The 57,535-nt window shown below is 64.1% G+C and carries 53 protein-coding genes and 1 pseudogene (2 of these 54 cut by a window edge); 24 read left to right on the top strand and 30 right to left on the bottom strand.

Annotation, left to right across the window (positions count from 1 at the left end; translation table 11 throughout):
- The 3 genes in view from CH275_RS12905 to CH275_RS12895 are tightly spaced (each overlapping or abutting the next) and all read right to left on the bottom strand, a layout consistent with a single transcriptional unit that may run on beyond the window.
- Positions 1-205, bottom strand: partial view of a transketolase family protein gene (locus tag CH275_RS12905; protein WP_094678580.1) — the beginning only. Its footprint begins 785 nt before the window's first position; only the first 205 of its 990 coding nucleotides appear in the window; the start codon lies at positions 203-205; the stop codon falls past the left edge of the window.
- A complete protein-coding gene (locus tag CH275_RS12900) occupies positions 202-1,113 on the bottom strand; it encodes a transketolase (RefSeq protein ID WP_094678779.1) in 912 nt (303 codons plus the stop codon). Before CH275_RS12900 ends, CH275_RS12905 begins: the two co-directional genes overlap by 4 nt.
- The gene (locus tag CH275_RS12895) at positions 1,104-2,462 is read right to left on the bottom strand and encodes an MFS transporter (protein ID WP_094678578.1); all 1,359 of its coding nucleotides are present in this window, start codon (positions 2,460-2,462) and stop codon (positions 1,104-1,106) included. The genes CH275_RS12900 and CH275_RS12895 overlap by 10 nt, the downstream gene beginning before the upstream one ends.
- A 174-nt stretch (positions 2,463-2,636) precedes the next feature.
- Between CH275_RS12895 and CH275_RS12890 the strand changes: the two genes are divergently transcribed.
- Genes CH275_RS12890 through CH275_RS12880 form a run of 3 tightly spaced genes read left to right on the top strand, consistent with a single transcriptional unit; the run spans position 2,637 to position 4,590 of the window.
- Entirely contained in the window at positions 2,637-3,515 is an 879-nt protein-coding gene (locus CH275_RS12890) for a sugar phosphate isomerase/epimerase family protein (protein ID WP_094678576.1), read from the top strand.
- Complete coding sequence (locus CH275_RS12885; protein WP_094678574.1) at positions 3,512-4,285, top strand: SDR family NAD(P)-dependent oxidoreductase; 774 nt, start codon at positions 3,512-3,514, stop codon at positions 4,283-4,285. Before CH275_RS12890 ends, CH275_RS12885 begins: the two co-directional genes overlap by 4 nt.
- Positions 4,286-4,305: 20 nt before the next feature.
- Positions 4,306-4,590, top strand: coding sequence for a WhiB family transcriptional regulator (locus CH275_RS12880; RefSeq protein WP_094678572.1), 285 nt, complete (start codon positions 4,306-4,308; stop codon positions 4,588-4,590).
- On the opposite strand, the gene CH275_RS12875 is transcribed toward CH275_RS12880, so the two are convergent.
- The 5 genes from CH275_RS12875 to CH275_RS12855 are packed head-to-tail and all read right to left on the bottom strand — an operon-like array spanning position 4,568 to position 10,596.
- The gene (locus CH275_RS12875) at positions 4,568-5,377 is read right to left on the bottom strand and encodes an HpcH/HpaI aldolase/citrate lyase family protein (RefSeq protein ID WP_094678570.1); all 810 of its coding nucleotides are present in this window, start codon (positions 5,375-5,377) and stop codon (positions 4,568-4,570) included. The two genes, CH275_RS12880 and CH275_RS12875, sit on opposite strands and share 23 nt — an antisense overlap.
- Positions 5,374-5,859, bottom strand: a complete 486-nt coding sequence (locus CH275_RS12870; RefSeq protein ID WP_331712071.1) for a MaoC family dehydratase — start codon at positions 5,857-5,859, stop codon at positions 5,374-5,376. The genes CH275_RS12875 and CH275_RS12870 overlap by 4 nt, the downstream gene beginning before the upstream one ends.
- Complete coding sequence (locus CH275_RS12865) at positions 5,856-7,022, bottom strand: acyl-CoA dehydrogenase family protein (RefSeq protein WP_094678568.1); 1,167 nt, start codon at positions 7,020-7,022, stop codon at positions 5,856-5,858. Before CH275_RS12865 ends, CH275_RS12870 begins: the two co-directional genes overlap by 4 nt.
- Complete coding sequence (locus tag CH275_RS12860; RefSeq protein WP_094678777.1) at positions 7,019-9,013, bottom strand: acetyl/propionyl/methylcrotonyl-CoA carboxylase subunit alpha; 1,995 nt, start codon at positions 9,011-9,013, stop codon at positions 7,019-7,021. The genes CH275_RS12865 and CH275_RS12860 overlap by 4 nt, the downstream gene beginning before the upstream one ends.
- A gap of 5 nt (positions 9,014-9,018) precedes the next feature.
- Positions 9,019-10,596, bottom strand: a complete 1,578-nt coding sequence (locus CH275_RS12855; RefSeq protein WP_094678566.1) for a carboxyl transferase domain-containing protein — start codon at positions 10,594-10,596, stop codon at positions 9,019-9,021.
- A gap of 123 nt (positions 10,597-10,719) precedes the next feature.
- Here CH275_RS12855 and CH275_RS12850 point away from each other — a divergent pair, with 123 nt between their 5' ends.
- The 3 genes from CH275_RS12850 (at position 10,720) to CH275_RS12840 (ending at position 13,731) form a co-directional block, all read left to right on the top strand.
- Positions 10,720-11,373, top strand: a complete 654-nt coding sequence (locus tag CH275_RS12850) for an SACE_7040 family transcriptional regulator (RefSeq protein ID WP_094678564.1) — start codon at positions 10,720-10,722, stop codon at positions 11,371-11,373.
- Between the two features lie 79 nt (positions 11,374-11,452).
- On the top strand, positions 11,453-12,577 hold the full coding sequence (locus tag CH275_RS12845) for a HoxN/HupN/NixA family nickel/cobalt transporter (RefSeq protein ID WP_094678562.1): 1,125 nt from the start codon (positions 11,453-11,455) through the stop codon (positions 12,575-12,577).
- Positions 12,578-12,630: 53 nt separating this feature from the next.
- The gene (locus CH275_RS12840; RefSeq protein WP_143546770.1) at positions 12,631-13,731 is read left to right on the top strand and encodes a lipase family protein; all 1,101 of its coding nucleotides are present in this window, start codon (positions 12,631-12,633) and stop codon (positions 13,729-13,731) included.
- Here the strand turns inward: CH275_RS12840 and CH275_RS12835 are convergent.
- From CH275_RS12835 to CH275_RS12820, 4 genes are read right to left on the bottom strand one after another with little or no spacing between them, the layout of a single operon-like run.
- Positions 13,728-14,543, bottom strand: coding sequence for an SDR family oxidoreductase (locus tag CH275_RS12835; protein WP_094678558.1), 816 nt, complete (start codon positions 14,541-14,543; stop codon positions 13,728-13,730). The two genes, CH275_RS12840 and CH275_RS12835, sit on opposite strands and share 4 nt — an antisense overlap.
- Positions 14,540-16,165: a bifunctional 3-(3-hydroxy-phenyl)propionate/3-hydroxycinnamic acid hydroxylase MhpA gene (mhpA, locus tag CH275_RS12830; RefSeq protein WP_094678556.1), complete on the bottom strand. Its 1,626-nt coding sequence runs from the start codon at positions 16,163-16,165 to the stop codon at positions 14,540-14,542. Before mhpA ends, CH275_RS12835 begins: the two co-directional genes overlap by 4 nt.
- The gene (locus CH275_RS12825; RefSeq protein WP_094678554.1) at positions 16,162-17,097 is read right to left on the bottom strand and encodes a fumarylacetoacetate hydrolase family protein; all 936 of its coding nucleotides are present in this window, start codon (positions 17,095-17,097) and stop codon (positions 16,162-16,164) included. The genes mhpA and CH275_RS12825 overlap by 4 nt, the downstream gene beginning before the upstream one ends.
- Positions 17,094-18,227 carry a VOC family protein gene (locus tag CH275_RS12820; RefSeq protein ID WP_094678552.1) on the bottom strand — a complete coding sequence of 378 codons (1,134 nt, stop codon included), beginning with the start codon at positions 18,225-18,227 and terminating at the stop codon, positions 17,094-17,096. The genes CH275_RS12825 and CH275_RS12820 overlap by 4 nt, the downstream gene beginning before the upstream one ends.
- Before the next feature lie 124 nt (positions 18,228-18,351).
- Between CH275_RS12820 and CH275_RS12815 the strand changes: the two genes are divergently transcribed.
- A complete protein-coding gene (locus CH275_RS12815) occupies positions 18,352-19,005 on the top strand; it encodes a TetR/AcrR family transcriptional regulator (RefSeq protein WP_094678550.1) in 654 nt (217 codons plus the stop codon).
- Between the two features lie 16 nt (positions 19,006-19,021).
- On the opposite strand, the gene CH275_RS12810 is transcribed toward CH275_RS12815, so the two are convergent.
- From CH275_RS12810 to CH275_RS12795, 4 genes are read right to left on the bottom strand one after another with little or no spacing between them, the layout of a single operon-like run.
- Entirely contained in the window at positions 19,022-19,855 is an 834-nt protein-coding gene (locus CH275_RS12810; RefSeq protein WP_094678548.1) for an SDR family NAD(P)-dependent oxidoreductase, read from the bottom strand.
- Positions 19,852-21,387, bottom strand: coding sequence for a flavin-containing monooxygenase (locus CH275_RS12805; RefSeq protein ID WP_094678546.1), 1,536 nt, complete (start codon positions 21,385-21,387; stop codon positions 19,852-19,854). The genes CH275_RS12810 and CH275_RS12805 overlap by 4 nt, the downstream gene beginning before the upstream one ends.
- A 12-nt stretch (positions 21,388-21,399) precedes the next feature.
- Complete coding sequence (locus CH275_RS12800; protein ID WP_256990996.1) at positions 21,400-22,509, bottom strand: PDR/VanB family oxidoreductase; 1,110 nt, start codon at positions 22,507-22,509, stop codon at positions 21,400-21,402.
- Complete coding sequence (locus CH275_RS12795; protein WP_094678544.1) at positions 22,506-23,420, bottom strand: metal-dependent hydrolase; 915 nt, start codon at positions 23,418-23,420, stop codon at positions 22,506-22,508. Before CH275_RS12795 ends, CH275_RS12800 begins: the two co-directional genes overlap by 4 nt.
- A 102-nt stretch (positions 23,421-23,522) precedes the next feature.
- On the opposite strand from CH275_RS12795, the gene CH275_RS12790 reads away from it, so the two are divergent.
- From CH275_RS12790 to CH275_RS12780, 3 genes are read left to right on the top strand one after another with little or no spacing between them, the layout of a single operon-like run.
- Positions 23,523-24,107 (top strand): TetR/AcrR family transcriptional regulator, encoded by a 585-nt coding sequence (locus tag CH275_RS12790; protein WP_094678542.1) that lies wholly within the window; start codon positions 23,523-23,525, stop codon positions 24,105-24,107.
- A 20-nt stretch (positions 24,108-24,127) separates the two neighbouring features.
- Positions 24,128-25,183: an ABC transporter substrate-binding protein gene (locus CH275_RS12785; protein ID WP_094678540.1), complete on the top strand. Its 1,056-nt coding sequence runs from the start codon at positions 24,128-24,130 to the stop codon at positions 25,181-25,183.
- A 10-nt stretch (positions 25,184-25,193) separates the two neighbouring features.
- A complete protein-coding gene (locus CH275_RS12780) occupies positions 25,194-26,081 on the top strand; it encodes a siderophore-interacting protein (RefSeq protein WP_094678538.1) in 888 nt (295 codons plus the stop codon).
- Between the two features lie 12 nt (positions 26,082-26,093).
- On the opposite strand, the gene CH275_RS12775 is transcribed toward CH275_RS12780, so the two are convergent.
- The 6 genes from CH275_RS12775 to CH275_RS12750 form a co-directional block, all read right to left on the bottom strand.
- Entirely contained in the window at positions 26,094-27,584 is a 1,491-nt protein-coding gene (locus CH275_RS12775; RefSeq protein WP_094678536.1) for an aldehyde dehydrogenase family protein, read from the bottom strand.
- On the bottom strand, positions 27,581-29,128 hold the full coding sequence (locus CH275_RS12770; RefSeq protein ID WP_094678534.1) for an acyl-CoA synthetase: 1,548 nt from the start codon (positions 29,126-29,128) through the stop codon (positions 27,581-27,583). The genes CH275_RS12775 and CH275_RS12770 overlap by 4 nt, the downstream gene beginning before the upstream one ends.
- Before the next feature lie 134 nt (positions 29,129-29,262).
- Positions 29,263-29,892 (bottom strand): TetR/AcrR family transcriptional regulator, encoded by a 630-nt coding sequence (locus tag CH275_RS12765; protein ID WP_306436947.1) that lies wholly within the window; start codon positions 29,890-29,892, stop codon positions 29,263-29,265.
- 28 nt (positions 29,893-29,920) lie between these two features.
- Complete coding sequence (locus tag CH275_RS12760) at positions 29,921-32,095, bottom strand: 3-hydroxyacyl-CoA dehydrogenase NAD-binding domain-containing protein (RefSeq protein ID WP_094678773.1); 2,175 nt, start codon at positions 32,093-32,095, stop codon at positions 29,921-29,923.
- 26 nt (positions 32,096-32,121) lie between these two features.
- On the bottom strand, positions 32,122-33,336 hold the full coding sequence (locus CH275_RS12755; RefSeq protein ID WP_179276134.1) for an acetyl-CoA C-acetyltransferase: 1,215 nt from the start codon (positions 33,334-33,336) through the stop codon (positions 32,122-32,124).
- A 30-nt stretch (positions 33,337-33,366) separates the two neighbouring features.
- A complete protein-coding gene (locus CH275_RS12750; protein ID WP_094678528.1) occupies positions 33,367-34,527 on the bottom strand; it encodes an acyl-CoA dehydrogenase family protein in 1,161 nt (386 codons plus the stop codon).
- A 137-nt stretch (positions 34,528-34,664) separates the two neighbouring features.
- Here CH275_RS12750 and CH275_RS12745 point away from each other — a divergent pair.
- A pseudogene (locus CH275_RS12745) lies at positions 34,665-35,051 on the top strand (carboxyl transferase domain-containing protein); the annotation flags it as partial.
- A 75-nt stretch (positions 35,052-35,126) separates the two neighbouring features.
- Positions 35,127-36,329, top strand: coding sequence for an MFS transporter (locus tag CH275_RS12740; protein WP_094678526.1), 1,203 nt, complete (start codon positions 35,127-35,129; stop codon positions 36,327-36,329).
- Positions 36,330-36,359: 30 nt separating this feature from the next.
- Here CH275_RS12740 and CH275_RS12735 read toward each other — a convergent pair whose 3' ends face one another.
- Complete coding sequence (locus CH275_RS12735; protein ID WP_179276121.1) at positions 36,360-37,271, bottom strand: LysR family transcriptional regulator; 912 nt, start codon at positions 37,269-37,271, stop codon at positions 36,360-36,362.
- A 160-nt stretch (positions 37,272-37,431) separates the two neighbouring features.
- On the opposite strand from CH275_RS12735, the gene CH275_RS12730 reads away from it, so the two are divergent.
- Together CH275_RS12730 and CH275_RS12725 are read left to right on the top strand one after the other, a co-directional pair.
- Positions 37,432-38,742, top strand: a complete 1,311-nt coding sequence (locus CH275_RS12730) for an MFS transporter (protein ID WP_094678522.1) — start codon at positions 37,432-37,434, stop codon at positions 38,740-38,742.
- Positions 38,743-38,807: 65 nt separating this feature from the next.
- The gene (locus CH275_RS12725; RefSeq protein WP_094678520.1) at positions 38,808-40,292 is read left to right on the top strand and encodes an amidase; all 1,485 of its coding nucleotides are present in this window, start codon (positions 38,808-38,810) and stop codon (positions 40,290-40,292) included.
- Here the strand turns inward: CH275_RS12725 and CH275_RS12720 are convergent.
- Positions 40,289-41,341 carry an NAD(P)H-binding protein gene (locus CH275_RS12720; protein WP_094678518.1) on the bottom strand — a complete coding sequence of 351 codons (1,053 nt, stop codon included), beginning with the start codon at positions 41,339-41,341 and terminating at the stop codon, positions 40,289-40,291. The two genes, CH275_RS12725 and CH275_RS12720, sit on opposite strands and share 4 nt — an antisense overlap.
- An 87-nt stretch (positions 41,342-41,428) precedes the next feature.
- On the opposite strand from CH275_RS12720, the gene CH275_RS12715 reads away from it, so the two are divergent.
- Positions 41,429-42,229 carry an alpha/beta fold hydrolase gene (locus tag CH275_RS12715; protein WP_094678516.1) on the top strand — a complete coding sequence of 267 codons (801 nt, stop codon included), beginning with the start codon at positions 41,429-41,431 and terminating at the stop codon, positions 42,227-42,229.
- On the top strand, positions 42,226-43,374 hold the full coding sequence (locus CH275_RS12710; protein ID WP_256990995.1) for a PP2C family protein-serine/threonine phosphatase: 1,149 nt from the start codon (positions 42,226-42,228) through the stop codon (positions 43,372-43,374). Before CH275_RS12715 ends, CH275_RS12710 begins: the two co-directional genes overlap by 4 nt.
- Here CH275_RS12710 and CH275_RS12705 read toward each other — a convergent pair.
- The 3 genes from CH275_RS12705 to CH275_RS12695 form a co-directional block, all read right to left on the bottom strand.
- On the bottom strand, positions 43,351-43,710 hold the full coding sequence (locus tag CH275_RS12705) for an STAS domain-containing protein (RefSeq protein WP_094678514.1): 360 nt from the start codon (positions 43,708-43,710) through the stop codon (positions 43,351-43,353). The genes CH275_RS12710 and CH275_RS12705 overlap by 24 nt on opposite strands.
- 69 nt (positions 43,711-43,779) lie before the next feature.
- Complete coding sequence (locus CH275_RS12700; RefSeq protein ID WP_094678512.1) at positions 43,780-45,111, bottom strand: MCE family protein; 1,332 nt, start codon at positions 45,109-45,111, stop codon at positions 43,780-43,782.
- Positions 45,112-45,232: 121 nt separating this feature from the next.
- On the bottom strand, positions 45,233-46,123 hold the full coding sequence (locus tag CH275_RS12695) for a LysR family transcriptional regulator (protein ID WP_179276120.1): 891 nt from the start codon (positions 46,121-46,123) through the stop codon (positions 45,233-45,235).
- Between the two features lie 84 nt (positions 46,124-46,207).
- Between CH275_RS12695 and CH275_RS29205 the strand changes: the two genes are divergently transcribed.
- The 6 genes from CH275_RS29205 to CH275_RS12660 all read left to right on the top strand — a co-directional run bounded on the left by CH275_RS29205 (position 46,208) and on the right by CH275_RS12660 (position 53,038).
- Positions 46,208-47,110, top strand: coding sequence for a LysR family transcriptional regulator (locus CH275_RS29205; protein ID WP_179276119.1), 903 nt, complete (start codon positions 46,208-46,210; stop codon positions 47,108-47,110).
- A 226-nt stretch (positions 47,111-47,336) separates the two neighbouring features.
- The gene (locus tag CH275_RS12680; RefSeq protein ID WP_094678767.1) at positions 47,337-48,353 is read left to right on the top strand and encodes a polyprenyl synthetase family protein; all 1,017 of its coding nucleotides are present in this window, start codon (positions 47,337-47,339) and stop codon (positions 48,351-48,353) included.
- The gene (locus CH275_RS12675; protein WP_094678508.1) at positions 48,350-49,642 is read left to right on the top strand and encodes a class 1 isoprenoid biosynthesis enzyme; all 1,293 of its coding nucleotides are present in this window, start codon (positions 48,350-48,352) and stop codon (positions 49,640-49,642) included. The genes CH275_RS12680 and CH275_RS12675 overlap by 4 nt, the downstream gene beginning before the upstream one ends.
- On the top strand, positions 49,639-50,649 hold the full coding sequence (locus CH275_RS12670) for a fatty acid desaturase (protein WP_094678506.1): 1,011 nt from the start codon (positions 49,639-49,641) through the stop codon (positions 50,647-50,649). Before CH275_RS12675 ends, CH275_RS12670 begins: the two co-directional genes overlap by 4 nt.
- Positions 50,640-51,521 carry a methyltransferase family protein gene (locus CH275_RS12665; protein ID WP_094678504.1) on the top strand — a complete coding sequence of 294 codons (882 nt, stop codon included), beginning with the start codon at positions 50,640-50,642 and terminating at the stop codon, positions 51,519-51,521. The genes CH275_RS12670 and CH275_RS12665 overlap by 10 nt, the downstream gene beginning before the upstream one ends.
- The gene (locus tag CH275_RS12660; RefSeq protein ID WP_094678502.1) at positions 51,497-53,038 is read left to right on the top strand and encodes a flavin-containing monooxygenase; all 1,542 of its coding nucleotides are present in this window, start codon (positions 51,497-51,499) and stop codon (positions 53,036-53,038) included. The genes CH275_RS12665 and CH275_RS12660 overlap by 25 nt, the downstream gene beginning before the upstream one ends.
- Positions 53,039-53,055: 17 nt before the next feature.
- Here CH275_RS12660 and CH275_RS12655 read toward each other — a convergent pair whose 3' ends face one another.
- The 3 genes from CH275_RS12655 to CH275_RS12645 all read right to left on the bottom strand — a co-directional run bounded on the left by CH275_RS12655 (position 53,056) and on the right by CH275_RS12645 (position 55,885).
- On the bottom strand, positions 53,056-53,511 hold the full coding sequence (locus CH275_RS12655) for a hypothetical protein (RefSeq protein ID WP_094678765.1): 456 nt from the start codon (positions 53,509-53,511) through the stop codon (positions 53,056-53,058).
- A 44-nt stretch (positions 53,512-53,555) separates the two neighbouring features.
- Entirely contained in the window at positions 53,556-54,821 is a 1,266-nt protein-coding gene (locus CH275_RS12650; RefSeq protein WP_256990994.1) for a DUF6745 domain-containing protein, read from the bottom strand.
- 80 nt (positions 54,822-54,901) lie between these two features.
- Positions 54,902-55,885, bottom strand: a complete 984-nt coding sequence (locus tag CH275_RS12645; RefSeq protein WP_094678760.1) for a sugar-binding transcriptional regulator — start codon at positions 55,883-55,885, stop codon at positions 54,902-54,904.
- A 122-nt stretch (positions 55,886-56,007) separates the two neighbouring features.
- On the opposite strand from CH275_RS12645, the gene CH275_RS12640 reads away from it, so the two are divergent.
- Both CH275_RS12640 and glpK read left to right on the top strand, forming a co-directional pair.
- Positions 56,008-56,862, top strand: a complete 855-nt coding sequence (locus CH275_RS12640; RefSeq protein WP_094678500.1) for an MIP/aquaporin family protein — start codon at positions 56,008-56,010, stop codon at positions 56,860-56,862.
- Positions 56,859-57,535, top strand: the 5' portion of a protein-coding gene (gene glpK / locus CH275_RS12635) for a glycerol kinase GlpK (RefSeq protein WP_094678498.1). It continues 841 nt past the right edge of the window; only the first 677 of its 1,518 coding nucleotides appear in the window; the start codon lies at positions 56,859-56,861; the stop codon falls past the right edge of the window. Before CH275_RS12640 ends, glpK begins: the two co-directional genes overlap by 4 nt.

Below are 57,535 nucleotides of genomic sequence, written 5' to 3'. Positions count from 1 at the left end.
AGAAGCGATCGGGAAACGCCTGGGCGAAGATATGCATGTCGGTGTACTTGGCGAGGTCGGCGCTGAGGCCGACGATCTTGTCGTTGTTCTGCGCGGCTTCGACGAGAGCGTGACCGAACGGTGCGTCGGCGGTGCGTTGGCCGGGATCGACGAACGATGCAATCATCGCCGATGTCTTGAGTTTGGGGGGAGTGGTGGTGGTCATGCCTGAACCTCGTTTTCCTGCAGGTAGGTCGGGTCGGTGAACCGCTCGGTCAACTGGTCGCGGCAGATGCTCCACTCGCTCTCGTCGATGCGCATGAAGTGCGCCTTCTCCCGGTTCTCGAGCAAGGGGACTCCGTAACCGATCTTGGTGTCGCAGATGACGATCGAGGGTGTTCCTACGGGCTCGGCTGCGGCGCAGGCAGAGTCGAATGCGGCAGACAGGGCCGCGGGATCGTTACCGTTGACGCGGTAGACGTTCCATCCCATTGCAGCCCATTTCTCGTGGACGGGCTCGATTCCGAGCACACCTGCTGTGGGGCCGTCCGCCTGGAGCGCGTTCATGTCGACCATGGCGATGAGGTTGCCGAGTCGGTGGTGATGGGCACCCATCGCGGCCTCCCAGGTGGAACCTTCGTCCAGTTCGCCGTCGGAGAGAAAGTTGAATACCCGCGACGCGGAATTCTGGTGGCGGAGTCCGAGTGCCATCCCCACTGCGACGGTCAGTCCGTGGCCCAGCGAACCACCGGAGATCTCCATACCCGGTGTGTAGGTAGCCATTCCGGACATCGGGAGTCGGGACTCATCCGAGCCGTAGGTCTCGAGTTCGGCGACCGGCACGATGTCCGCCGCGGCCAGGGCGGCGTAGAGGCCGATGGCGTAATGGCCCGTAGAGAGTAGAAAGCGATCGCGTTCGGTCCATTCCGGGTCGTCTGCCCGGTACTTCAACCGGTCGGCGTAGACCGCGGCAAAGATGTCTGCGGCACCCAGGGCCTGCCCTACGTAGCCCTGTCCCTGAGCCTCGCCCATATCGATGACGTGGTGGCGCATGGCGTAAGCGAACTCGGCTGCGTGTTCGATCCTGGTATTCGAGTCATGCTGTGCTGCTTCGGTTATCGTGCTCACAGTAATTCCTTTGCGCGTGTGGAGGCCGGAAAGTTCGCCGGGGTGTCGAGTTCCGCCTGTGCTGCTAGGCGTCGCTCGGTGGGGCCCCAGGTTTCCTTGGTGGCGATGGCGGAGCCGAGCCCGATCAGGGCGTAGGCAATGAACAGCAGGGCCGGTCCGAGCCACCCGAGCCAGACGAACAGCAACGTGGTGATGAACGGAGTGAAGCCGGAGACCATGGCCGAGATCTGGTACGCCAGTGAAGCTCCCGACGCACGGCGGGACGCATCGAACAATTCGGGGAACCAGGCGCCCTGTGCGCCGGCGAGGGCGTTCTGGCAGACGGCGTAGGCGAGAACGATGGTCGCGATGACGAATATGAACAGGCCCGTGTTCACCAGCAGAAACATCGGGATTCCGAACAGTGCGGCGAAGGTGCACACCGCGATGTACAGGGGGCGTCGTCCGATCCGGTCGGTGAGGGCGGCCCAACCGGTTGTGGCGAAGATACCGATGAACGAAGCAATGCACAATGCGGCGATGGTCTCGGACGTGGTCGCCAGCTCCTGCGTGTGCAGGTAGGAGATCATGTAAGTGACGGACACTGCGTATCCCGCAGTCTCGGCGATACGAAGACCGATGCCGCGCAGAATGTTTCGCCAGTCGTGCTTGATGGCCTCTTTGATCGGCGACTTGGAGACGCCTGCTTCTTTGACGTCGTCGAACACCGGAGACTCGGGGACTTTCGACCGGATGATCAAGCCGACTGCGACCAGGACGATGCTGAACAAGAAGGGCACTCGCCAGGCCCAGTCGCCGCCGAGGTGCACGCTTCCGAGGAAGACGAGGTTGGCGAGCAGTAGTCCGACGGGGAAGCCGGCCTGCACGATGCCGGTGAACTTGCCTTTCTTGCGCCACGGCGCGTGCTCGTAACTCATCAGGATCGCCCCGCCCCATTCGGCACCGAAGGCGAGTCCCTGGATGATGCGCACCACCACGAGCAGGATCGGCGCGATGATGCCGGCTTGGGCATACGTGGGCAGCAAGCCGATGGCGAAGGTGGCGATGCCCATGAGGATCAGGGAGCCGACCAGTACGGGTTTACGGCCCACGCGATCGCCGAGGTGTCCTCCGACGATGCCGCCGAGGGGGCGGGCTGCGAACCCGACACCGAGGGTGGCGAAGGCCGCGAGTGTGCCTGTGACGGAGTTGGAACCGGGGAAAAATGCGGTTCCGAAGTACAGCGCGGCGGCGGTACCGAAGCCGATGAAGTCGTAGGTTTCGATGACGGCACCGACCGAAGATCCGACGGCGACGCGTTTGGCGTCTTTCGTGCCGTGGACCGGTCCGCGCATCTGCAGAGCATCTGTGCTCATGGGGACTCTCCTGCTGAGGTGTTGGTTTCAAACTCGTCCTAGTGACCGTCGACTGTCAACATCACGAGTGTGACCCATTCCACTGTTACTGTCAACAGTCAACCGGCGACGGTTGACGAACCGGCTGAGAGGTGCTTACTGTGGTCCGCATCACGACGACAGGAGGAGGCTCGGATGTTCGATTCGCGGCTGGGTTGCTCGACGATCTCGTTTCGGCACCTACCTCTGCACAGCGCTCTCGACGTCATCCGCGAGCTCGGATTCGCGGAAATCGACCTGGGATCGCTACCAGGGGTGTGCGACCACGTACCCCTCGACCTGGACGATCGTGGTGCTCGCGAGGTGGTGCAGGCTGTGCAGCGCTCAGGCCTGGCCGTCCGGTCGATCAATTGCGATGTCGGCGATCTGAACAATCCGGCGACCGACCTCGATGCGTCCATTCACCTCGAACGACTGCTCGAGTTGGCCGCCCAGGTGGGGGCTCAGGCGCTTGTTCTACCGAACGGTGCCCTCGGACATGAGCCCATCAAGTCCCTCGACTCCGATCTCGATCTGGTTGCGGCCAACCTGCACTCTGTGTCGAGGCGAGCACATCGGTACGGCGTCAACGTCTGGACCGAGTCGCTCCACGTGTTCCGGCTCTGCTGCACCACCGGGCGCGCAGCCGCGTTGGACGAGCGCATCGATCCGTCGATCGGCATCGTCATGGACTTCAGTCATGTTGTCGCCTCCGGCAGCGACGCGGCCCACTTCGCGCGGTCGATGGGCAGCCGAATCTCGCACGTTCACATTCGCGATTCGAACCGAGGCGAGGTAAGGCTCGATGAAACTGACGCCGTCGACAAGCCGGGCAACATCAATATCAGCGTGGGTCGCGGCGAGGTCGACTTCCGCGGCGGCATCGATGCACTCCGATCCGCGGGATTCACCGGCCATTTCGCGCTCGAACTCGAAACGAGAGACATTTCCAACGAACAACGTCCGGCGGCAACCGCTGCCGCCGGAGACCTGATCACCGAACTTCTACTCGACACACACCAGGAGACATCATGACCACAAACACCCGTACAGCAGTGATCACCGGCGCTACCTCCGACAAAGGAATCGGCCGCGCCACCGCCGAGCGCTATGCCGAGGACGGCTGGGGCATCGTCATTCTCGATCTCGACGGCGAGAAGTCCGAGAAGGTGGCAGCAGAGATCGCCGCGGCCTACAACGTGGCCGCCTTCGGGCACGCCGTCGACGTATCGGATGAGAACTCCGTCCAGAAATCCTATGCAGCAACCAAATCGGAGGTCGATGCAGGTAACTTGCCACCGGTCGGATCCGTGGCGAACATTGCTGGCATCACGTCCCCGGTGCCGTTTCTCGAAACCACGGTCGAGTTGTGGAACAAGGTCTTCGCGGTCAACGCCACGGGAACGTACCTGGTGACGAAAGCCTTTCTGCCGGACATGATCGAGCAGCGGTGGGGCCGCATCATCACGATGTCCTCGGTCTCGGCACAGCGCGGCGGCGGAGTGTTCGGCAAGGTTCCCTATTCCTCGGCCAAGGCCGCTCTGCTCGGCTTCACGAAATCCCTTGCCCGCGAGTTGGAAGACACCGGCGTGACGATCAACGCGGTCACCCCGGGAGCGGTGGACACCAACATCCGCGTCGGAAGCACCGACGAACAGGAAAGGGCGATAGCCCAGGGCATTCCGCTCGGACGCACCGCCACCACCAGAGAAGTCGCCTCCGTCATCACCTTCCTGTCGTCCGAGGATGCCGCGTACCTCACCGGCACCACGATCGACATCAACGGTGGAAGCCACATGCACTGAGAACCCCAGAACGGAACACCATGAAGTACAAGACACTCGACGTGCAGCTGCCTCCGCCGATCGCCGGCGTATGGGAATGGCAACTTCGAGCCCAGTGCAGAACGATGCCGATATCGATGTTCTACCCGGACAGAGGATTGCGTGGCCCTACCCTCCGTCGCATCGAGGCCGAGGCAAAGGCCATCTGTCGGCAATGTCCGGTACTCGAGTCCTGCCTGGCACATGCCGAGCAATGCGACGAGCCTTACGGAATCTGGGGTGGGCTGACCGAACGCGAGAGGACTACGAGGGTCGACGCGAGATGATGCGTCGAGCGTGCGCGAGAACGGGTGCATCGACCATCTGCCCACGGAAAGCGAACACGCCGCGGTTGTGCGCGACGGCGTCGAGTACGGCCTTAGCCCACTCGACATCGTCGGGGGACGGTGCGTAGGCGTCGCGAATGACGGGGATGTGGCTCGGGTGAATGGCCACCTTGCCGTCGAACCCGACGGCCACGGCATCGTCTGCTTCCGCCCGCACGCCATCGAGATCGGGGATGTCGAGGAACACCGAGTCCAGTGCGAACACCCCGCGGGCCTTGGCTGCTAGCAAGGTCTGCGACCGAACATGCTGCGCCACATCACGATACTGCCCACCGGTGTGTCTGCTCGAGTTGCCACCCATTGCAGCCACCAGATCCTCGGCACCCCACATGGCACCGATCGCATTCTCGGCGGCAAGGGCGTCGAACACTGTGATCGCACCGAGTGGGGACTCGATCAGCGCGACGACATTCAGCGGACCCAGTGCCGCAATCTGTTCTACCGATTCACATTTGGGGAGCATGATGGTCGTGTACTCGGTCTGCTCCAACGCCTGGAGATCGGCTGCCTGATCACCGGTTCCGTACGCATTGATGCGGACGACGGTTCTCGATGGGTCCAGTGGGGTCGACAGTACGGACTCACGAGCACCCGCCTTGTCTGCGGCACCCACGGCGTCCTCGAGATCGAGGATCACGACATCGGCTCGGGCTGCTGCCTTCTCGTAACGCTCGGGACGGTCTGCCGGGCAGAACAGCCACGCCGGTCCCGGCGGAACCCAGTTCACGACGCCTCCTCCGGTGGTTGCATCCGGACGAGTGTCTTGCGAACTGCGATGGCGACGACGTCTCCGTGCTGATTTCGGCCGGTATGGGTGAACGTCACGATGCCTTCGCCGGGGCGAGACTTCGACTCTCGCTTGTCCGAGATCACCGTCTCCGCGTACAGCGTGTCGCCGTGGAACAGCGGCTTGGGAAAGGAGACCTCGGAGAAGCCGAGATTCGCCACGATGGTGCCCTGCGTCAACTGCGTCACCGACAGTCCGACGAGGGTCGAGACGGTGAACATCGAATTCACCAGTCGCTGGCCGAACGCTGTTGTCTCACTGTAGGCGGCGTCGAGGTGCAAGGCCTGGGTGTTCATGGTCTGGGTGGTGAACAGGGTGTTGTCGGCCTCGGTGATGGTGCGACCGGGTCGGTGCTCGTAGACGGTGCCCAGTTCCATCTCCTCGAACCACAGGCCGCGTTGCCGAATCCGCTTGTCGCTCACAGTCCCAGGCTCCTGGCGATCAGCATCAGCTGAACCTCGGTTGTACCCTCGCCGATTTCCAGGATCTTGCTGTCGCGGTAGTGACGGGCGACGACGTACTCGTTCATGAAACCGTAGCCGCCGTGAATCTGCGTGGCGTCGCGCGCGTTGTCCATGGCCGCCTCGGAGGCGACGAGCTTGGCGATGGACGCCGCCTTCTTGAACGGCTTGCCCGCCAACATCAGTGCCGCTGCGTCGTAGTACGCGGTGCGCGCGGTGTGCGCGCGGGCCTCCATGCGAGCGATCTTGAACGAGATCGCCTGATTGCGCGCGATCGGAGCACCGAAGGCCTCACGCTCCTTGGCGTACTTCACGCTCTCGTCCACGCAGCCCTGCGCCGCACCCACCGACACCGCCGCGATCGCGATCCGGCCCTCGTCGAGGATGTGCAGGAAGTTCGCGTATCCGCGGCCTTCCTGCCCGAGCAGATTCTCCTGCGGCACCCGCACATCGGTGAAGCTGAGCGGGTGCGTGTCGGAGGCGTTCCAGCCGACCTTGTTGTAGGCCGGTTCTGCGACGAAGCCGGGGGTGTTCGTGGGAACGAGGATCGACGAGATCTGCTTGCGTCCGGTCGCCTCGTCGACGCCCGTCACCGCGGTGACGGTGACGAGCTCGGTGATGTCGGTGCCGGAGTTGGTGATGAACTGCTTGCTGCCGTTGATGATCCAGTCACCACCGTCGCGCTTGGCCGTGGTCTTGGTGCCGCCCGCGTCGCTGCCGGCTCCGGGCTCGGTCAGACCGAACGCGGCCAGGGCCTTACCTGCGGTGAGCTTGGGTAGCCACTGCTGCTTCTGCGCGTCGTTGCCGAAGCGGTACACCGGCATGGCACCGAGCGAGACACCGGCTTCGAGTGTCATGGCGACGCTCTGATCGACCTTGCCGAGCTCCTCGAGCGCCAGGCACAGCGCGAAGTAGTCGCCGCCCATACCGCCGAATTCCTCCGGAAACGGCAGACCGAACAGCCCCATCTCGGCCATGCCGGCGACGACCTCGTACGGAAAGGAATGCTCGGCATCGTGTTTCGCCGAGACCGGTGCGACAACCGTGCGGGTGAAGTCGGCAACGGACTTCACCAGTTGCTGGTACTCGTCGGGCAGATTCGACGACGACAGGTGATCGGTCATGGCTGGTCCTCTTCGGTGTGTGTGGGAACGATTCGGGCGAGAATCTGGTCGACGCGGACCTGATCGCCGACGGCGACAGTCAGTTCGACCGTGCCGTCGATCGGGGTGGTCAGGGTGTGTTCCATCTTCATCGCCTCGACGACGACGATGGCGGCGCCTGCGGTGACGGCACTGCCGGAGGCGGTTCCGATCGCGATGATCGAGCCCGGCATCGGCGAGAGGATCTCGGCGTCACCGGAGTGGGCATCGTCTGCACGGACGCTCGCCTCAGCGATCCGATCGATGCGCCAGGTACCACGAGAACTGGAAATCCATGTGGCCGAGCCGTTTCGGGCGAAAGTAATCGATTCGCGTATACCGTCGATCACCAGATTCACGGAATTCTCGGTGGCCGTCGCCCGCAGGGTGCGTGGGGATCCCTCGTCGACGACGACCGTCGCCGCGTCGAGGGTTCCGGTGATGGACACGTGCGCCGTCCGACCTCCGGACGCGAGCCGACGATGGAACGACGCATGTCCGCCGACTCGCCACCCCGATGGTGCTGCCCAGATGTCGTGGCCCGCAGACTGCCAGACGTTCAGCCACTCCACCGCGGTGGCAGCGATCAGCGCCTCGTCGGTTGCCTCGGCAGCTACGAAATCCTCCACCCGCCGGTCGAGCAGCCCGGTGTCGAGGTTGCCGGCACGGACGTCGTTGTCGGCGAGCAGGAATCGCGCGAATTCGATGTTCGTGACGACTCCGAGCACGGAGGTGTCGGCGAGCGCCCGATCCAAGCTACGTAGTGCAGTGCTGCGGTCGGGGCCGTAGGCGATGACTTTCGAGAGCATCGGGTCGTAGTTGCTGCCCACCTCGGTTCCGACGGCGAGGCCGGAGTCGACGCGGATGCCGGGGCCGGTGGGTTCACGCAATCCGACGACGGTGCCCCCGGTGGGAAGGAATCCGCGGCCGGGATCCTCGGCGTAGACGCGTGCCTCGATGGCATGTCCGGTCAGCTGAATGTCGTTCTGGCTCAGGGTGAGTGCTTCACCGGCAGCCACACGCACCTGCCATTCGACGAGGTCGAGTCCGGTGACCATCTCGGTGACCGGGTGTTCGACCTGCAGGCGGGTGTTCATCTCCATGAAGAAGAACTCGTCGGGGCGCTCGGCCGAGACGATGAATTCGACTGTGCCGGCACCGGAGTAGTCGACACTGCGTGCGGTGTTGCAGGCGGCCTCGCCGATGCGCGCGCGAGTTGCCTCGTCGAGCAGGGGCGACGGCGCCTCCTCGATGACCTTCTGATGCCTGCGCTGCAGGCTGCACTCACGTTCGCCGAGGTGGATGACGTTGCCGTGTCCGTCGGCGAGGATTTGTACCTCGATGTGCCGGGGCCGCAACACGAATCGTTCGAGGAAGAGGGTGTCGTCGCCGAACGACGAGGCCGCTTCCCGGCGTGCGCTGGTCAACGCCGCGGGTAGATCCTCGGCGCGCTCGACCAGACGCATACCCTTTCCGCCGCCACCCGCGGACGGCTTGACCAGGACAGGGAATCCGACGTCCGGCGCGCCGCCGATCAGGTCGTCGTCGGTGAGGCCGGGGCGAGAGATTCCCGGGACGACGGGTACGCCGAACGCGCTGACGGCGGCCTTGGCGGCGATCTTGTCACCCATCACTTCGATGGCTTTCGCCGGTGGCCCCAGGAATGCGATTCCGGATTCGGCACAGGCGGATGCGAATTCGGAGTTCTCGGAGAGGAATCCGTATCCGGGATGAATTCCCTGTGCTCCGGTGGCTTTCGCGGCCGCGATCACCTTGCCGATGTCGAGGTAGCTCTCGCGAGCGTTGGCGGGACCGAGGCGGACCGCGGTGTCGGCCTCGTGGACGTGGCGGGCGTCGGCATCGGCGTCGCTGTAGACGGCGACGGTGCGAATTCCCATGCGACGCAGTGTTCGTGCTACCCGCACGGCGATCTCGCCGCGGTTGGCGATCAGAACGGTGTCTATCGTGGTCATGTCTGTCACATCCTGAAAACGCCGTAGGAGACCGGCTCGAGCGGTGCGTTGGCGCACGCCGAGAGTGCCAGTCCGAGAACCTGCCTGGTGTCGGCCGGGTCGATGATGCCGTCGTCCCACAGGCGGGCCGTCGAATAGTAGGGGTTGCCCTGGCTTTCGTACTGCTCGCGAATCGGAGCCTTGAACGATTCCTGGTCCTCGTCGCTCCACGGTTTTCCTGCCGCGTCGAGTTGCTCGCTGCGCACCGTGGCGAGCACCGACGCGGCCTGCTCGCCGCCCATCACTGAGATTCGGGCGTTGGGCCACATGAACAGGAAACGCGGCGAATACGCTCTGCCGCACATCGAGTAGTTGCCTGCGCCGTAGGAGCCGCCGATGACGACGGTGATCTTGGGGACGCGGGCACAGGCCACCGCGGTGACCATCTTCGCTCCGTGCTTGGCGATGCCGCCTGCCTCGTAGTCGCGGCCGACCATGAAGCCGGAGATGTTCTGCAGGAAGACGAGCGGGATGCTGCGCTTGTCGCACAGTTCGATGAAATGTGCGCCCTTCATGGCAGATTCGGCGAACAGCACACCGTTGTTGGCAATGATTCCGACCGGATGGCCGTGGAGGTGGGCGAATCCGGTGACGAGTGTCTTGCCGTATTCGGCCTTGAACTCGTCGAATTCGCCTGCGTCGACGACGCGGGTGATCACCTCACGCACGTCGTACGGGGTGCGGGGATCGGTGGGGACGACGTCGTAGAGTTCGGTCCGGTCGGCGATGGGTTCACGCGTCGTGACGACGTCCCATGGCCGGGGCGTGCGGGGCCCGAGGGTCGAGACGATACGTCGGACGCGCTGCAGTGCGTCTCGATCGTCGTCGGCCAGATGGTCGGTCACGCCGGAGATCTTCGAGTGCAGATCACCGCCGCCGAGTTCCTCTGCCGTGACGACCTCACCGGTCGCGGCCTTCACCAGCGGCGGGCCGCCGAGGAAGATCGTGCCCTGGTTCTTGACGATGATCGCTTCGTCGCTCATCGCAGGCACGTAGGCACCGCCCGCCGTGCACGAACCCATGACGGCGGCGATCTGCGCAATTCCTTTGGCGCTCATGGTCGCCTGGTTGAAGAAGATCCGGCCGAAGTGGTCGCGGTCTGGGAACACCTCGTCTTGGCGTGGGAGGAATGCGCCGCCCGAGTCGACGAGGTAGATGCACGGCAGGGTGTTCTGCAGTGCGATCTCCTGAGCGCGAAGGTGCTTCTTCACCGTCATCGGGTAGTACGTGCCGCCCTTGACGGTGGCGTCGTTGGCGATGATCACGCACTCGCGTCCGGAGACGCGGCCGATGCCGGCGATCACTCCGGCACCGGGGCACTCGTCGTCGTAGAGGCCGTTGGCGGCCAGGGGAGCGATCTCGAGGAACGGACTGCCGGGATCGAGTAGCTCGTCGACGCGGTCGCGGGGGAGGAGCTTGCCGCGTGCGAGGTGGCGTTCCCTCGATTTTTCGCTGCCGCCGAGCGCCGCTGCAGCGAGTCGTTCGGAAAGCTCGCTGGTGAGACGCTCGTGATCTGCCCGGTTGGCAGCAATATCGATTGCCATGAGGTGCACGCCTTAGGGGTTGGACGCCGGTGTCACAGGAGTTCAGTTAATGGTTGATAACTGACATCATAGTAAACTACGATTAACTGAGAGTCCAGAGTCCAGAGTCCAGAGTCGAGGGGGGTGCAGGAGTTGGAGGCAAAGCCGACCACGGTGCGAGAGCAACGCAAGGCCGAGCGTCGGCAGCAGTTGCTCGACGCTGCAGCGTCACTGTTCGCCGAACGCGGCTTCACCTCGGTGCGGCTCGAGGATCTGGGCGCGGCAGTCGGAATCAGTGGCCCCGCCGTCTACCGCCACTTCCCGAACAAGGAAGCAGTGCTCGTCGAATTGATGGTCGGAATCTCGGAGTACCTGCTCGACGGCGGGCGCCAGGTGGTCGGCCGAGAGGCTGTCGACGCGGGCACAGTGGTGGCCTTGGTCGAGTTCCACCTCGACTTTGCTTTCGACACACCGGCATTCATCAGAATCCAGGATCGCGACCTGCAGAGCCTTCCCGAGGGCGCTCGACGCAAGGTACGCCGGATGCAGCGTGAGTACGTGGAACTGTGGGTCGAGGTGCTGTGTGCCGTCGACCCGGAATTGAACGAATCCGACGCGCGAACCACGGCGCACGCGGTCTTCGGTCTGATCAACTCGACGCCCTACAGCGCGGGGCGTACTCCGTCTCGTAGTGCCAGGCCGGTGCTGCGAGCAATGGCGCTGACGGCGTTGAAAGCACTCACCTCAGCGCCCACAATTCGCTCCACCGATCGCGATCCCGTCTACAGACACGAATAGTGGACACTCAGCGCACCTACGACGCTGTCGCGCGGCAGCGCGGGAAGAGTTATCCGTCGATGTCGGCCACAATGTCTGAATGACGATTGAGCTATCGCGAGCCGAGCTCGGCAGACGCCAGAGTCGATTCACACGCGACGAGGTTCCTCGGCTGCTGGCGATGGCCGGCTTCATTGCCGCCCTGCATGTGATCGGGTGGGGGCTGTTCACCCATTACGACTCCATTCCCAGCATTCACGGACTCACCGGAGCCGACGGCACGCTCGTCTACGCCGGAGCGGGCGTGCTGGCATACACCCTCGGTCTCAGGCATGCGTTCGACGCCGATCACATTGCCGCCATCGACGACACCACCCGCTTTCTGCTGCAGAAGGGCAAGCGGCCGTTGGCCGTCGGGCTGTTCTTCTCGCTGGGGCATTCGACGGTCGTGTTCGTGTTCGTCGCCGCGATTGCCTTCGTTGCGTCGCAGGCGACGGCATTCCAGGACGCGTTCGCCGGAGTAGGTGGCATCATCGGCACGCTGGTGTCCGGAACCTTCCTGTATCTCATCGCCGCGTTGAACATCGCAGTGCTCGCGGGAATCGTCGGAGTCTGGCGGCGCGCGAAACGAGGCGAGTTCACCGAAGCCGGCCTCGACGAGCTGCTGGCCAAGCGCGGGCTGATGAATCGACTGTTCCGGGGCCGCTACGACAAGATGATCAACCACTCGTGGCAGATGTACCCCCTCGGCCTGCTGTTCGGTCTCGGTTTCGATACCGCCACTCAGGTCGGTCTGCTCGCCATCGCCGGCACCACCGCTATCGCCGGCGGACTCCCCCCGATGGCGATCATCGCGCTGCCGGTCCTGTTCGCGGCGGGTATGACCACGATGGACACCATCGACGGCATCTTCATGTCCAAGGCCTACGGCTGGGCGTTCGTCACCCCGGTCCGCAAGATCTACTACAACATGACCATGACGGGACTGTCCGTCTTCGTAGCCCTGGTGATCGGGACGGTGCAGCTGCTGACCCTGCTTGCCGAGCAGTTCGAGCTGACCGGTGGATTGTGGGACGCACTGGCCGTCATCGATCTGGGCCTCGCCGGCCAACTCGTCGTCGGCACGTTCTTCGTTGTCTGGATCGGCGCGGTCGTGTATTACAAGGTGGCGCGCATCGACGAACGCGGTGCACCCTCACTCTCGAATGCAACGGAGACCCAGTGATTGCTCGTCGTCGGATCGGTGTCCTCGCAGTCGTCGCGGCGCTCGCGTCGAGCATGGCTGCTGGCCTGTTGGCCGCCCCTGCCTCGGCTGCTCCGGTGATCACGCAGGACATCGGCGACGTCGTCTCCAGTCGTGAGCTGCCACAGGACTTCTGGATTCCCGGTTCGGCCTCGGCCGAGGTGCTCACCTACGTCACCACCGACACGTTCGGCGAGAAGGCGCTCAGCACCGGCACCGTCTTCCTCCCGCAGGGCACTGCCCCCGACGGCGGGTGGCCGGTGATCTCGTGGGCCCACGGCACCTCCGGACTCGGTGACTCGTGCGCGCCGTCCGTTGCGGGACCTGCGTTGGCGGAACGAGATCTGCCATACCTGGGGAACTGGCTCGCGCAGGGCTACGCCATCGTCGCCAGTGACTATGCCGGACTCGGAACACCTGGCTTGCCCACGTATCTCGACGGTAGGACCACGGCACACAACGTCGTGGACATGGTCAAGGCCGGTCGCAACTACAGCGAAGACCTCTCGCGATCCTGGGTGGCTGTCGGCCAGTCGCAGGGCGGCGGAGCAGCGATCTACACCGCTCGGTACGCAACGGAATTCGGCGGACCCGATCTCGACTACCGCGGAGCGGTCGGTACCGGAACTCCGGCGTACATCGAGAAATTGGTCTCGATCGGTGGACCGGGAGTTCCGCCCGTGGAGTTACCGTCGGGACTGACCGCCTACGTCGCCTACATCGGCGCTTCGTTGCGTTACGCGCACCCCGAGCTCGGGCTGGACAACATCCTGACCCCGCTCGGAAAGAAGTACGCAGATCTGGCCGAGACGGCGTGCGTGTCGGACTTCGAGGAGCAACTCGACGGTGTGACGATCGGTGACTTCTTCACTGCGCCACTGACCAGCCTGCCCAATTTCACGGCCGTGCTCGACGACTACATGGCGATGCCCGAAACCGGATTCGACAAGCCGTTCTTCATGGGAAACGGACTGCAGGACATCGACGTTCCGTTCCCGACCACCGCCGCGTACGTCGCCCGTCTCACGGCCGACGGTCAGCCGGTGACGTTCCGGGCCTACAACACCGACCACAGTGGAGCCCTCGTCCAGTCACAGGCCGACACCATCCCGTTCGTCGCAGGACTGTTCCGCTAACTGATCGGACGCTTGCTGGGCAGTCCGTATGCGCGGGCCGTGAACTTCTCGAGCACGGTGCGTGGCAGCAACCGCTGGGCGAGAAACACTGCAGGCGCATTGCTGCCGACGGCGTAGATCGGGAGAGTCTTCTTGTCCTCGACCGCTCTCAGCACGGTTTTGGCGACCGTCTCGGCGGTGATGCCCTGTGCCTCTTTGGCGTCCAGCTTCGCGATCACCGTGGTGAAGTCGCGAAGGTACGGCGAATGCGGTCCGCAGTACTTGGTACGCCGGGCGGACAGGCCCGTGGCGATGGAGCCGGGTTCGACTGTGGTGATGTCGATTCCGTAGGGCTCGAGCTCGAACCGCGCCGCCGTGGCGAACCCCTTGATCGCAGCCTTGGTGGCGGCGTACGAGGAACGGTAGGCCAGGGGAAAGCTGGCGAGCATCGATCCGATGTTTATGATTCTGCCGCGGCCGCGCTCACGCATGGCCGGTAGTACGGCCTGGGTCAGCTCGATCGCGCCGAAGACGTTGAGCTGGAACAGCCGAGTGATTGCGTCGATGGGGAGTTCTTCGATGGGGCCGCACTGGCTTTCGCCTGCATTGTTGATCAGCACGTCTATCGGGGTGTCGCCGACTCCGTCCACGAACGCACGAATCGATTCCGGATCCGTCAGATCCAGATCGCGGTAGTCGACGCCAGGGATCGGGTCGGTCACGTTCGAGCTGTTGCGGCTCGTCCCGATGACGTGGTAGCCGCGAGCGATCAGAATCTCGGCGACGGCCTCACCGATCCCGGACGTCGCTCCGGTGACAATTGCAGTGTTCATCTACGCCTCTTGGGTGCGGTGCGAGTAGCAGTTGGCTTCGTCGCAGTGGGTTTTGTCGCAGTGGGTTTCGGACAGGCAAGCCGGTGATACGCGGTCGTCGGCATTTTCGTGTGCAGCGCGGGTACGGATGTGCCCGACGCCATGACGGTGCGGTCCGGCCGCACGATGGCTGCGACAGCTCGTCCGCTCCGCAGCCAGGCACCGAGATCCGACGATGCCGCGACCTCCACCACGACGGCGCCGCGACGCTCGACTTCTCGACGATGCTCGGATGTCAGCGGGGTCGACGAGACGAACAGGAACTGCCCCGGTGCCAGGTCGTCCAGTCGAGTCCCGTTGTCCAACGGTCTGTTCGGGCAGAGCTTGCCGGCGAGAGTGCGGATCTGCGTGGGTGAGCGCAGGACGTACTGCGAACGCGTGAGCGAGGGAGTGGTACTGGCCGTCACCTTCGCCCCGACGAACGGCAGCCGACCGAGAGCGGGGGCGATACTCGAACGGAAGACGGCGGTGAGCGTGCTGCCGCCGGTCATGGCCCAACCTATCGCGACCGCCAGCTCGATCATGGACTTGGCGTGTGCTTTTCGCTCTGTCTCGTAGCTTTCGAGTGCCGAATCGCCGAGGTGCCCGTCGAGGACGCCGACGATCTTCCAGATCAGGTTGCGGGCATCTCTGAGTCCGGCACCCATGCCCTGTCCGATGAAGGGAGGCGTCAGATGTGCGGCGTCGCCGAGTAGGAATACCCGTCGATCACGCCAGCGGTCGACAACCTGTGCACGAAAGGTGTACTCGGCGCAACGAATCAGCTCCATGTCCGGCTCGTCGATCGATTCCAGCCACGGTGCGATCAACGGACGGATCGACGCCAGGTCGGGGAAGGCGGCCGTGGTCTCGTCGTCGCGCAAACGAAACTCCCAGCGATAGCGGCTGGTGCCGATGCGCATGTACGTCGCCGATCGCTCCGCGTCGCACACCTGGTGCACGCCGTCCCACTGGTCCAGATCGGCGTCGGTCGCGATGTCGACCACCAGCCACCGCTGCGCGAACCCGAGGTCCTGCATCTTCGACCCGATGGATGACCGCACGATGCTGTTGGCTCCGTCGCACCCGAGAACGTAGTCGGCGGTCACCCAGTGCGGTGTCCCGTCCTCGGTGGAGGTGTACCGCACCCGTACCGAATTTTCGAGATTCTGCACGTCGGTGATCTCGCAGTTGCCACGCATCTCCACGGAATCGAATCGCCTGATGTGCGACCGCATCAGGCGTTCGAGATCGGGTTGATCGAACATGTTGGCCTGCGGGTAACCGTGCGGTCGATCGTCGGGATCCCGCTCGAACTCGGCCAGCGTGCGGATCTGCTTGTCGCACAACCGCAGCCCGCGACCTGGGCGTGAGATGGTCGCGAAGTCCTCTGCCAGTCCGATGTCGCCCAGAATGCGGTACACCTCGTCGTCGAGGTGGACTGCGCGGGGCTGTGGGTAGACGTCCTCCCACCTGTCCAGCACGAGGCAGGAGACGCCGTACCTACCCAGCAGCAATGCAGCGGTCATGCCGGTCGGACCTGCACCGACAATCACTACCGGGTAGTGGGTGCCGTTCCGTCCAGCGGACTCACCTCCGGTCATCGGTAGGAGACCCGGGTGCGTTGGACCCCCAGATCGAGGGCTCCGTCGGGAGTGGAGCACGTCAGTTCGAGCACGTCACCGTCCTGCAGAAACGCGGGATTCTTGGCCTGCTTCTTGAAGAAGACCTTCCACTTCACCGACGGCGGAACCAGCGATCCGATCATTTCGATCGGCTTGGCCGGGGCCTTCAATGCGGTGCCTCCCGGCGTACCGGTGAGCAGCAGGTCGCCCGGGTCGATCCGCTGGAACTTGCTCAGCGCCTTCAGCGATTCGACCGGTCGGTAGATCATGTCGGCAACCGTACTGTCCTGTCGCACCGAGCCATTGACGCGCAAGGTCAGTGCGAGGTCGCCGAACCGATCGAACTCGCCGTCTTCGAGCAGCACGAGGCGGGGCCCCACCGGAGTGAAGGTGGGATACGACTTGCCCTCGTAGAACTGAGTTTTGGGCAACTGGACGTCGCGCGCCGAGACGTCGTTGGTGATCACGAGGCCTGCGACGTACTCGGCCACGTTGGAAGCGTCGATCTTGGTGCCGACGGTGAGAGTCTTGCCGAACACCAGACCGATCTCGATCTCGTAATCGAGAAGCTTCACGTGCGCAGGCTTGATCACATCGTCGGTGGGGCCGCTGATCGAACCCGAGGTCTTGCGGAAGAAGGTCAGCGGGACCGTCTCGGGGTTCATGCCCGAATCCTTGACGTGCGAGACGAAATTGGTCATGTTCGCCATCACGCGGCACGGTGCCGTGACCGGGGAGACGAGCGACAGTGTCTCCACCGCAACGACATCGGTGCCGGCGCGTGCTGCATCCACGGCCGCGCGATCGGCGAGGAGTTCGGCGGTGGTGGTCGCGGAGGTGTCGATTCGGGACGCTCCGGCCGGGGTCTCTACCCACCAGGCGTCGGCGGTGCGGAGTACAGCGATGCTCATGAGGAAGCCACTTTCATCAGGCCGCGAAGGCGTTCGGTGTCGAATTCGTTGTCGTTGCGTAGCGAGGAGAGGATCGATTTCAGCTCGTGCAGAGACGCTTTGCTCGGCGCGATTCCGAGAAAGTCCTTAGACGCAGGCGGTCCCCACTGGGCCAGGCCGGATGCGGTCATCGGTGCCCAGCCGGGCTCGAGGGAGGCGTCGAACATATCGCCGTCGCTGAAATGTTCCACCAGGAATCCGTCGGGATCACGCCAGTAGTCGAAGATCTGGCTGCCCTGGATGTGTCTGCCGATTCCCCACGAATGTCGGTACCCGCGTTGTGTCAGGTACTCACCGCCCGCAGCGATGGCGTCCAGATCCGACACCTGGTACGCCGAGTGCACGTAGCGGTTGGACGGGCCGAGAGTCATTGCGAGAGTGTGGTGGTCAGACGGAGTGCTACCGCGATCGCAGCGGATGAAACTCATCACCGGGCCCCGGCCTCGCTGGCCGTCGTAGTAGAGAAAGTCGCTCACGATCAGCCCGAGATGATGCAGGTACCAGTTCAGGTTCTCCAGATAGCCGGTGCGCTGCAGCACCACGTGGCCGAGGCGCTGCACTCGGGCGGGCTGACGTGGTGGACGCTGCGTCGCGTTGACGCGGTAGCGCGGATCGCCGAAGTTGTAGGTGTGCGTGTCCTGGCCCGGAAGCTCCGGGTGTTCGGTGTATCCCGAGACGACCTGGACGGGCTGACCGCCCGGATCGGTCAGAGTGACGGCGATACCGCCGAGGGTCTCGGGCAATCGGTGGACGCGCTGCCCGGTGGCGGCCGCCACTGTTGCGACATCGGCGTTGTCGGCGGCAGCGAAGGCCGCTCCGACGAATCGGGTTCGCTTGCCTCGTCGGATGATCACGCACGGCGAGCCGACGTGCGTACCGCGCAAATGGATCTCCTCGGGAGTGCGCAGCGAGACGGTGAACCCGAACGCAACGGCGAACGCCTCGGCCTTCACCAGGTCCGGCTTGCGAAATTCGAGCCACGCGATGTCGCGGACCTTGATGATGGGATCCTTCGCTCGACCGGGGTGCTCACCGGGGAGCGCGCCTTGGTCCACATGCATGTCCTTGTGGCCGTCGACGTCCTGTGCCATGGATCCTCCCTCGTTGGTGACAATATCGTCACCTATGACAGTGCCGTCAGTCAAGAGTATTGACAGAATCGTCAGCGGTGAGGAAAGGTCAGCGGATAGACCAGCGTAGACAGAGGTAGGGAACATGGTGGAGACCCAGAATCGCCTCGAGCGTCGCAAGGCGCGCACCCGCGGCGCACTGATCTCGGCAGCGCAAGGCTTCATCGCTCGTGGCGAGCTGAACGCGCCGATCGCGGAGATCACCCAGGCAGCCGACGTGGGGATGGGCTCCTTCTACAACCACTTCGTCAGTCGCGAACAGCTGTTCCAGTCTGCGGTCGACGGTGCCCTGGAACTGTTGGGGGCCTACCTGGACTCGTTGACCGACGCGGAAGCCGACCCCGCCGAGGCATTCACGCGATCGTTCCGAATCTCCGGCCGACTCTTTCGTCTGCAACCGGAGCTGAGCCGCGTCCTCATTCACTCCGGTCCCGAGTTGATCACCTCGCAGCACGGGCTGGGACCACGTGCGGCGCGAGACATCGTGGCCGGAATCGGCGCAGGGTATTTCCGGGTCGAGGACATACAGCTCGCCTTGGCTCTGGTGGCAGGCGCGCTGCTCGGCCTCGGTCAGCTACTGCTCGAGCAACCGGATCGTGACGACGCCGAGGCCGTGGATCGAATGGCGTACAGCGTGCTGCTCGCACTCGGAGTGCCCGACCCCGACGCACGCGACCTGTGCGCCAGGCCGCTGCCGCCCATGAGCGATGTCCCGAGCGTGGGTGTGGAGGCAGAGTAGCCCTGCCGCACGAAATTCAGTGTGTACGAGTCGATTCAAGGTCTCGGATGATCGCAGCGATCGTGCGGTCGCGGACGAGCCTGCGTTCCAGGATCGGGTTGAGGATTCCGCGGAACCAGAAGTACGGCGTCCACACGGCAGGGGCGATGAGCCGTGCGCGACGGGTACGGACCGCGTCGACCAGGAGATCTGCAGCCCGTTGAGACGCGAGTCGTCGGTTCAGCGGCCAGGGGAGCAATCCGCCGATTCGCTGACCGATCGGGTCGTCGTCGAGGGTGTGACGCGCCAGGTCGGTGTCCACCACTCCGAAGTACGCAAGACCGGCCGATGCGCCGACGGCAGCGAGTTCGATTCGCAGCGCCCGTCCGAGTTGTTCCACAGCCGCCTTGCTGACCATGTACGCAGACCCGCCCATGCCGGGAGTGAATGCAGCACAGGATGATACGAGCAAGATGTGGCCGCCGCTCGCCACGATCTCGTCGGCAGCGGCCCGTACGATGTTGAGGACACCGCCGAAGTTCACTGCCATCACCGAGTCGAAGACGGCGCGGTCGATCGACCGAATCGTGGCGGGCGGCGGCGTGATTCCGGCATTGGCGATCACGATGTCGAGGCGGCCGAACCTGTCGATCGTTGCCGCGACGCAGTCCACCATCGCTGCCGGATCGGTGACGTCGCCGGTGAGGTGAAGTGTCATGTCGGAACCGGTCGTCCCGGGTGCAAAGTCTCGATCCACCAACGCCACTCGTACTCCCGCGGACAGTAGTGACGCCACGGTCGCAGCTCCGATGCCGCGTGCCCCGCCCGTCACCAACGCGACCTTGCCGGTGAGGTCCATGGACTTGTTCATACGAGGTCCTTCGTCGTGACGAGCGTCGGATCCACACCGGACGCCGCACTCCGACAGTGATAATGGTCGAGTTCGATGGTGGACATGCGTCGAGTGAAGTTGCGGACCGAACCGGGCCAGTACGTCACGTTCCGACCCGAGGGGCTCAGGTAGTAGCTGCTGCATCCTCCCGAGTTCCACACCGACCCTGCCAGTTGCGCGTCGGTGTGGTCGGCGAACTCGGTCTGCGCCCGCTCGGTCACTTCCAGCACCGAGATCGCGTCGGAGTCCATCGCGCGCAGTGCCGCAAGAATGTAGTTCACCTGCGCCTCGATGGTGACCACCTGCGAGGTGTACACCACCGAATTGGGGCCGAGCAGCATGAAGAAGTTGGGCAGCCCGTGCACGGTGGTACCGCGGTACGACGACATCTCGCCCCCGGGCCACCTGTCCGCCAACGACTTTCCGTCCCGTCCGAGGATGCGTCGAAAGCCCGAGTGTGCGGCGACGGTGAAGCCGGTTCCGAGAACGATCGAATCTACCTCGTGCACTGTGCCGTCGGTGGTGACGATTCCCTGGGGAACGATCCGTGCGATGCCGGTGGTCTCGACGGTCACGTTCTCGCGGCACAGAGCAGGGTAGAACTTGTTGGAGAAGGTCGGGCGCTTGCAACCGAAGGCATAGGTCGGCGTGAGCTTCTCGCGAAGCATCGGATCCTTCACCTGATGGCGCAGGTGTGCACGGCCGAGCGCAGTCAGTGGTGCGAGCAGAGAGCGATGTCGAATCAGGCCGGGCACCAATGCTTCCTGGAACAGATCGAACATCCGGCGCATGGCTCGTTGCGCCGGAGGGAACGTCCTCAACACCGACCTCCCGGATTCGGAGATCAGCCGGTCGGGGTGCGGAAGAATCCACGTCGGTGTCCGCTGGAACAACGTGAGATGCCCGGCCTCGGGGGCCAGACGAGGGACGAACTGCACCGCCGAAGCACCGGTGCCGATGACGGCGAGGCGTCGCCCTTTCACACAATAGTCGTGGTCCCAGTTCGCGGAGTGGAACACTGTGCCCGAGAACGATTCCAGCCCTGCGATAGTGGGAGTCGCCGGTTCACTGAACGGGCCGAGGGCTCCGATCAGAATCCGAGAAGTCCATGTTCCTCCGCTCGTCCGTACCACCCACCGGGCATGCTCGTCGTCCCACGTCGCGTCGAGTACCTCGTGCCCGAAACGGATGCGATCGCGGATACCGAACCGATCGGTGCACTCGTTGAGATAGGCCTCGATCTCGGGCTGCAGCGGGTAGAGCCGCGTCCAGTCGGGGTTGGGCGCGAACGAGAACGAATACAGCGCCGACGGAATATCGCATTGTGCACCGGGATAGGTGTTGACGTGCCACGTTCCACCGACGGCCGTATCGCGTTCGAAGATCAGAAAGTCGCCGCGGCCTTCCTGCTCGAGCCTGATCGCCGCCCCGAGACCGCCGAAACCCGCGCCGATGATGGCGACGTCGATGTGCGGTACAGCCGTGTCGGCAGTCGAATGTGTTGCAGTCATGAGGGTCTCCTTCTACAGATCGAGGACGAGAACTTCGCCGTCGACCGCGCCACGTGAGACGCACAGGGTGAGTGAGCTTTCGCGCTCGGTTCCGCTCAGCACGCGGTCTCGGTGCTCGACGCGTCCGCCGACGAGACCCACGACGCAGGCCCCGCAGAAACCCTGGCGGCACGAGAACGGTTGATCAGGTCGAACTCGTCGTAGGGCGTCGAGGGCAGTCTCTTGCGCACCGACCTCGATGGTGTCGCCCGATCGGTCGAGCTTCATTGCGAAAGCAGTGCCGTCGACCACCGGTGCAGGCGCGAACAATTCGGTGTGGAATTCGCGAACCGCGGTGCTGCGGGCGGCCTCCTCGCGCAACCTGCGGGAGAGCGCCGCGGGACCACACACGTACATGGCAGATGATCCTGTTCCGAGACCTACGATGTCTGCCGGAATCGGGAATCTGTCGACGTCATCGGTCCTGATGATCACGTGACCGTGCGAGTGGAGAGCCATCTGCTGCAGTTCGGTGACGAACGGCAAACTCGCACGCGATCTTCCGTGGTAATAGAGCGTCCACGGTGTGCCCTCGGCGACTGCGCGTTCGATCATGGACCGGATGGGGGTGATGCCGATGCCGGCGGCGACGAAGAGGTAGTGCTCGGCTGCGGCCATCGGAAAAGCATTGCGAGGTCCGCGAACTCGTAGAACATCACCACGGGAGAGGGTATGGATCTCTGCGGAGGCCGTGCCGTCGGGAAGTCTGCGAACACTGATGCCGTAGCGCTCACCTGCGGCCGGTCGGCCGGTGAGCGAGTACTGCCGTACCGAACCGGAGGGGGTGGTGACGTCGATGTGCGCACCGGGCGACCACGTCGGCAAAGCCGCTCCGTCGAAGCGACGGAGCACCAGTGAGCGCACGTCCTCGGCCTCGTCGACGATCTCGTCGATGGTGGTGTCGAATTCGTATCCGCCGCATCGACGCGGTCGTGCCGGGGACAGGGCGGTCACGAGGGGCGAGTCGGTGACCAATCTGGCGTACACGCGTGATGCCGCAGCGATGGTTCGCAGACCTCTACCGGGTTCGGTCACCGTGAGCTCACCCAGATGGCTGTGAACCGGAGCTGCTGTAGTCGTCACTGCTGGGCAGCCAGTGCAGCGGGTGATTGTGCGAGGTATCGCACGGCCTTGTCGATGTCGCCCATCGTCGACGGGTGGAAGCCCGGTCGGATGTAGAGGGCGAGTTGTACGAACAGGAACGACAGGCCCGGAATGAGGTTCTTGCGGGACGCTCGGGCGAATGCGAGTGGCCACGGGGTATGGAATCGGCGTCGACCGGTGCGCGGGGTGGCGATCGAATTCTTGTACAGGTACGCGGCGGTGCTGAACCACAACACGGCCAATCCCGCGCTGGCTATCACTGCGGTCCGGGCGCGGCGGAATCCACCACCGTCGACGTACTGAAATGCGTCGAATGCAACGTTACGGTGTTCGAGTTCCTCGGCACCGTGCCAGCGGAGCAGGTCCAGCATCGTGGGGTCGACGCCGATGTGGTCGAATTCGGTGTTGTCCAGGAGCCATTCGCCCACGACGGCGGTGAAATGCTCTGCTGCTGCGTAAATTCCGAGGCGCTCGTTCAGCCATGCTGTGCCGGCGCGGCCGGTGAGTCCGTGGTCGCCGAACACCACGCCGACGGCGAAGCGAATGCGCTGCAGAATCGGCTCGATGTCCACTCCGTGCGAGACGAGGTAGTTGCGAAAGCTTTCGTGGGAGGACGCGTGAGTCGCTTCCTGTCCTACGAATCCCACAACTTCCTCGTGCAGTCTGCGGTCGTCGATGTGGGGAAGCGCTTGGGCGAACACGTCGGCCATCGCCCGTTCGCCTTCGGGCAGAACCAGATGCATCACGTTCCAGAAGTGGGTGGCGTACCACTCGTGCGGAATGTATTGCAGCGGAACGCCGGTCCAGTCGAACGTCACCGCACGGGCCACGATCGCGTACGACTCGTCCGTGTGGCGCGCGTTCGGGTCGATCGCTCTGTCGCGAGACATTCGAGCTCCATTCGTCGAGATGCTGATGCGGTGATGCTACATAGCAACAATGAGTGTTGCAATGTTGCAAGAAGCGATGCTGGGTGACGTTAGGATCGGACGATGCATCCAGACGGTGACGACGGGCCGATCCTCGATGCCGCGCTGGAGTTGTTCGGCGAGGTCGGCATCCCCAGAACGACCATCGGTGACGTGGCCAAGCGCGCCAAGATCAACCGGGTGACGGTGTATCGCCGCATCGGCTCCAAGGACGAGCTGGTGCGCGCGGTCATGGCACGTGAATCGACGCGGCTGTTCGTCGCGGTGGCGGCAGCGGCAGCCGAACAGTCGTCACCAGCGGATCGGGCCGCGCACGGATTCGCGACGACGATCGATTCCGTGCGGACAAACCCTGTTCTGCTCAAGATGTTCGATTCCGAGAGTGCGTTGGTGCTCGAACAGCTGACTACCAATGCATCGACATTGCTTGCGTCCGCGATCGACGCTGCTGCGCATATCGCTCGAGGAGAAGTGGACTCGGATCGGTTCGCAGTACCCGACGCTCCAGAAGTGGTGGTGCGCGTCGTGCATTCGATTCTGTTGACGCCTGCTGCCGGCGCTGCCCTCGAGACGTACGACGACTTGCTCGCCTTCGCGCACCGCAGCATCGTGCCGTTGCTCGTCAACGGTGACCACCGCGACGATTAGTTAGGCTAGGCTGCCCAGTCATGCCTAGGTTCTCTGTGTTCGACAACCGCTCGACCAGCCGAATGAGACGTCCCGCCTCTGCGCGGCGGTACGCCCTCGCCGGGTCGCTCTCCCTGGCGTTGGTCGCTCTGGTCGGCTGCTCGAGCGCCACCACGGACTTGTCGGATACCGCCGACGGTGCGAGAACCAGAACCGTGCAGGACTACTTCGGCCCAGTCGAGGTTCCCGCTGAGCCCGCACGAGTTGTCGCTGCCGACCCGATCTCCTTGGCGCTGATGCTCTCCCTCGACGCGAAGCCGGTTGCGGCGTCGTTCAATCCTCTCGCGCTCCCTGCCCACGTCGACCAGCGCGCCGCCGGTGTCGAGAACATCGCCGGTGAGGGCGGGGGATTCGATCCCAATGTGGAGGCGATCCTGGCTCAGGATCCGGACCTCATCGTGGTGGTCGCCGGCTACGACGGCGAAGGCGAGAAGGCCTGGAACAAGCCGATCTACGACAAGCTCGCCGCCAGTGGAGTACCGACCTACGGGTTCGCGTACAACGACGGGGTGTCGCTCGACGATGTGTCCAACGGCGTCGCCTCCGTGGGCGAGGTGCTCGGGAAGCAGGACAAGGCAGAGCATTTGATGCAGGACCTCACGGAGCGAATGGCCGAGTTGAAGCAGCGTGTGTCCGATACAGGACTCGCCGACAAGCCGGTCTCGGCCGTGCGGCTCAGTGAGCGGGGCGAGTATTCGATTCGCGTCGGAACCGGGGAGAGTATCGCGTTCCGCGGGTTGGGCATGGCTCAGCCCGAGGGGCAGCAGGATCCCAGTGTGTTCCGCATCGACATCACCGACGAAACGCTGAACATTCTCGCGTCCGCCGACACCCTGTTCGTGTACAACGACGAGGGATCCGATGCCGAACGAGACGCCATCAGCACCGCACCGCTGTGGTCGACACTGCCTGCCGTACAGCAGGACCGGGTGCACTGGGTGTCGGCAAGCGCGTGGAACTCGTCCGACCCCATCGGCCTCGGCCTGATCCTCGACGACATCGAAACGCTGTTCATCGAGCCGGCCGAACAGAGCTGACGGCATCGTCGTGGGCGCTCAGCGAGATGATGGTGGATACCTCACTGTACGTGTAGTCGAATCGATTCGATTGTCGCCGTCGCTGATTCGAGTGGTTTTCGACGCGTCGAACCACGGGGGTTTCAACACTAGCGGCGTGCCCGACGAGATCGTGCACCTGTACTTCCCCGCAGACGGAGAGAGTGCACCGCCCGAGATGACCCGTCGTAACGGGGTTCTCGGTCATCATGACGGGGTGGCTCGTGAATGCCGCAACTACACCGTCAGGCGCTGGGACGGGGACCGGATCACGATCGACTTCGTGGACCACGTCGGCGGGGTGGCCGCGGACTGGGCCCGCTCGGCCGAGCCGGGTATGGCGCTGGGGATGTGGGGAACTCGGTCGTGGTACGGGCCGCCCGCCGACACGGAGTGGATGTTGTTGATCGCCGATCTACCGGGGCTACCGGCTCTGTGTCGTGCACTCGAGCAATTGCCTGCCGGCCTGCGTGCGCATGCGATCGTCGAGGTGGCTCACGACGACGACGTGCAGGACATGCGGTCGGCGGCCTCGGTGACGATGGACTGGCGGGTGGCCGGAAACGGCCGCGCACCATCGGAATTGTCCGATGCCGTGCGCGCATACGAGATACCGACGGGCACCGGCTACGTCTGGTTCGGTGGCGAGGCCTCGGCAGGCAGGGCTGTACGCAAGTACTTCCGCGGTGACGTCGGCATACCCGCGAAGCGACTGGCCATCGTCGGCTACTGGCGTGACGACAAAGAGGCGTGGCTCGAACGCTATGAGCGCGTTGCCGATTCGTTGATCGACGACTACGAGCGAATCGCGCTCACCGGCATGGGTGAGGCCGAGGCCGAGATCCACTGGGACGAAATTCTCGAGCGCGCCGGTTTGTGAGCGGGGGACTGTTCAGCGGCAGTGACGAAGTCCGAGCAGTCGGTCGATCAGCGGCATGACCCATCGCTTTCTGTGTAGCGTCACCAGCTCGAATCCCGGGATACCGAATAGTTTGGTGACGCGGCTGTGGGTGCGGCAGAACTCGGCGAATCCCTCGTCGCCGTGGACGCGGCCGAAGCCGCTGGCACCGACGCCGCCTATCGGAACAGATCCCATTCCGGCAAATGCGATCACCGAATTGACGGTGACCTGACCGCAGACCAGTTGCGCGGCAATCTCTTTTCCTTGCTTGCGGGAGAACACCGATGCGCCGAGCGCGTACCGATGATCGTTGCTCAACTCTATTGCTTCGTCGATGCTGTCGACCTCACGAACGGTGACCGTGGGGCCGAAGGTTTCCTCCCGGACGGCCGAGCAGCTTTCGGGTGTGTCCACCAGGACGGTGGGTCCGACGAATCGCTTGCCGAGGGATGACAGACCGCCGATAAGTGCTCGGCCGCCGGCTACCTCGGCGTCGGTGAGGTGGCGTCGGACGATGTCGATCTGCGCGGGCATCGTCATCGGTCCGTAGGTGGCCGACGCATCGCTGCCTGGCCGGATGGCACGTGCGTGCTCGACTAGAGCGCCGGTGAACTGAGCTGCAACACTGCGTTCGACGTACACCCGCTCGACTCCGACGCACGTCTGGCCGCCGTTGGTGAATGCACCCCAGGCCACCGCCTCGGCTGCTGCAGAGATGTCGGCGTCCGCCGCGACGATCACCGGATCCTTGCCGCCGCATTCGACGACCACCGGGGTGAGAGTCTCGGCGCACGTTGCCATGATCTTCGATCCGGTCTTCGTGGAACCAGTGAACGCGATCTTGTCCACACCCGAGCGGCACAACGCGGCACCGGTCTCGCCGTAGCCGGTGACGAGAGACAGGACCCCCAGTGGCAGAGACGGATTGGCTTCGTGGAACGCGCGAACATACCGAGCGGCCACAGCGGGGGTGTACTCGCTCGGCTTGAACACGACGCAGTTGCCTGCTGCGAGAGCCGAGCCGATCGCACTGTTGGGTGCGTACAGCGGATAGTTCCATGGGCCGATGACACCCACGACGCCGAGCGCCACCGTGTCCACGTGTGCGGAGTAGTTCGCCAGCAGCAAGCCGGGGTTCACCCTCCGCGATCGGAGGAGACGAGGCGCGTTCTTCTCCGCCCACACCAGGTGTTCGAGGGTCAGAACGATCTCGAGCAGCGCGTCCTCGGCGGGCTTACCGTTCTCGCGGTGAATCAGATCGATGAATTCGGCTCGGTGACTCCAGATTTCGTGTCGCCAAGCCCGAAGGTGCCGGGCTCGATTACGCGGTGTCAGTGCCGCCCAGGTGCGCTGCGCCCTCCGCGCGAGGCCGACCGTTCGCGCGACGGACTCAGCCGAATCGACGGCGAACGAGGCGACCGGACCGTCGTCGATGGGGGAGATCGAATCGAAGGTGGTTCGTGCCTGGACCTCGGTTGTCACAGGGACGCTCCGAGCGCGTTCTTCGCAACGTAAGCGTCCCGCAAGTCGCGCTTGAGGATCTTGCCTGCCCCGCTCATGGGTAGCGCCGTCACGAACTCGATGGTGCGCGGGGCTTTGTACCCGGCCACGTAGCTGCGGGTGTGCTCGCGCAGCTCGGCGGAAGTGGGTGAGAGTCCCTCGGCCAGAACGACACACGCATGGACGCGCTCGCCCCACTCCTCGTCGGGCACGCCGATCACGGCGCAGGCCAACACTGCGGGATGCAGGCTCAACGCGCTTTCCACCTCGGCGCTGTAGACGTTCTCGCCGCCGGTGATGATCATGTCCTTGAGACGATCGACGACGAACAGGAAGCCGTCGGAGTCGAGGTAGCCGACGTCGCCGGTGTGCATCCATCCGTCACGAACAGCAGCTGCAGTCTCATCCGGCTTGTTCCAGTAACCCAGCATCACGTGTCCTCCCCGGACACAGATCTCGCCGACCGCGCCGGTCGGCATGTGCTCGTTGTCGGGTCCGAGAATCCGGATCTCGGAGTGTGGGGCCGCGCGTCCGGCCGAGCCGATGCGTTTGCCCACATGGTGTTCGGGCCACAGTAGCGACGCGACCGGCGCAAGTTCTGTCATGCCGTAGGCCTGAGTGAGGCGGGCCTGTGGGAGCCGGGCGAGAGTCCGTTCGAGGACACCGGCAGAGATCGGGGATCCTCCGTAGAGCACGCGGCTCAGCGACGAGGTGTCGAACTCGCTCAACGTGGGGTGGTCGACGAGCAGCTGAATCATCGTGGGTACCAACAACACATCGGTGATGGAGTGCTGTGCGATCGCGCCGAGGACGGCGGTCGGCTCGAAGAACGGAACCATGACATGGGTGCCGCCGAGCATGACCTGGCCCACCCATGCGGCGAGATCGGCCAGGTGGAACATCGGGGCGGCATGGAGAAGAACGGAGGCGTCGTCGAGCAGCTGTCCGGTTGCCACCGTTCCCAGGCCCGAGGTGACCAGGTTCGCGTGCGAGAGCATGACTCCCTTGGGGAATCCGGTGGTGCCGCCGGTGTAGAAGAGGCCGGCCAGGGCGTCGCCGCTGCGTCGTACATCGGGAACGGGATCGTGGGATGCCACCAGGTCCTCGTACGACACCATGCCGTCGGGGGTGGAACCGTCGCCGCAGTAGACGACGGTCGCCAAGTCGGGACACGACGCGCGTAGAGCCGGAACCATTGCGCCGAAGGTGTCGTCGACGATCAGAACCTTGGTCCGAGAGTCGTTGAGCGCATAGGCAACCTCGACGGGTGACCACCGGATGTTGACGGGATTGAGGACGGCATCGGCCCACGGGACCGCAAGCAGGTACTCCGAGTATCGGTCGCTGTTGAAGGCGAGCATGGCCACTCGATCGCCGCTCTCGACACCGACGGAATGCAGACCGGCCGCCAATCTCGCCACGCGGTCGATCTGCTCCGAGAAAGTCCGCACACGATCGCCGAACACCGTTGCTGCGCGATCGGGTGTGGTGGATGCGGATCGATGGAGGCCTTGAGTGAGATACATGGCGAGGTCCCTTGTGCGAGAGGGGGCGACATGCGCCCGGGTGAATACGGCCACAGTTCCACCTTGTTGGCGCGGTGTCAATAGCGTCGATATGCAAGGGCAGCTGGAGGCATACGGCGAAAAGAATTGCCCGGCTAACGATCTGGGTCGTCGTCGAGAGAACGTGCGGTCGCGAGAACGGTGACGAGTACGTCCGTCAGCAATACTTCCACCTGTTCACGGGTCAGCGTGCCGCGCACCAGCCACTCGCGGCCTGCTGCCTTCACCATGCCGCCGAATGCTCGCACGGCGGATGTGGCGATGCGTCTGTCGCCGCGGCGCGCATCGAAAGCCGTTGCATCCAGGACACGCTCGGCAGCAAGGTCGTCTGCCTCGTCCAGAATCTGCGCCACCTGCTCGTCCACGCCCGAGCCGCTCGCTACCGACACCCACGCCGTGCCGTGCGTTTCTATGACACCCACCAGCCAGTGGACGCTGCCACGGGCGCGTTCCTCGAGCGAACCCGTGGGTAGATGAACATCCTCGATCGGCGGCACGGTGACCAGAAAGCGAACGCACTCGAGATACAGATCGCGCTTGCTGCCGATGTAGTGGTGGATGAGTCCGCGTGCGACACCGGCGGTCGCGGCCACGTCGGCCATCGAGACCTCGGCATACGGCTTGTCGCCGAACAAGCGAACGGCGGCGGCCAGGATCTGCGTCCGTCGCTCGTCCGGTTCCAGTCGGTTCCACTTGGGTGTACTTGCAGCCGGCATGGTTCTCATGATTGCACCGAGGTGACGCGGGGACGCTTCAGAGGTACCGCTCGGTGCGCGAACGCAGCGACCTCGGCACGACGAAGCGATCCCCATATCGTGCCCTCAGTTGGTCTGCCCGCGCTACGAATCCCGGGAGTCCGCCGTCGAACTGGTTGACGAACTGCAGCACGCCGCCGGTCCAGGCCGGGAAGCCGATACCCAGAATGGAGCCGATATTGGCGTCGGCGACGGTTCGGAGGACGCCTTCGTCGAGGCACGCGATCGAATCCAGTGATTGGGCGACGAGCATCCGATCCATCATGTCCTCGAACGGAATTCCGTGATCGGGGCGGTGGTAGTGCTGCGCCAGGCCCGACCACAACCCGGCCTTGGTGCCGTCCTCGGCGTACTCGTAGAAGCCACGCCCGGCCTTGCGGCCCGGTCGGTCGAACTCGTCGACCAGGCGATCGACCAGGGCGTACGAATTCGAGACGATCCAGGGGCGACCGTCGGTGCGAGCGGCCTCGGCCATGCCCTCGCGGATGTGTCGGGACAGGGTCAACGAAATCTCGTCCATCAGAGCCAGGGCACCGGACGGGTATCCGGCCTGGAGCGCAGCCTGCTCGACGGTGGCAGGGTGCACGCCCTCGGCCACCAACGAGATCGCCTCGTCCATGAATCTGCCGATGACGCGAGTGGTGAAGAAGCCGTGACTGTCTCCGACGACGATCGGCGTCTTGCCGATCAGGCGAACGAAGTCGAACGCGCGGGCCAGCGCGGCGTCGCTGGTATGTTCTCCCACCACGATTTCCACCAACGGCATCTTGTCGACGGGAGAGAAGAAGTGCGTGCCGATGAAGTCCGCGGTGCGCGCGACTCCCTCCGACAGTGCGGTGATCGGCAGTGTCGATGTGTTCGAGCACAGCAGGGCGTCGGCAGTCAGGTACTTGTCCACGTCCTCGAAGGCACCCTGTTTGACGGCGGAATCCTCGAACACGGCCTCGACGACCAGATCGCACCCCTCGGCATCGGCCGCGTCGGAACTGGGCGTGATGAGCGTGAGCACCGCATCGGCGTCGGCCTGGGTCTTTCGTCCCTTCGCGACGGCTTTGCCGAGAATCGACCGTGCGTAATCCTTTCCTCGCTCGGCGGATTCGATCGAGACATCGCGGAGGATCACCGGAACGTGTGCGGAGGCGACGACGTAAGCGATGGCGGCCCCCATCATTCCGGCCCCGATCACCAGCACCTTCTTGGGGACGCGATGAGGTTCGGCCGCCGGGCGGGAACCACCCTTGGTGATGGAGCCGAGATCGAAGAACATCGACTGGATCAGGTTGCCCGAGATCGGCCCACAGGCGAGCGACGTGCAGTAGCGAGTTTCGACGAGCGAGGCGGATACGAAATCGAGCACCGACCCCTCCACTGCCGCGGCAACCACTGCGATCGGTGCCGGCATCGGCGCGCCCTTGACCTGCTTGCGCACTGTGGCGGCGAATGCAGGCAGCTGCGCGGCCACCGCCGAGGAAGCCGCGATGCCACCGGGAATAGTGAATCCCTTTTTGTCCCATGGTTGTACGGCATCGGGGTTGGCGATGATCCAGGCACGTGCGTTCGCCATCATCTGATCTTCGGTGGCGACGACCTCGTCGACGAGCCCGAGTTCGAGGGCCTGCGACGGCCGATACCGCTGTCCCTGGCCTACCACCTGCGTCAGAGCCTTGACGATGCCGAACATGCGAACCGTCCGGGTGACGCCGCCTGCCCCGGGTAGTAGCCCGAGGGTGACCTCGGGAAGCCCGAATCGAGCCTTGCTGTTGTTCAGGGCAATTCGATGATGACAGGCCAGGGCGATCTCGAAGCCCCCGCCGAGCGCGGTGCCTCCCAGTGCGGCCACGACCGGCTTGCCCAGCGTCTCGAGACGGCGGAACTTGTCCTTGGTGAAATCGAGAGCATCCGCGATTGCCGCGTGGTCGGACGGACCGGCGTCACGCAGCAATTCGAGGTCGCCACCGGAGAAGAACGAATCCTTCCCCGAGGTGACGATGATGCCGTCGAACGCATCGACATGTGCCTCCAGCCAGTCCACGGTCTGCTCGAGCGATTCACCGAACGCGGCGTTCATGGTGTTGGTGGACTGTGTTGGATCGTCCATCGTCAGCACGAGGATACGGTCGATACCGATCTCGCCGGTGATGGTTGAAGTACGTAGTGCAGCTGAGCTGTTCATCGGATCCTCGGTTTCGTGCGGGTTGTTCACAGGCGCTCGATGATGGTGGCGACGCCCATTCCGGCACCGATGCAGAGCGTGATCAATGCGTAGCGCTCGCCGCGGCGCTCGAGCTCGTCGAGAGCCATTCCGGTCAGGATTGCTCCGGTTGCGCCCAAGGGGTGGCCCATGGCGATCGCGCCACCGTTGACATTGATGCGGTCGTGGTCGATGTGCAGCTTCTTCGCGTAGTTCAGCACTACGGAGGCAAAAGCCTCGTTGACCTCGAACACCGCGATGTCGTCGAGGGTGAGCCCCGCTGCGGCCAACACCTTGTGTGTCGCCGGAACCGGGCCGGTGAGCATCAGCGTCGGGTCGGATCCGGCGACGACGCCGGCCACCACGCGTCCACGTGGAGTCAATCCGCCTGCGCGACCGGCCTCTTCGGAGCCGATGAGAACCATCGCGGTGCCGTCGACGATTCCGGACGAGTTGCCGGCATGGTGCACGTGCTCGATTCGCTCGACCTCGGTGTACTTCTGCATCGCGACGGCGTCGAACCCGGCGAGCGAACCCATCTGTGCGAAAGATGGTTTCAGGGCGGCGAGGTCGGTCGTGGTGGTCTCGGGTCGCATGATCTCGTCGTGATCGAGCATCAGCCGGCCGTTCGTGTCGAAGACCGGGATGACCGACTTCTCGAAGTGGCCCATCGACCAGGCGTGTGCCGCTCGTTGCTGACTGCGCACAGCGTAGGCGTCGACCTCGTCCCGATCGAACCCCTCGATCGTCGCGATGAGATCTGCGCTGACTCCCTGTGGGACGAAGTAGCTGCCGTAGTTGGTCATCGGGTCGCACGGCCACGCGCCGCCGTCGGCACCGAGCGGGACGCGAGACATCGATTCGACACCGCCTGCGACGATGAGCCGATCCCATCCGGACCGAACACGTTGTGCCGCAGTGTTGACGGCCTCCAGCCCCGATCCGCAGAAGCGGTTGAGCTGAACGCCGGCCACGCTGTCCGGTAGGCCGGCCACCATCGCGACGGTTCGGGCGATGTCGCAGCCCTGATCGCCGACCGGGGTGACGACACCGAGCACGATGTCGTCGATCAGGGCCGGATCGAGCTGGGAGTGTCGAGAGAGCAACGTCGACAACGTGTTCGCGGCGAGGTCGACCGGCTTGATGGTGTGCAATGAGCCGGAGCTCTTGCCGCGGCCACGTGGGCTGCGCACTGCGTCGTAGAGGAATGCCTCCATGGTGATGCCTTTCTGGGGCAACAAGATTGCCGAGTTCTACAAGGAGCGGGAAATGAGGTCTTTCATGACTTCGTTGGCACCGGCGTAGATGCGGGCGATGCGGCCGTCGACGAACATGCGGGCGATGGGGTATTCCTCCATGTAGCCGTATCCACCGAAGAGTTGCAGGCAACGGTCGACCACCTCGAACTGGCGGTCGGTGGTCCAGTACTTGACCATCGCGGCGGTGGTGACGTCGAGTGTGCCCGAAATATGCTTGGCCACTGCGTCGTCGACGAAGGTACGGACGACGCGGCCGATGGTGGCGCATTCGGCGAGCTCGAACTTGGTGTTCTGCAGGTCGAACAGTGTCTTGCCGAACGCGTTGCGCGACTTGGTGTAGTCGACGGTCTGCTCGACGGCGGCCTCGATCATCGCAGCGGCCGCGATCCCGCAGATCAAGCGTTCCTGGGGGAGTTGCTGCATCAACTGCGCGAAGCCGCGTCCTTCTGCGTCGCCGAGGATGTTCGTGGCAGGGATGCGGAGGCCGTCGAAGGTGAGTTCGGCGGTGTCCTGGCCCTTCTGGCCGATCTTGTGCAATACCCGTCCGCGGTGGAAACCTTCGGTGTCGTCGGAGACCTCGGCGACGAGTAGAGACAGTCCCCGGGCTCCTGCGGACGGGTCTGTCTTGGCGGCGATGATGATCAGATCGCAGTGAGCTCCGTTGGAAATGAACGTCTTTCCGCCCGTGATCACGTAATCGTCTCCGTCACGTACCGCGCGGGTAGTGATGCCTTGCAGGTCGGATCCGGTGCCCGGTTCGGTCATGGCGATCGCGCCGATCCATTCGCCCGAGCACAGCTTGGGCAGCCAATGCTGCTTCTTCTCCTCGGAGGCGTAGGCCAGGATGTAGTGCGGAACGATGCCGCTGTGCACGCCCAGCTGCATGGCCGAGTCTCCGGCACGGACCTGTTCCTCGAACAACACCGCCTCGTGACGAAAGTCGCCGCCGCCACCGCCGTACTGCTCGGGTACCGACATGCCGAGTAGCCCGAGGCTGCCTGCGGTTCGGTACACCTCGCGGCTGGGGCGACCGACCGCAGCGAATTCCTCGCGGTGCGGCGCGACCTCCTTCTCGAAGAATCCTCGGGCGAGCTGTCGGACGTCGGAGAGCTCGATGGTGAGGTCTTCGCTGGTGCGGTCTGCGAGTGCAGTCATGGTGGTTCCTCGGCTCGAAGCGCACACTTTGATTTGTTGGCGCTGTGCCAATAATGATTGCGCGACGTTGCCGTGGATGTCAACCACGGGTGCTCCTCGAGCCGCCGAGCTCGAAGTCAGGTCAGAATTCATCCAAAACTCTGTCACTGTTGCTGGGCCAGGGGACCGGCGGCGGCGCGCTCGCTCTGGTGCCCGCGGACCGTGTTCTGGCAGCCCAGCACGCATGGCTGTCGCCACTGCCGCCCGAGGGTGCGTCGGCCATCGTGCATCGGGACACTGCTCATGCGGCCGAGATGGCCACCAAGCAGGGTGTCCGCTCGCTCGATCTCTTCCGAGCCGGCGTCGTCGACATCATCATTCCCGAGTTGCCCGACGCGACAGACGAATCACAGCAGTTCTGTGACCGCGTGGGTGCCGTCCTGCACCGGGAGCTCGCCGACCTGATCGCCCAGGACCCGTCGATGCGGATGATCGCCCGCGAAAAGCGTTTCAATCGAATCGGTTTCGCTGCCACCGCGGTGTGATGTCGGCGGCCGTTGCAGAGTTGGGCCTGTCCTTCGTTACCCTTACGGAACAGCGAGAGAACAGGGTAATTCACAGTGTCCGATATCGATGCCACTTCGGCACGCACGGCTGTGGCGGTGCGGGCAACCTATGCAGCGTTCATCGGGGCCGGTTTTGCCTTCGCCAGTTGGGCTTCTCGAATCCCACAGGTGCGCGACCGCCTCGAACTCACCTCGTCCCAACTCGGAATCGTGCTGCTCGCCATTGCAGTCGGATCCCTGCTTGCGCTGCCGATGTCCGGAATCATCATCAACCGCTTCGGGTCTCGACGCACGGTCACCGTGATGTCCCTCGTTCTCGCTGCGGGTCTGACCACCATCGCCACCGGCTACCTCGTGGGTGTAGTGCCGTTGCTCATCGGACTGTTCGTGCTCGGATTCGCCAACGGTGCATGGGATGTCGCCATGAACGTCCACGGTGCGGTGGCCGAACGTCGGCTCGGGCGCTCGATCATGCCGCGGTTCCACGCGGGTTTCAGCGCAGGCACTGTGGCGGGAGCGCTGATCGGCACTGCGATGGTGGCGCTGAACATCTCCGTCACGGTGCACCTGCTGACGGTCGCAGTCGTGATCGCCGGAGCCATTCCGTGGGGAGTTCGCCATTTCCTGAACGAATCCGATGCCGAACCCGAACAGCCGACCCCCGATTCCACGCGGCCGCACGCCCTCGCGCGGTGGAAGGAGCCACGCACCCTGCTGATCGGCGTCGTCGCCTTGTCCTTCGCGTTTGCCGAGGGCAGCGGAAACGATTGGCTCAACATCGCATTGATCGACGGTTACGACGTGTCGGCTGTGGCCGGAACCCTCGGGTTCACCACGTTTCTGGTCGCCATGACCGCTGTGCGGTGGTTCGGAAACGGGCTCCTGGATCGGTACGGCCGCGTCGTCGTACTGCGCGGTCTCGCGGGCGTATCGGTGGTAGGTGTGCTCTTGTTTGTGCTGGGTCCGGTTGTGCCGCTGGTCTTTCTGGGCGCATTTCTGTGGGGATCGGGCGTGTCGCTCGGTTTCCCTGTTGCCATGAGCGCGGCGGCCGACGAGCCTGCCGCCGCAGCTGCGCGCGTGAGTGTGGTGGCCTCCATCGGGTACTTCGCCTTCCTGGGCGGCCCGCCCCTCATCGGCTTCCTCGGCGGTCATGGTGACGTGCTCACCGCACTGCTCGTCGTGGCCGCCCTTCTTGCGGCTTCGCTGCTGGTGATGGGAGCGCTGCGACCATTGCCGGGGTCGAACTCCCGACACTGATGCTGTGCCACTGACGATCGGGGCGTTCCGCTACCGGACTTCCGATACCGCAGTCGAATACGATCGGCGAATCAATTCGAGAACTCTGTCGACGACTGGATCGTGGTGGATCTTCCTGGCGACGAACAAGGTCTGTGTCGTGTGACGGTCGTCGTCCAAGCCGACGAAGGTGATTCCTGGGCTGGTCGCGTCTCGAACTCCGCCCGGCACCAAACATACACATCCGCCGCCCGCGACAAGCGCAATCAAGCCCGGCAACGTGGTCGCCCGCCCGCCGTCGCGCGGCTCGAAACCCGCTTGGCGACAGTACGAATAGACGGCTTCGGCGAGGCCCGGCATATCGGCACCCGAGGGCAGAGCGAACGGCTCCTCGCGGAGATCGGACAGTGAGACCGATGTTTCGGATGCCAGGCTGCCGTCGGAGGGAACCGCGAGAGCGAAGCGTTCGTCTTCCAGCATCGAGATATCCAATTCGTGGGAATCCAGAACAGGAGCGCGGATGAGGGCAACGTCGAGGCGGCGTTGTCGGACCATGTCGGTCATCTCGCCGGAATTGTTCTGGTGCAAGTGAAGTCGCACACCAGGCAGGTGTGTGTGAAGGAGTCGAACAAGGTCCGGTAGAAGTCGGTAGGAGACACTGGTGACGAATCCGAGGCGAAGCACGCCCTCGGCACCCGAGTCGATCCGGTGGGCTCGTTCGACCGCGGACTGTTGAGCATCGAGCAGGTGCCGCGCATCCACGGCAAACGCCACGCCGGCAGGGGTGAGTGTGACTCTTCGGGTACTGCGTTCGAGAAGCCGAACCCCGATCACCTTTTCGAGTCGATTGATTGCCTGGGTGAGTGGGGGTTGGCTCATGGACAGCCGTTCTGCGGCTCTGCGAAAGTGCTGTTCCTCCGCGAGTACGAGAAACTGCTCGAGAAGCCGTGGCGAGACATCCATATGTCGAAACGTATCAAAACTGCAGGAATTGATATTTGATAATCGATCGGCGGGACGGTTATCTATGTGACGTGAGCCACTCAACGACCTCTGCAACGCCTGATTCCGTGATCCTCGTGGGAAACGACTACCCGAGCACCGAAACCACGGAGGCTTCGTCATGAGCGCATCGTCCACGTTCGATGGCGTACAACCCAGGATGGACCGGCGTCGCCAGCTGATCACCGGAGGGGTCGGGCACCTGATCGAGTACTTCGACTGGAGTGCGTACTCGTTCCTGGCGATCTACTTCGCCAACCAGTTCTTTCCGGGTGGCGAATCCTCGCTCGTCCCGTTGCTCAGTACGTTCGCGGTCTTCGCCGTCGGATTCCTGGCGCGGCCGGTGGGTGGAATCGTGCTCGGGAAGATCGCCGATCGACGCGGGCGAAAAGCTGCGCTGAGCCTGTCGGTTGCGATGATGGGGATCGGCAGCCTGATCATCGGCCTCTCTCCGACCTATTACCAGGTCGGTGTGCTGGCACCCATCATTCTGGTGATCGCGCGTCTCGTTCAGGGATTCTCGACGGGCGGCGAATTGGCAACGGCCAGCGCCTTTCTGATGGAGTCGGCACCCCCGGACCGGCGTGGCACCTTCACCAGTTTCACCAATGTCACCTCCAGCGCGGGCAAGGTCGTGTGCCTCGGCATCATCACCGGCCTGGTTCAACTGGTGGGATCGGAGAACATGAGCGAGTGGGCCTGGCGCATTCCGTTTCTGATCGGTGCAGGGGGTGCGGTGGCGGCATGGTGGATACGTCGACGGGCGCAGGAGACGCTCTCGGCAACAACCGATGCAGGCGAAACGGAGCAATCGGCGCGCCTGGATCGTGCAGGTTTCGCCGTGCTGTTCACCGATCACCGCGGCGCGCTCTGGAGAGCATGTGTGATCGCGTCTCTGACCAGCGCAATGTTCTACGCCTGGGGCACTTTTGTTCCCACGTGGGCGGTGCTGACCGAGGGGCTGGACAAGGAAAGCGCCGTACTGATATCGACCGTCGCGTTCGTCTTCTACGGTCTTCTTCAGGTTCCGCTGGGACGACTGTCCGACAGGATCGGACGACGACCGATGCTCCTGACATTCGCCGTCGGTAACAGTGTGTCGACCGTCCCCCTGTTCCTCCTGATTTCCTCGAATGTCCTGGATACCTTGTTCGTCCAATGCGCAGGGCTCGCTCTGACCGCCATCATGATGTCGATCAGCGGTGCCATGCTCGGCGAGATGTTTCCCAGTCACGTACGGGTCCTGGCGACAGGCACGGCGATGTCGTTCGCAACAGCGATCTTCGGCGGCACCGTGCCCCTGATCGGGACCTGGCTGCACAGTGCAGGGGCGACCGGGCTCTTTCCGATCTATCTCGTCGTCCTCAACGTCGCCGGGTCGATCGCGCTGTGGCGAATTCCCGAAACGGCCCACGCGCCACTTCCTGCCTGACACCGACGCCGGTGATCGACTGCGTAACGCGTCGGCCGCGACGAGCGCCGCACTAAGCTGACGCCATGCGTATCGACGAGTATCGGAAGCGTGATGGGCTGGGACTGGCGGAGCTGGTAGCCAATGGCGAGGTCACGCCCCGTGAGCTACTCGATTGTGCATCGGCGCATGCGAAGTCGGTCAACCCGGCTCTCAACGCAATCGTGCGTCCGATGCAGGAGCAAGCCGAGCAGCGGCTGTCCGGAACGCTCGGTGGCCCGTTCGCCGGTGTGCCGTTTCTGATCAAGGACCTCTCGCAGGACTACGCCGGCCTGCCCACCTCGAGCGGAACGAGTGCGCTCACCGACCTGCCGATGCCCGAGCATGCAACTGTGGTGCAGCGCTGGCTGGACGCAGGCCTGGTCATTTTCGGAAAGACGAACACCCCGGAGTTCGGTGCCAAGGGGATCACCGAGCCGACGGTGTTCGGTCCCACTCGAAACCCGTGGGATCGCACCAGAACTCCCGGCGGGTCGTCGGGTGGATCCGCTGCGGCCGTCGCGGCGGGGATCGTTCCGGTGGCCGGAGCGAACGACGGTGGCGGATCCATTCGCATTCCGGCGTCGTGCTGCGGGCTGGTCGGGCTCAAGCCGGGTCGTGGACTGGTGCCGTCGGGACCTACCTTCGGTGAGCCGATGCACGGGGCAGCGGTGCAAGGCGTCGTGTCGCGGTCGGTTCGAGACACCGCAGCGATGCTCGACGTGCTGGCCGGCGGCGAGGCGACGTCCGGCTATCTGCCCTCGCGTCCGGGCGGCACGTTTCTGTCGGGAGTGGACAAGGACCCCAAGCCTCTGCGCATCGGCATGTATGCCGCGACATCGATCAATCCGACGCCCCACCCGCAGGCCGTCGCCGCGATGGAAGCGGCTGCGAAGACACTCACCGACCTCGGCCACACCGTCGAACTTCTCGACGCCCCGCCGTACGACGACTCGAGCCTCAATCGCGAATTCCTGCTGGCCTGGTTCACGTACCTGGCGTGGGAGATGGACGAGGTGAAGCGCCGAACCGGTTGTGGCGATGACGCATTCGAGCGCGACACCCGAATCATGGCGGCGTTGGGCAGATCCGCCAGCGGCGTCGACTACCTCGACGCCGTGGAAGGTCGCCACGTCCACGTGCGTGCGTTGGCCACCTACTTCGAAACCTACGATCTGCTGCTCACGCCCACTCTCGCGGAACTGCCTCCGAAGATCGGTGCATTCGATCTCGCGAAGCCACTGCAGGTGGCATCGGAGTTGTTGTTGCGCAGTAGAACTGCCGGAATCCTGCGATACACCGGCATCGTCGATCAGATGATCGACGACAACATTTCGTGGATTCCGTACACCCAGCTGGCAAACGTGACCGGGCGGCCGGCGCTGTCGCTTCCCCTGCACTGGACACCCGACGGTCTTCCGATGGGTGCTCACTTCACCGCACCGCTGGGCGGTGAAGGGTTGCTCGTCCGACTGGCGGGACAGCTGGAGCGAGCAACACCGTGGTCGCATCGCTACGAGAGCATCGACTAGCGCGTCGCTCCGAGCTGAGCCTTACCCACCATTCCGGACGGCCGTTGACGCACTCGACCGTTCACGATGTCGACGACCCCGCCCGCCCACTCGGGATCGGTATCGGCTGCGGCCTGCGGATCGGCATGCGTGTCGGTGCCCTCGTCGGCGGTGACGGTGATGGAACGCTGCAATGCCTCTCGGACGCTCATCAGGGTGGTGCCCGGCTCGGTGAAGATGTCCGTTGCCGCATTTCCGCGGCGCACCACCATGTCGTGAGTGAGGCTGTCCACCAACGAGATCACCGTTCCCGGCGGCATACGCGTGATGGTGGCGACGGCGCGGCCCACCAATCCGGTCGGCAACAGCGGGACGGGAATCTGTGCTCGGCGCAGACCCGCGACGCTGCCGTATGCCTGCAGCAGTTCCGGGTAGCTCATCGTTTCGGTGCCGCCGATGTCGAACGAACCCGGACGCGCGGTCTCGCCCAGGGCTCGGGCGATGATGGCGACCACATCCACGACGGCAATCGGCTGGACCTGCCTGCGCATCCACGTCGGAATCGGCGTCAGCGGTAAGCGCTCCGTCATACGTCGAACCAACTCGAAGGACGTCGATCCGGAACCGAGAATGATGGCCGCACGTAGCACTGTGGCGTCGACGGAACTGTCGAGAAACGTTTCCTCGACCTGCAGGCGCGAGCGCAGATGATCCGACAGAGGCGTGCCGTCGTCAGGAATGAGACCGGAGAGATAGACGATCCGCTGCACACCGTTTCGCTCTGCCGCAGCGGCCATCGATTGCGCAGCGTGCCGATCCTTCTCGACGAAGTCGCCTTCGTCCATCGAGTGAACCAGGTAGACGACGGCATCGACGTCTGTGGTCGCGGTATCGAACGTCTCGTGCTCGTCGAGGTCGAAATGCACAGCGGTGACCTGGGCACCCCAGGCGAAGCGCGACTTCTTCGCGGGATCACGCATGGCCGCGTGGACGTCGTGACCCTGTTCGAGGAGCACGGGGATCAGCCGCGACCCGATGTATCCGGTTGCGCCGGTGACCAGTACTCGCATGGCATTTCTCGTTTCTGTAGACAGAGGTCATACCCGGTGCGGGCAGTCTCACTCCCCGCAGTCGGAGTCAGATGACAGACTGTGCGGGTGAACGCGCGAACCAAGAACAACGTCAGGGTCGTCGGGGCTGCCGACGGTCCCGTCGTGATGTTGGCTCACGGGTTCGGCTGCGATCAGACACTCTGGCGTTCGGTCACCGACATTCTGGCTCCGGATTTCTCGGTTGTGCTCTTCGATCACGTCGGCTCAGGAGCCTCGGACCCGTCGGCCTGGGATGCCGACAAGTACGCGCCGCTCGACGCCTACGCCGAGGACATCGTCGAGATCGTCGAAGAACTCGACCTCCGCAACGTCACGTTCGTCGGTCACTCGGTGGCGTCGATGATGGGTGTTCTTGCGGTTCAGGCGGCTCCCGAGCGGTTTTCCAAGCTTTTTCTCCTGACGCCGTCTCCGCGTTATATCGACGATGGCGACTATCGCGGAGGCTTCAGCCGTGAGGACATCGACGAATTGCTCGAATCATTGGACAGCAACTATCTGGGCTGGTCCGCGGCGATGGCACCGATCGTCGTGAATGCACCGGATCGGCCGGATCTGGAGAACATGTGGACCGCCAGCTTCTGCCGAACCGACCCGTCGTGCGCACGGGTGTTCGCCCGCACCACATTTCTGTCCGACAATCGCGCTGATCTGGCCGGGGTAGCACTGCCCACGACGATCGTCGATTGCGCGCGAGATTCGTTGGCTCCGCCTCAGGTCGGCAGATACGTCCACGAACACATCGCCGGCAGCACCCTGAAGACGCTCGACGCCAGCGGACACTGCCCGCACGTCACCGAACCCGAGCAGACCGCCGACGCGATTGCGACCTTCGTGAGATCGTCGTGATCAACGAGCTCGACGTCGAGGACCTCTACGAGAACGCGCCGTGCGGCTATCTGTCGGTCTATCCCGACATGCGGATCGCGAGACTGAACGCGACGCTGGCGGGTTGGCTGGGCTTCGACGTCGACACATTGATCGGCACGGACTTCACGGAGTTGCTGACCGCCGGGGGCCGCATTCACTACGAGACGCACTTCGGCCCCATCCTGCGGATGTACGGCCAGCTCGACGGCATCGCGCTCGATTTCGTGACCTCCGATCGTCGTCGGCTGCCGGTGTTCATGACCGCGAACGTCAAGACCGACGAGTCCGGCACTCCCGTACTCATCCGCATCACCGCTCTCGACGCCCGGGATCGGCGCACGTACGAGCGTGAATTGCTCGAGTCCCGCACGAGGGCAGAGCTGCTGGCGAAAACGCTGCAGCGGTCGCTGCTACCGCCGAGCCTGCTACCGCCGTCGGGAATGACCGCGGCGGCTCACTATCACGCGGCGTCGAGCGACGAGGTGGGCGGAGATTTCTACGACCTGTTTCCGCTCTCCGACGACCGGTGGGGGTTCTTTCTCGGCGATGTATGCGGCAAAGGTGCCTCGGCAGCCGCCGTGACCTCGTTGACGCGATACACGCTGCGCGCGGCTGCTGTCTACGACCATGACCCGGTTGCGGTGTTGCACAACCTGGATTCGGTCCTGCGTCAGGAGTTTCGCGAGAACAACGCGCAGTTCTGTACGGCTGTCTTCGGAGTGCTCAGCCGGTCCACCGGGGGATTCGAGGTGTGCATGGCCAGTGGCGGTCATCCGCCTCCCCTGGTGATGCGCGCCGACGGTAGCGCGCACTACGTCCACATGACCGGCGGTCAGCTCGTGGGAATCCTCCGCAATGCTCGCTTCGTGCCGGCCACGGTGACGTTGAACCCCGGCGACACCTTGATGCTCTACACCGACGGCCTCACCGAGGCCCGGGTAGGTCCGGATCGTTACGACGACAACGGCGCACTGCTGGATTTCGCGACCGAGCATGCTCCCGCAGCTCCTGGGGTTCTGATCGACCACCTGCGACGGCTGTTGAACAGTTTCGGCGACGGTCTGGTCGACGACGCTGCGGTGATGGCTCTCGGTGTCTCGTCAGTCGAGAGCGGCGAGCGCTGACGCCAAGTTGGCGTGCAGTGTGAATTCCTGGTCCAGGCCCATCAACTTGATCGGACGGCTCGTCGTCGGTCCGTCGGCGACGACCGAGAACGCCAGGTTGTCGCCGTGGTCCTTCTGCGTCGTCGCCAGTACCGTCATCGCCGCCGAGGCCAGGAACGACACGGCCGACAGGTCGATGATCAGTGCCGAGGGCGACGACTCGACCTGCTGATCGACGGCGGTGGCGAGGGTCGGTGCGGTGGTGATATCGAGCTCGCCGGACACCGCGATGACGGCCACGCGACCATCGTTGCTGGACTGGATCGAGAATGCGGCGGCGTTCGTGTCGGCTGGCATGTATGTACTCCTGAATCGTTACCCGCCGCGCTCGTCGACGGGGGATGCGAACCATTCAATCAGTAGGGACTACTGGAAGGTGACCTGCGTTCCCCTCAGCGCAGGAGCGCCGAGCGTCGTCGTCCACGACGGGACGGCATCGGGCTCGATTCCGTTGGCTCCGCCGTAGAGGACGGCCAAGGTCTGCTGCTCGGTGACCGAGCCGGCGTACGAGGCGGGCACAGGCGAGAGCTGTGGTGCCGCGAGGACCGGGATGTCCTGTTCACCGGGGTTTCTCGACGGCACCTGATACGAGCCGTCGTTCGGTGAACCGCCCGGATACTGGGGGAAGTACTCCCCGGCGTAGCGATCGAGGGACGAGTAGCAGCTCGGGCCGCGTTCCTGCTCGAACAGCCTCGGTTCGTCCTGGTTCGGTAGGTACCGACCCTTGGGGTTGACGAAGGGCATCGACACGTTGATGCCGGGATACTCGTCACCGTCTCCCAGTAGGACCTTGCCGCGCCTGGCACCCTCGGCGAACTGAGCGACGGTGCACCCGAGAGCCGGGGAGAATTCTGCGAACACCTCGAGCGCCTCACGCGAGTTCGCAGCCAGACCGATGACGTTCGCGGAGTTGGCGGCGAGGAAATCGGCGGTGGTACTCGAGGCCGACGTCAACGAGGCGTACAGCGTCTCGAGGGCCGGTCGCTTCTCGACGACGGTGTTGCCGGTGGTCCGCAGGTTGTCCAGTGCATTGATCAGCTCGGGTGCGGCGTCGGCGTAGGTCTGCGAGAAGTCGGCCAGCCCGCGCAGGTCCTCTTGGATGGCGGGCAGTTCGGTGTTGAGCCCGGCAAAGATGTTCTCGAGTCGGTCGATCGTGAGGCCGATCGTCTCGCCCCGCCCGCTCAGCCCCTGTGCCAACGCGCCGAGGGTATTCGAGAGGTCCTGTGGCGGCACGGCTTGGAGCAGCGGCAACAGGCCGTCGAGCACCTGCCCGACCTCGATGGCGTTTCCGCTGCGATCCTGTTTGAGCACCGTGCCCTCGGTGATGGGCGACGCCGGCGTGCCGTCGGGCAGGATCAAAGCGACGTACCGCTCACCGAACAGAGTCTTGGGTAGCAGCCGTGCGGTGACGTTCGACGGAATCATCTCGGCCACGTCGGGTTCGATCGCCAACTCCGAGGTGACGACGCCGTCGGTCGTGGTGGCCGATCGAACTTCGCCGACGATCATGCCGCGCACCTTGACGTCCGCGTTGCGGGGAAGTGCGTTGCCGACGCTGTCGGTCTCGAGAGAGACGGTCACGACGTCCTTGAACGTCTTGTTGTACGACGTGACGCTCCACCCGACGAACACGACGATGAGCACGACGAGACCGAGCCCGAGAAGTCGGTTCTGCACCGGCGAGGGGGAGCCGGTCACGGGAAGCACGGATCGAGAGCGTCAACCATGCCGCGAACATTAGTGGTACATGACGTCACACTTACTACTTCCCGACCGCTTGTGAGATGCACGTATCAACGGCAAAAATTTGAGACGCAGCTCACTCTCCCGTGGCAGACCGAGCCCATTCGATGAACTGTCGGGTCGCGGGGGATTGCTCACCGGTCCTGTGCATCAGGGTGATCGAGTAGGTCAGCGGCGGCGTCAGATCGATCGACCGGAGATGGGCGAACGCGGCGAGGGGCATCGAGCTCGGTACGAGTGCAGCACCGACACCGGCGTCCACCAGGCTCGGTATCGTCAGAACCGGCGCACCGGTCAGTACCGTGTGCGGCCGCGCGCCCGACCGTCGAAGTCGTTCCAGTGCATGCGCACTCGTGGTCTCGACGGTGCCGGCGATGAAGGGGAACTCGCCCAACCAGTCGAGTTCGTGGTGATCGGTGATCCGAACATTCGACTGCGTCCATGCGGCGGGGACGATCAACGTCAACTCCTGGCGTCCGACATGGATGCCGACCAGGTCGGGCGGAGTGGGAAGGCGCGGAATCAACGCCAGCTCGGCAGCGCCGGATCGCAGGGATTCCATTGCCGCCGTCGCGGTCTCGACGCGTGCGATGTGCACGTTCAGGCGCGGCCGCCCTCGTGTCACAGATGCGATCATGGTGGGCAGAACCGGTCCGGTGTCGTCGGCAGGAGCCGACACCACCACCGCCCCCGCCCGGCCGAGGGCGGCGTCGACGGCAAGGGCAGAGAACAGGTCCAGATCGTCGACGACGCGCCGGGCAGCGCGCACGATCTCTCGTCCCGCATCGGTCGGCACGAGCCGTGTACCGCGCCGCTCGAAAATGGTCACGTGGGTCTGCTCCTCGAATCGGGCGAGAGCGCGCGAGAGAGTGGACGGACTGAGCCCGAGTCCGGTTGCCGCACCGCTCATCGAACCCGCGTCGGCGACGGCAACGCACTGCCGAAGTAGCCGTGAAGAAAGTTCCATCGCGTCCCGTCTGTCGATGCCATCGGAAGGCACCCGACGTACCCCCTGATGCTGCAGCTCCACCGAAGTGTTCACACTGATGCCGTGAACGTCACCACTTCGATGCTCGTGTGCTTCGTGGCCATCGTCGACGAGCATGGACCCAGTAACGCGGCTCGCGCACTCGGGGTGAGTCAACCGACGGTGTCCGCCGCCGTGCGAAACCTCGAGACCGAGCTGGGTGTCGAGTTGTTTCGCCGTGAGGCCAATACGCTGGTTCTGAGCCCCGAAGGTGCTGCCCTGCTACCACTTGCGCGCCGAACTGTACTCGACCATCGGGCGGTCGAGCGAGTGGTCGACGAACTGAGCACGACGCATCCCGGCGACGCGCCACCGACCGTACGCGTCGGACTGTCGGATCGTTCGGTAACGCCCGACCTCATGGCGGCATTCGTCGCTGCGCGACCGGGATCGAGAATCGACGTCGTGTCGATCTCCGATCCTGCGGAAGCGCTGGCGCAGGTTCGGATGGGTCAGATCGACTGCGCGGTGGTGCCCGATTCCGATGCGGCCGACGACCTCGTCCACGAGTACTTGCCCGATGACGTTCTCGTACTAGCGCTTCCACCGGGATCGGACAACGTCGTCACCCTCGGTCGGCTCGACGCGGCCGTTCCGTTGGCGATCGTTGCGCAGACACATCGCGTGGGCATCGGTGTCGTCGACGTTCTGGCTGGATTCGGGATCGTGGCGACAGTGGTGTTGAGCGGGGTGTCGCAGCAGGCACTGCCCGGTCTCGTCGCCCACGGTATCGGCGCCGCCGTCATGAGCGAGTCGATGGCGCGATCGGTGACTGCCGCAGGCGGTGTGGTCGTCCCCTGGCCGGGGCCGCCGTCGGAGCGCACTGCGCTTGTGTACTCTCCCGATTGGGTAGCGCCGCTTATGAATTCGTTCATCGATCAACTTGTTGCCGGCCGGTCGGTAGGTGCAAAAACGAATCAGTCGTGACCGACTGTGCGTTTTGGCTATGGCTCTGCGTCATTCCGCTGCTTCGGCTGGCTGTCGGTGCCCTGTGTCACTTAATGTGGCGCGCAGCAGGATCAGGGGGCGATCGGCGGGGGAGTATTCGTGGACGGAAAATTGCGGAGACAGGTGTGTTTCTATGCGGACGCACCTCTGAAGAGTCTATCGAAAGTGTTGCCTGACAACGCTCTACGCATGAGCGGTGTTGTCCATGGTTGCTGATGCCATGGGTCTGGAGTGGGCGTCGCCGGCGAAGGCCGATGCCATCGTCATCTCGGCACAATTGTGCCATGTCGACGTAGCTATGAATCGTATTCTGGAGCCGCACAGCTCGTTTCGACCGATCTACGATCACGTTCTCTCGATACCGGGAAAGCGTGTGCGCGCCGGGATGGTACTCGCATGTGCGCAGCTCGTCCCGGGTGCACACGCGGTACCGTTGCACGACGCCGTCGACATCGCGGCTGCGATCGAGATGTTGCACGAATCCTCACTGATACACGACGACATCTGTGACGGTTCGTTACTTCGTCGCGACAATGATTCCGTTGCAGCAGCATTCGGTGTTCGAGTGGCGGCGTGCGCAGGCTTCCACCTGGCAGGTACCGCACTGCGGGAAGTCGCGAGAGTGCTCGACGCCAACCCTTCGGTGTTCGCCCGAATCGGTCGCGCCGCCGGAGTGACGTATCTCGATCGGTTGTCGGAACTCTCGTACGGTCAGTTGATCGAAACCTTGCCGCCGGATCTCGAGGACGGTGCGCTCAGGAGGCACTACCGCGCGGTCGCCGGAGCCAAGACCGGGACTCTGTTCAGGCTCGCCTGCGCCTACGGCGGTACAGCAGGCGGAATAGACGACGATGGACTGCGCAGTTTGATGACCTACTCGGATCATCTGGCACTGGCATTCCAGATCATGGACGACGTCCGCGATATCGAGGGCGGGCCGAACCTGGGCAAGGATGCCTGCGGGGATCTCGAACGCAGAGTGCCTACCTGGCCGGTGATCGACTGGCTGTGCGCCGATGTCGAGGCGCGGAAGATGTGGCTCGACGAGTCGGCGTCCGGCCGCGACCTGCAGGCCGCCTTGACGCACAGCGGAGCACTCGACAGCGCCCGTGAGTTCGCCGAATCCGCGAGGCGGCAGGCGTGCGTCGCAACCGAGTGTTTCGTCGATTCGCCTGCGCGAGAGCACTTGCGGGCACTGGCCCGACGGGTCGTGCTCCGGTGAAGCCCGCCCGTCTGCTGATCCTTGCCCGCGGCGTACGAGATCTTCGACGTGCGGTCGATCCGTCGGCGCTCCTGCGGGCAGGTTCGCCGGACGAACTCGCCGAATCGGCATTGATACCCGCCGCCCGAAATCTGGCCGTGGCAATCGATCTGTTGCCGGAGGTGCAGCGGACCGAATCGATTGCCGCTGTTCTGGCGTGCCGAGTGCTCGACGCCTACGAGGACCTGTACTGCGGTTCCGCGGGCGCGGCGACGACGGTGATCGCGGCGGCCCGCTATCTCGTGGGCGACGACCCGGTTCCGCCGCCGCCGTTGCATGCGCGAGTACTGCGTGAGAGTGATGCGGTGGATTCGGTTCTCGCCGAACGGATCGACGACGTGCGGGTGTTGATCGAACGACTGCCGGCCGCCGGACGTGAACGCGTGCGGGAGCTACTGATCGACGTTGCCACCGCGATGGCAGACAATCTCGACACGCCGATGTCGCGGGTCACGTACGGCGAGAGAGTCCTCGGGCGTGTCGTGGTCTATGCATGCACGGTGATCTGCGACAACGACCCGGATGCCACCGACGACGATGTCACCGAGCTGGCCCACTGTGTGGGAGCCGCGGCGCAACTGGCGAACGATCTCCGCGATCAGGAACTCGAGCTGTACCGGGTGGGTACCAGTGCCGAATTGACCCACGAGATCGTATTGCGTTTGCTGACACCGGCACTCGGCACGTTCGCTCTGTTGTCGCATCTCGGTCGGCGAACCCGAAGCAAGGGTGCCAGGGCGGCCGTCGCCTACATGTCGATCACCACGACCGCATTCTTCTGCGGCGCGGTCGGAGTGCGAAGTCCGTATTCCCGGAGGCTGCGTCTGGTCGGTGCCGTGGTCGCGGCCACCGGTACCGACCGATGGGAGGTCATGCTCGATCGCCTGCGTGAGTCGGTGGACAGAACGGTCGAGTTCCTGCTCGACTCGTCGACCCAGGGCGGGCGGGAGTCGCCGGACAACCTGTTTCCGCGCATCGATGCGCACGCCCAGGGCACCTCGATGGGCTCGATCGTCGTGGACTCGGTGATGGCGCTCGTCGACGGGCTGCCGGCCGGAGCGCTGTCCGGCGAACTGCCCGGCGACCAGGTACGCCGAATGATGATTGCCGATCATCTCGCGTTCGGGTCGCTCGAGCGTATGCAGCCCGGCGACAGCAACGCCATGCACCTTCTCGGCACCCGGTTTCAGACGGCTGCGATGTCCCGGACGGCACCGCATCTCCCACTCGATTCTGAAAGGCAATCATGACTGCGGTGACACCCAGGAACGAGACCGGATCGACCGGCGAACCGAAGGATCCGATCAGCAAGCGCATCTTCCGTCTGGAGAATCCGGCGAACGTGGGCCCGCTCGTCCACGTCGCGCTGTGGCTCGGGCTCCTTGCCTTCGGACTGTTCGCGCCGATCGCCCATCGCTGGTACGTCGCGGTGCCCGTCGTACTCGTCCTGACCCTGCTGAGCTTCTCCTTGACCATCGGGGTGTTGCACATGCACACCCACCGACCACTGTTCGTCTCGCGGCGGGCCAATCGAGTGGTGGACATCCTGTGTTCCCTCCCTGCCTCCTTGACGGCGGCCGAGATGCGCGAGGTGCATGTGCTCAACCATCACCGATACAACGACGGCCCAGGAGACGTGACGTCCACCGAGGGCCGGGAGCACGGTCTGGGTGCCGTCGGATATTGGATTCGGTACGGCTCGATCGTCAAGATGCACACGATTCGCGAGTTGTTCGCCACCGGGGTGTCGGACGCCAGACGTAAACGACGTCGGCAGTTCTCGTTCGATTGTGGTGTTGCACTGACCTTCATCGTCGTCGCCTGGTACTTCGCCGGGACGGGTCCGTTCGTGGTGTTCTACTGGATCCCGTTCCTGATCACGCAGGTCAATTCCGGGTACTTCGCATGGCTCACCCATGCCCCGGCACGAGGCTTCGAGGACGACCCGAGCAAGTCGCTCAACACGGCCGGGAACTGGCTCAATTTCTTCATCTTCAACCAGGGGTATCACAGTGTGCACCATCGCTATCCCGGTGTGCACTGGAGTGTCATTCCGGACAAGCTCGTGTTCATGCGCGACGTGGAGCCTGAGGTGATCGTCCCGTACTGGATGACGATCCAGTCCGCATGGCGTCTGGCGATCCCTGGCGCGTTCCTCGATGCGAAGTACGGTGAGCGTTGGAAGGCCAAGCTGGAGAGCAAGATCGAAGCAGGCACCGTACGGCCGCGAGTTCTGCGCTGGTTTGCATGGATCTGATTCCCCGGCCGCAGGTCCGGGCAACGCTGCATGATCGAGCTCGGCTGTTGCCCTTTCTCGTTGCCCTGACCGGCTACGCGATCGCCGGCATCACGGTTCCGTTGCTGTTGCTCTTCTCCGGCGATCGGCTGCTGCCCAAGACGGTCGATGACGGACCGCATCTGTCGCCGTGGGTTGCAGTCCCCATCGACCTGGCGCTCATTGCGCTGTTCGGCCTACAGCATTCGGGTATGGCGAGACCGTCGTTCAAGGCGTGGCTCACCCGACGGGTACCCGAGGCGCTCGAACGCACCGTGTACATCGTCATGGTGAGCGCGGTGGTCTGGGTTCTCGTCCTGGCCTGGCAGCCCATCCCGTACCGGATCTGGTCGATCGACGGCGTTGCGGGCCGTGTTCTCGACTCCGCCTTCTGGGTGGGCGTACTTCTGGTCTACGCAGCGACACTGTTGCTCGACCACTTCCACCTGCTCGGCCTGCGACAGGCATACCGCGAGTACGTCATCCGGATTCCCGACGCCACCGCGGATCGACTACAGGTCCACGGACCGTATCGGTTGGTGCGTCACCCGTTGATGACCGGACTGCTGCTGACCTTCTGGGCCGCGAGCGAGATGACGGCAGGCCATCTGCTGTGGGCCGTCGGCCTCACCGGTTACATCCTGCTGGGGACTGCGCTCGAGGAACGGGACCTGCTGGCGAGGTTCGGCAGTTCGTACCGCGCCTACGCCGCTCGGGTACCGGCGTTCTTCCCGTCTCCGAGGCAGGCACTACGCAGAATGCCACGACCTGTCGAGTCGGAGCAGTCCGACGCCGACACCCGACGCGATACCGAAAGTGATTCCACACCATGGTCATCCACGACACCGCAGTAACTCGTCCGCACCTGTCCGATGCTGCTTCGACTCCTGTACGCGAGGTGGAGATCGCAGTGATCGGCGGAGGTGTCGGCGGGATCGGGCTCGCAGTGGCACTGCGCAGACGCGGTATCGAGGACTTCGTGGTTCTCGAACGCGGCAACGACTTCGGTGGAACCTGGCGCGACAACACCTATCCGGGTGCCGCGTGCGATGTTCCGTCGCACCTGTATTCGTTCTCTTTCGACCACAATCCGAACTGGTCGCAATCGTTCTCGACGCAGCCGGAGATCCAGGACTACATTCTCGGTGTCGCCGACCGGCACGACATTCGAGAGAAGTTCTCGTTCGATCACGAACTGATCGCAGCCGATTGGGACGAGCCGACGTCGCGGTGGACGCTGGCCACAACTCACGGACCGATCAGTGCGAAGGTAGTGGTCTCGGCCATGGGGGCACTGTGCGAGCCGAACATGCCGGACATCGAGGGGCTCGACCGGTTCGACGGCCCGGTCTTCCACTCGGCGCAGTGGGACCACACCGTCGACCTCGCACACAAACGGGTGGCGGTGATCGGTACCGGAGCATCGGCCATTCAGATCGTGCCCGCAATCGCGGGCACGGTTGCCCATCTCGATCTCTTCCAGCGGACGGCACCGTGGATCTTCCCGAGGCTGCTCCGAAAGTACAGCAAGCTCGAGAGGTTCGCCTTTCGTCGAATTCCCGGTCTCACCAGCGCCTTTCGGTCGATTCTCTACCTGCTGCGAGAGATCTACGCGATCGTGCTCATCAAGTTTCCCCCGGCGACCGTCGGCCTCGGCCTGATCGCGGCGGTCAAGCTGCGGATAGAGGTGAGAGACCGGGCCCTGCGAGCTCAGGTCACTCCCGAATATCGCGTCGGCTGCCAGCGGATGTTGTCATCGAACGAATACTATCCGGCCCTCGGTCGCGAGAACGTCGACGTCGTCACCTCCGGGATTGCCTGCGTGCAGAAGGATGCGATCCTGACGGTCGACGGCACCGTGCATCCGGTCGATGCGATCGTGGTCGCCACCGGCTTTCGCATCACCGACTCGCCGGCATTCGAGCTGTTTCGCGGCCGGGCCGGTAAGACGTTGACCCAGATATATGCGGAACAGGGAGTGTCGGCCTACAAGGGCACCGCGGTGGCCGGGTTCCCGAACATGTTCGTCATCCTCGGACCGAACTCCGGGCTGGGCTACTCCTCGGCGATCTTCATGATCGAATCGCAGATCAATTACATAGTCGACGCGGTTGCCGCGGTACAGGATCAGCAGATCACCAGTGTCGAGGTGCGTCCCGAGGTGCAGGAACGCTACAACAGCGACCTCCAGCGAAAGATGAGCAAGAGCGTCTGGGTCACCGGTGGATGTCGAAGTTGGTTCCTGGACAGCACAGGTCGGAACATCGCGTTGTGGCCCGATTTCAGCTTCAGGTTCCGCAGGTTGCTGCGGACCTTCGACCTCGAATCCTACGAGACGACGCCGCGCCGCCTGGATGACAACCACCGGTGACAGTCGACCGGTGAGTGTCAGTCGGCGACCAGCTGGGACGATCGACCCCACCCGCCTCGGGTGCCCTCGCGCTGACGACCGATGACGTATCGGCCGGGCGCGATTCCGGTGGCACCGTGCTCCGGATGAATGAGATACGCGGTCACCGACGTGTCCAGAATGCCCAGGGCCAGGCCCCGGGCGTCGAACACCGGAGCGGACCACGTGCACGGCCCGCCGTCGGCGACGAGGCTGTGCGGGTTACCGCCGATTGCGCTGCGCAGCAACTCTATTCCCGAGAGTGGCACGTTCTCGGTGTGGCTACGGACGGTGGTGGCCACGCTCTCGGCCAGCAGCGCGTAGGGAACGACGATGAGATCTCCCTGGGCCTGCAGGCCGTCGATCACGGGTACGGAAATCTCTCGGTCGAGGTAGTCGAAGACGTCGAGGCCGGTGAGAGTGGTCAGTGTGGACAGGGTCATGTTCGAGATCATGTGAGTCACCTTGGGTAGTCGTGTGAGTCGGGTGGTCTTCGGAGTCACGTGCGGCGGAGCAGTTGGGCATAGTCGGATCCGGACAGCCCGTACGTCCAGGCAGCGGCGTCCAGTGCTGAGGAGATCTCATCGGGGATGCGCAGGCCGTAGCGTCGACGTTCGCCGTCTCTCTCGCGGGATCCGTTGACGGCCAGCAGTACTCGGCCGTCGCCTCCCCATCCTGCGGGGGTGGCGAACAGGTGCAGAGTGCACCCCGGATTTCCTGGATCGTCGGCGGTGTCGAGCAGGGCTAGCCCGGCCTGGTCGAGGTAGGTGTCCCAGCCGATGCGTTCGATTGCGCAGCGTCGAACCTCGACGTTGCGTTCGGTGGTGATGCGTTCGACGGTCGGATCGTGCATCACCCAGTCGGGAACGACGGTGCCGTGCATCACGTTCACGGCATGTCCATCGCTGAACTCGAGTGCGGGTGCACGCGAATTGTGCAGGCGCACTTCGCCGTGGACGGAGTCCGGTATCGGTTCGGTCTGCAGGGTGGTGGGTCGCTCGCACATCACTGCGATGTTTTCGAACGCCCACCACCATCCCGTCGACTCGACGAGATCGCGCTGAAGTTCGAGTAGTTCGATGTGGCCGGCCGCGAAGGTGGTCAAGCCGAACCGTCGATGGATGTCGTAGAAGGCGACGCGATGCGCCTCCTGTTGGCCGTACCAGGTGATGCTGCCGAAGGAGTGCGGGGCGAGCTGCCGGATCGCTGGGGCCACCCCGTCGAACAGGCTGGTGCGCAACGAATTCCAGACTGTTCGGCGAACGATGGGGTCGGGGCTGATGCCTGCGCGGGCGGCGTCTTCGGGTGGACTGTTCGCGGCTGTGACGCGCGCTCGAAGATCGCGGCCCAAGTTCCCGTCGGGTCGGAATCGATGTCGCGGCCATTCGATTCTTCGACCATCGATTCGCTGATCCATCCGCCGGCGCGAATCGGCCAGCAGCGAGGCAATACGTGCCGGTGCATGGTCGATCGTGTCACCGGGTACGGGCGTCTCCGTCGCCAGCCCCTCGGCGGTGACGAACGCCGTCGCGGCAGCGGGCGAGGGAACCCACACGAACTCGGGCTCCTCGTACCCCACCCGTCGATACAGTTGTGCCACTGCAGATTCCGCGGTCGATCTGTCCGACGGCCCAACTCTCAGGCCGCGGCCGAGCCAGCTGTCGCGAGCCGCGCAGACCGCACGAATGCTCTCGGAATATGTATCGGGATCGTCACTGAATGTGCCGCGACGGGGGAATGTCGACGGCATCGGCACGGCGCTCACGTGAGGGAGGCGGTGTCCGCCTTTCCGGTTGTCATGGTTTCAAGAGTGACACCTCGAGTGCGTGAGCGCAAGAGCAACCGTCAGGTGCGTGATCGCAGGATCAGTTGGGCGGCGCTGATGTCGTCGATGACGAGGTCGGTGATCAGTCCGCCTCGCAGCGCCGCGGTGAGTGCGTCGAGCTTGGAAGCCCCGGCGACGATGCACAGTCGTCGCTCGACCCTCTTGATGCGATCGAGACTGGGGCCACTGGACCTGTCGTTCAACGCAATTCGGTCGTAGCTTCCGTCGGATCGGAGGAATACCGTGGCGATGTCTCCGACGACGCCGTCACGTCGGAGCTCGGCACCGTCCTCGGGTTCGAGGTAGCCGGCGCTGTACACGTGGCTCGGTACGGCTCCGCTCATGACGCCGATGCTGAACACGGCCAGGTTCATCCGATCCTGCAGCTCGAGTACTCGCTTGATGCTGCGTTCACGCCACAGGTGTCGGCGGGTCTCGGGGTAATCGAAGAATGCAGGAACCGGAAATCCCTGTGCCACAGCGCCATAGGCATCGGCAAAGGTTCTGATGATGTCGGTGGCGTAGGAGACACCGGTGGTGCGGGTGTTGGCTGCCCCGTTGAGCTGCACGACGGTCGAGTTGTGGGTTCTCTTGGGTGCCACCTTGCGGCTGACGGCACTGACGGTGGTTCCCCAGGCCACGCCCATCACCATGTCGGACTCGAAGAACGACGTCAGCAATCGGCCGGCGAACGTGGCGACACGATCGAGGCGCTGCAACTCGTCGACGGTTTCCGACACCGGGACGACGTGTGCACGGATGTCGTACAGATCGGCAAAGGCCCGCTCGATTCGCGGTGCCTGCCCGAGTGGTGTGGAGATCTTGATTTCCACCAGTCCCGATGCCCGCGCGAACGTGATCAGTCGCGAGACCGTGGAACGAGAGACGCCCAGCTCACGGCCGATCGCCGCCATCGTCATGTCCTGGAAGTAGTACAGGCGGGCGGCCTGGGTGGCGTGGCCGGTCCGCAGGTCGGATTCGGGAGTGATGCCGGTGTCCGTCACCGGGCCCAGTGTACGACCGAATTGCACATATGTGCATCGACTGTGCAACGCAGTGCAGGACGTCTACCGTGGCAAACAGCACGCAATGTGGCGTGCATCACCAACTTTGCGGAGGCTACACAATGGCTCGTAAGGAACCGGAATGGGGATTGCCGGCGCACATGGCCGCCGAATTCGCCGGAACCCTGATTCTCATTCTGTTCGGCGTCGGCGTCGTCGCGCAGGTGGTCTCGGGCGGTGAATCGGGAAGTCTCGGAGACCACGACTCGATCGCCTGGGCATGGGGGCTTGGCGTGATGTTCGGCATCTACGTCGCCGGTCGTATCACCGGGGCGCACCTCAACCCCGCGGTCACCATCACGTTCGCCCTCTTCCGCGGATTCAGCTGGAAGATGGTTGCGCCCTACATCCTCGCGCAGACCGCAGGTGCCTTCGTGGCCGCGCTGCTGGTGCGCTGGAACTACAACGACATGATCAACGCGGTGGATCCCGGGCACACCACCGCCACCCAGACGATCTTCTCGACGCTTCCCGGAAACGGAACGTTGCCCGTCAGCGTGTCCTCGGCGCTGATCGATCAGATCATCGGCACCGCGATCCTGCTGTTCCTCATCGTTGCCGTAACCGATTCGCTCGGCACCGCCCCCATGGCCAACATGGCTCCACTGATCGTCGGACTCATCGTCGTCGCCATCGGTTTCGCCTGGGCCACCAACGCCGGATACGCGATCAATCCGGCCCGAGATTTCGGACCTCGCCTGGCGTCGTACATCACCGGATACGGTGGAGCGTGGCGTGACCAATACGGCGGCCTGTACTTCTGGGTCCCCATCGTCGGACCTCTCGTAGGTGGACCGATAGGAGTGTTCCTGTACGACCTGCTCATCGGAAAGAACCTACGTAAGCAAGAAGGTTCGACGCCCGAGCCGCCATCACGACTCCCAGCCGACACCCAGACCACAGGAGAGAAGTCATGACCGAGTTCGCAGGAAAGTACGTCGCCGCGATCGATCAGGGAACGACGTCGTCACGCTGCATGATCTTCGATCACGCGGGCACCGTCGTCGCGGTCGATCAGAAGGAACACAAGCAGATCTTTCCGCAGGCCGGCTGGGTCGAGCACGACGCGTCCGAGATCTGGGACAACGTACGCGCCGTGGCGGCCGGTGCCATGGCCGCAGCCGATCTGACGCGCGAGGACATCGCGGCAGTCGGTATCACCAACCAGCGTGAGACGGCGCTGGTGTGGGAGCGCGAAACGGGCAAGCCGATCTACAACGCCATCGTGTGGCAGGACACCCGTACCGATCGGATCGCCACCGCGCTGGGCGGCGGCGACGCCAACAAGTACACCGCCAAGACCGGTCTGCCGCTCGCGACCTACTTCTCGGGTCCCAAGATCAAGTGGATCCTCGACAACGTCGACGGTGCACGGGCGAAAGCCGAAGCGGGAGAACTGTGTTTCGGCAACATGGACACCTGGGTGCTGTGGAACATGACCGGTGGTGTCGACGGCGGGTTGCACTACACCGATCCGACCAATGCCTCGCGCACCCTGCTGATGGACCTGGACACCCTGCAGTGGGACGAGAGCATTTGCGCGGACATGGACATCCCGATGTCGATGATGCCCGAGATCCGCTCGAGTTC

This window comes from Rhodococcus sp. 06-235-1A (assembly GCF_002258785.1).
In the GTDB taxonomy this organism is placed as follows: Bacteria; Actinomycetota; Actinomycetes; order Mycobacteriales; family Mycobacteriaceae; genus Rhodococcoides.
The sequence above is the reverse complement of the archived record's forward strand: the minus strand, read 5'-3'. Positions and strand labels throughout refer to the sequence as shown.

Bases quoted from the DNA above. Each gene is read 5' to 3' on its own strand.
- CH275_RS12660 (WP_094678502.1), top strand. From the start codon at position 51,497: ATGGTCATCCACGACACCGCAGTAACTCGTCCGCACCTGTCCGATGCT.
- CH275_RS12855 (WP_094678566.1), bottom strand. From the start codon at position 10,596: ATGGCAATCGATATTGCTGCCAACCGGGCAGATCACGAGCGTCTCACC.
- CH275_RS12805 (WP_094678546.1), bottom strand. From the start codon at position 21,387: ATGACTGCAACACATTCGACTGCCGACACGGCTGTACCGCACATCGAC.
- CH275_RS12835 (WP_094678558.1), bottom strand. From the start codon at position 14,543: ATGAACACTGCAATTGTCACCGGAGCGACGTCCGGGATCGGTGAGGCC.
- CH275_RS12880 (WP_094678572.1), top strand. From the start codon at position 4,306: ATGAAGTACAAGACACTCGACGTGCAGCTGCCTCCGCCGATCGCCGGC.
- CH275_RS12665 (WP_094678504.1), top strand. From the start codon at position 50,640: ATGGATCTGATTCCCCGGCCGCAGGTCCGGGCAACGCTGCATGATCGA.
- CH275_RS12840 (WP_143546770.1), top strand. From the start codon at position 12,631: ATGGCTGCTGGCCTGTTGGCCGCCCCTGCCTCGGCTGCTCCGGTGATC.
- CH275_RS12720 (WP_094678518.1), bottom strand. From the start codon at position 41,341: ATGCGAGTACTGGTCACCGGCGCAACCGGATACATCGGGTCGCGGCTG.
- CH275_RS12885 (WP_094678574.1), top strand. From the start codon at position 3,512: ATGACCACAAACACCCGTACAGCAGTGATCACCGGCGCTACCTCCGAC.
- CH275_RS12890 (WP_094678576.1), top strand. From the start codon at position 2,637: ATGTTCGATTCGCGGCTGGGTTGCTCGACGATCTCGTTTCGGCACCTA.
- CH275_RS12640 (WP_094678500.1), top strand. From the start codon at position 56,008: ATGGCTCGTAAGGAACCGGAATGGGGATTGCCGGCGCACATGGCCGCC.
- mhpA (WP_094678556.1), bottom strand. From the start codon at position 16,165: ATGACCGGAGGTGAGTCCGCTGGACGGAACGGCACCCACTACCCGGTA.
- CH275_RS12895 (WP_094678578.1), bottom strand. From the start codon at position 2,462: ATGAGCACAGATGCTCTGCAGATGCGCGGACCGGTCCACGGCACGAAA.
- CH275_RS12760 (WP_094678773.1), bottom strand. From the start codon at position 32,095: ATGAACAGCTCAGCTGCACTACGTACTTCAACCATCACCGGCGAGATC.
- CH275_RS12785 (WP_094678540.1), top strand. From the start codon at position 24,128: ATGCCTAGGTTCTCTGTGTTCGACAACCGCTCGACCAGCCGAATGAGA.
- CH275_RS12825 (WP_094678554.1), bottom strand. From the start codon at position 17,097: ATGAGCATCGCTGTACTCCGCACCGCCGACGCCTGGTGGGTAGAGACC.
- CH275_RS12795 (WP_094678544.1), bottom strand. From the start codon at position 23,420: ATGTCTCGCGACAGAGCGATCGACCCGAACGCGCGCCACACGGACGAG.
- CH275_RS12815 (WP_094678550.1), top strand. From the start codon at position 18,352: ATGGTGGAGACCCAGAATCGCCTCGAGCGTCGCAAGGCGCGCACCCGC.
- CH275_RS12770 (WP_094678534.1), bottom strand. From the start codon at position 29,128: ATGTATCTCACTCAAGGCCTCCATCGATCCGCATCCACCACACCCGAT.
- CH275_RS12725 (WP_094678520.1), top strand. From the start codon at position 38,808: ATGCGTATCGACGAGTATCGGAAGCGTGATGGGCTGGGACTGGCGGAG.
- CH275_RS12845 (WP_094678562.1), top strand. From the start codon at position 11,453: ATGACGATTGAGCTATCGCGAGCCGAGCTCGGCAGACGCCAGAGTCGA.
- CH275_RS12865 (WP_094678568.1), bottom strand. From the start codon at position 7,022: ATGACCGATCACCTGTCGTCGTCGAATCTGCCCGACGAGTACCAGCAA.
- CH275_RS12790 (WP_094678542.1), top strand. From the start codon at position 23,523: ATGCATCCAGACGGTGACGACGGGCCGATCCTCGATGCCGCGCTGGAG.
- CH275_RS12670 (WP_094678506.1), top strand. From the start codon at position 49,639: ATGACTGCGGTGACACCCAGGAACGAGACCGGATCGACCGGCGAACCG.
- CH275_RS12730 (WP_094678522.1), top strand. From the start codon at position 37,432: ATGAGCGCATCGTCCACGTTCGATGGCGTACAACCCAGGATGGACCGG.
- CH275_RS12750 (WP_094678528.1), bottom strand. From the start codon at position 34,527: ATGACTGCACTCGCAGACCGCACCAGCGAAGACCTCACCATCGAGCTC.
- CH275_RS12705 (WP_094678514.1), bottom strand. From the start codon at position 43,710: ATGCCAGCCGACACGAACGCCGCCGCATTCTCGATCCAGTCCAGCAAC.
- CH275_RS12735 (WP_179276121.1), bottom strand. From the start codon at position 37,271: ATGGATGTCTCGCCACGGCTTCTCGAGCAGTTTCTCGTACTCGCGGAG.
- CH275_RS12810 (WP_094678548.1), bottom strand. From the start codon at position 19,855: ATGAACAAGTCCATGGACCTCACCGGCAAGGTCGCGTTGGTGACGGGC.
- CH275_RS12695 (WP_179276120.1), bottom strand. From the start codon at position 46,123: ATGGAACTTTCTTCACGGCTACTTCGGCAGTGCGTTGCCGTCGCCGAC.
- CH275_RS12820 (WP_094678552.1), bottom strand. From the start codon at position 18,227: ATGGCACAGGACGTCGACGGCCACAAGGACATGCATGTGGACCAAGGC.
- CH275_RS12860 (WP_094678777.1), bottom strand. From the start codon at position 9,013: ATGACCACGATAGACACCGTTCTGATCGCCAACCGCGGCGAGATCGCC.
- CH275_RS12655 (WP_094678765.1), bottom strand. From the start codon at position 53,511: ATGATCTCGAACATGACCCTGTCCACACTGACCACTCTCACCGGCCTC.
- CH275_RS12680 (WP_094678767.1), top strand. From the start codon at position 47,337: ATGGTTGCTGATGCCATGGGTCTGGAGTGGGCGTCGCCGGCGAAGGCC.
- CH275_RS12765 (WP_306436947.1), bottom strand. From the start codon at position 29,892: ATGAGAACCATGCCGGCTGCAAGTACACCCAAGTGGAACCGACTGGAA.